43 protein-coding genes (1 of these 43 running past the window's edge) are annotated in these 45,216 nt (G+C 47.7%); 15 read left to right on the top strand and 28 right to left on the bottom strand.

Translation table 11 applies throughout. The features are described 5' to 3' along the window. The 9 genes from FC34_RS07370 to secA2 form a co-directional block, all read right to left on the bottom strand. Window positions 1-5,951, bottom strand: a 5,951-nt coding sequence (locus FC34_RS07370) for a KxYKxGKxW signal peptide domain-containing protein (RefSeq protein ID WP_057894774.1), incomplete at its 3' end; no start/stop codon positions are given. A gap of 464 nt (window positions 5,952-6,415) precedes the next feature. Further along, complete coding sequence (locus tag FC34_RS07365; RefSeq protein ID WP_057894773.1) at window positions 6,416-6,703, bottom strand: LPXTG cell wall anchor domain-containing protein; 288 nt, start codon at window positions 6,701-6,703, stop codon at window positions 6,416-6,418. Window positions 6,704-7,259: 556 nt separating this feature from the next. Next, window positions 7,260-8,114: a hypothetical protein gene (locus tag FC34_RS07360; RefSeq protein ID WP_057894772.1), complete on the bottom strand. Its 855-nt coding sequence runs from the start codon at window positions 8,112-8,114 to the stop codon at window positions 7,260-7,262. Continuing rightward, window positions 8,104-9,549, bottom strand: coding sequence for a glycosyltransferase (locus tag FC34_RS07355; protein ID WP_057894771.1), 1,446 nt, complete (start codon window positions 9,547-9,549; stop codon window positions 8,104-8,106). Before FC34_RS07355 ends, FC34_RS07360 begins: the two co-directional genes overlap by 11 nt. Window positions 9,550-9,601: 52 nt before the next feature. Further along, the gene (asp3, locus tag FC34_RS07350) at window positions 9,602-10,345 is read right to left on the bottom strand and encodes an accessory Sec system protein Asp3 (RefSeq protein ID WP_057894770.1); all 744 of its coding nucleotides are present in this window, start codon (window positions 10,343-10,345) and stop codon (window positions 9,602-9,604) included. Between the two features lies 1 nt (window position 10,346). After that, a complete protein-coding gene (gene asp2, locus FC34_RS07345) occupies window positions 10,347-11,909 on the bottom strand; it encodes an accessory Sec system protein Asp2 (RefSeq protein ID WP_057894769.1) in 1,563 nt (520 codons plus the stop codon). Then, window positions 11,909-13,462 (bottom strand): accessory Sec system protein Asp1, encoded by a 1,554-nt coding sequence (gene asp1, locus FC34_RS07340; RefSeq protein WP_057894768.1) that lies wholly within the window; start codon window positions 13,460-13,462, stop codon window positions 11,909-11,911. Before asp1 ends, asp2 begins: the two co-directional genes overlap by 1 nt. A 26-nt stretch (window positions 13,463-13,488) precedes the next feature. Further along, window positions 13,489-14,721, bottom strand: coding sequence for a preprotein translocase subunit SecY (locus FC34_RS07335; RefSeq protein ID WP_057894767.1), 1,233 nt, complete (start codon window positions 14,719-14,721; stop codon window positions 13,489-13,491). A gap of 9 nt (window positions 14,722-14,730) precedes the next feature. Then, a complete protein-coding gene (gene secA2 / locus FC34_RS07330) occupies window positions 14,731-17,112 on the bottom strand; it encodes an accessory Sec system translocase SecA2 (RefSeq protein ID WP_057894766.1) in 2,382 nt (793 codons plus the stop codon). Between the two features lie 98 nt (window positions 17,113-17,210). On the opposite strand from secA2, the gene FC34_RS07325 reads away from it, so the two are divergent. Then, window positions 17,211-17,399, top strand: a complete 189-nt coding sequence (locus tag FC34_RS07325) for a hypothetical protein (protein ID WP_057894765.1) — start codon at window positions 17,211-17,213, stop codon at window positions 17,397-17,399. A gap of 250 nt (window positions 17,400-17,649) precedes the next feature. Then, window positions 17,650-20,424: a cation-translocating P-type ATPase gene (locus FC34_RS07320; protein WP_057894764.1), complete on the top strand. Its 2,775-nt coding sequence runs from the start codon at window positions 17,650-17,652 to the stop codon at window positions 20,422-20,424. Window positions 20,425-20,477: 53 nt separating this feature from the next. On the opposite strand, the gene FC34_RS07315 is transcribed toward FC34_RS07320, so the two are convergent. The 3 genes from FC34_RS07315 to FC34_RS09730 all read right to left on the bottom strand — a co-directional run bounded on the left by FC34_RS07315 (window position 20,478) and on the right by FC34_RS09730 (window position 23,036). Next, window positions 20,478-21,758 carry a YhgE/Pip domain-containing protein gene (locus FC34_RS07315; RefSeq protein ID WP_057894763.1) on the bottom strand — a complete coding sequence of 427 codons (1,281 nt, stop codon included), beginning with the start codon at window positions 21,756-21,758 and terminating at the stop codon, window positions 20,478-20,480. A 140-nt stretch (window positions 21,759-21,898) separates the two neighbouring features. Continuing rightward, complete coding sequence (locus FC34_RS07310; protein WP_057894762.1) at window positions 21,899-22,471, bottom strand: TetR/AcrR family transcriptional regulator; 573 nt, start codon at window positions 22,469-22,471, stop codon at window positions 21,899-21,901. Then, window positions 22,452-23,036 carry a TetR/AcrR family transcriptional regulator gene (locus FC34_RS09730; protein WP_057894761.1) on the bottom strand — a complete coding sequence of 195 codons (585 nt, stop codon included), beginning with the start codon at window positions 23,034-23,036 and terminating at the stop codon, window positions 22,452-22,454. The genes FC34_RS07310 and FC34_RS09730 overlap by 20 nt, the downstream gene beginning before the upstream one ends. A gap of 101 nt (window positions 23,037-23,137) precedes the next feature. Here FC34_RS09730 and FC34_RS07300 point away from each other — a divergent pair, with 101 nt between their 5' ends. Continuing rightward, the gene (locus FC34_RS07300) at window positions 23,138-23,773 is read left to right on the top strand and encodes an NAD(P)-dependent oxidoreductase (RefSeq protein WP_057894760.1); all 636 of its coding nucleotides are present in this window, start codon (window positions 23,138-23,140) and stop codon (window positions 23,771-23,773) included. Between the two features lie 11 nt (window positions 23,774-23,784). Continuing rightward, window positions 23,785-24,531 carry an SDR family oxidoreductase gene (locus FC34_RS07295; RefSeq protein WP_235803410.1) on the top strand — a complete coding sequence of 249 codons (747 nt, stop codon included), beginning with the start codon at window positions 23,785-23,787 and terminating at the stop codon, window positions 24,529-24,531. Window positions 24,532-24,574: 43 nt separating this feature from the next. On the opposite strand, the gene FC34_RS07290 is transcribed toward FC34_RS07295, so the two are convergent. Beyond that, on the bottom strand, window positions 24,575-24,976 hold the full coding sequence (locus FC34_RS07290) for a GNAT family N-acetyltransferase (protein ID WP_057894759.1): 402 nt from the start codon (window positions 24,974-24,976) through the stop codon (window positions 24,575-24,577). A 134-nt stretch (window positions 24,977-25,110) separates the two neighbouring features. On the opposite strand from FC34_RS07290, the gene FC34_RS07285 reads away from it, so the two are divergent. Further along, the gene (locus tag FC34_RS07285; protein ID WP_057894758.1) at window positions 25,111-25,638 is read left to right on the top strand and encodes a MarR family winged helix-turn-helix transcriptional regulator; all 528 of its coding nucleotides are present in this window, start codon (window positions 25,111-25,113) and stop codon (window positions 25,636-25,638) included. Beyond that, window positions 25,638-26,006, top strand: coding sequence for a rhodanese-like domain-containing protein (locus FC34_RS07280; protein ID WP_057894757.1), 369 nt, complete (start codon window positions 25,638-25,640; stop codon window positions 26,004-26,006). The genes FC34_RS07285 and FC34_RS07280 overlap by 1 nt, the downstream gene beginning before the upstream one ends. A 119-nt stretch (window positions 26,007-26,125) precedes the next feature. Here FC34_RS07280 and FC34_RS07275 read toward each other — a convergent pair whose 3' ends face one another. From FC34_RS07275 to FC34_RS07260, 4 genes are all read right to left on the bottom strand, one after another. Next, window positions 26,126-27,070, bottom strand: coding sequence for an NADP-dependent oxidoreductase (locus tag FC34_RS07275; protein WP_057894756.1), 945 nt, complete (start codon window positions 27,068-27,070; stop codon window positions 26,126-26,128). A 17-nt stretch (window positions 27,071-27,087) separates the two neighbouring features. After that, window positions 27,088-27,495 (bottom strand): MerR family transcriptional regulator, encoded by a 408-nt coding sequence (locus FC34_RS07270; protein ID WP_057894755.1) that lies wholly within the window; start codon window positions 27,493-27,495, stop codon window positions 27,088-27,090. 9 nt (window positions 27,496-27,504) lie between these two features. After that, window positions 27,505-28,155, bottom strand: a complete 651-nt coding sequence (locus FC34_RS07265) for a nitroreductase (RefSeq protein ID WP_057894754.1) — start codon at window positions 28,153-28,155, stop codon at window positions 27,505-27,507. A 116-nt stretch (window positions 28,156-28,271) separates the two neighbouring features. Next, window positions 28,272-28,859, bottom strand: coding sequence for a TetR/AcrR family transcriptional regulator (locus tag FC34_RS07260; protein WP_057894753.1), 588 nt, complete (start codon window positions 28,857-28,859; stop codon window positions 28,272-28,274). Window positions 28,860-29,126: 267 nt separating this feature from the next. On the opposite strand from FC34_RS07260, the gene FC34_RS07255 reads away from it, so the two are divergent. Next, the gene (locus FC34_RS07255; RefSeq protein WP_057894752.1) at window positions 29,127-29,666 is read left to right on the top strand and encodes an LbetaH domain-containing protein; all 540 of its coding nucleotides are present in this window, start codon (window positions 29,127-29,129) and stop codon (window positions 29,664-29,666) included. Between the two features lie 193 nt (window positions 29,667-29,859). Here the strand turns inward: FC34_RS07255 and FC34_RS07250 are convergent, their stop codons facing one another. After that, window positions 29,860-30,306, bottom strand: coding sequence for a MerR family transcriptional regulator (locus FC34_RS07250; protein WP_157052271.1), 447 nt, complete (start codon window positions 30,304-30,306; stop codon window positions 29,860-29,862). A gap of 95 nt (window positions 30,307-30,401) precedes the next feature. On the opposite strand from FC34_RS07250, the gene FC34_RS07245 reads away from it, so the two are divergent. Then, the gene (locus tag FC34_RS07245; RefSeq protein WP_057894751.1) at window positions 30,402-31,427 is read left to right on the top strand and encodes an NAD-dependent epimerase/dehydratase family protein; all 1,026 of its coding nucleotides are present in this window, start codon (window positions 30,402-30,404) and stop codon (window positions 31,425-31,427) included. A 35-nt stretch (window positions 31,428-31,462) separates the two neighbouring features. Here the strand turns inward: FC34_RS07245 and FC34_RS07240 are convergent, their stop codons facing one another. Next, on the bottom strand, window positions 31,463-31,978 hold the full coding sequence (locus FC34_RS07240) for a GNAT family N-acetyltransferase (RefSeq protein ID WP_057894750.1): 516 nt from the start codon (window positions 31,976-31,978) through the stop codon (window positions 31,463-31,465). Between the two features lie 194 nt (window positions 31,979-32,172). On the opposite strand from FC34_RS07240, the gene FC34_RS07235 reads away from it, so the two are divergent. Further along, on the top strand, window positions 32,173-32,913 hold the full coding sequence (locus FC34_RS07235) for a hypothetical protein (protein ID WP_057894749.1): 741 nt from the start codon (window positions 32,173-32,175) through the stop codon (window positions 32,911-32,913). Next, entirely contained in the window at window positions 32,910-33,599 is a 690-nt protein-coding gene (locus tag FC34_RS07230) for an ATP-binding cassette domain-containing protein (RefSeq protein WP_057894748.1), read from the top strand. Before FC34_RS07235 ends, FC34_RS07230 begins: the two co-directional genes overlap by 4 nt. Before the next feature lie 51 nt (window positions 33,600-33,650). On the opposite strand, the gene rlmH is transcribed toward FC34_RS07230, so the two are convergent. Next, the gene (gene rlmH / locus FC34_RS07225; protein ID WP_057894747.1) at window positions 33,651-34,130 is read right to left on the bottom strand and encodes a 23S rRNA (pseudouridine(1915)-N(3))-methyltransferase RlmH; all 480 of its coding nucleotides are present in this window, start codon (window positions 34,128-34,130) and stop codon (window positions 33,651-33,653) included. An 80-nt stretch (window positions 34,131-34,210) separates the two neighbouring features. Here rlmH and FC34_RS09775 point away from each other — a divergent pair, with 80 nt between their 5' ends. Further along, entirely contained in the window at window positions 34,211-34,375 is a 165-nt protein-coding gene (locus tag FC34_RS09775) for a hypothetical protein (protein WP_169790026.1), read from the top strand. Between the two features lie 56 nt (window positions 34,376-34,431). Here FC34_RS09775 and pepI read toward each other — a convergent pair whose 3' ends face one another. The 3 genes from pepI to FC34_RS07210 form a co-directional block, all read right to left on the bottom strand. Then, window positions 34,432-35,310, bottom strand: coding sequence for a proline iminopeptidase (gene pepI / locus FC34_RS07220; protein ID WP_057894746.1), 879 nt, complete (start codon window positions 35,308-35,310; stop codon window positions 34,432-34,434). A 45-nt stretch (window positions 35,311-35,355) separates the two neighbouring features. Continuing rightward, the gene (locus FC34_RS07215; RefSeq protein WP_057894745.1) at window positions 35,356-37,284 is read right to left on the bottom strand and encodes a GTP-binding protein; all 1,929 of its coding nucleotides are present in this window, start codon (window positions 37,282-37,284) and stop codon (window positions 35,356-35,358) included. A 111-nt stretch (window positions 37,285-37,395) separates the two neighbouring features. Further along, window positions 37,396-38,475 carry an LCP family protein gene (locus FC34_RS07210; protein ID WP_057894744.1) on the bottom strand — a complete coding sequence of 360 codons (1,080 nt, stop codon included), beginning with the start codon at window positions 38,473-38,475 and terminating at the stop codon, window positions 37,396-37,398. Between the two features lie 137 nt (window positions 38,476-38,612). On the opposite strand from FC34_RS07210, the gene pepF reads away from it, so the two are divergent. Further along, window positions 38,613-40,415 (top strand): oligoendopeptidase F, encoded by a 1,803-nt coding sequence (gene pepF / locus FC34_RS07205; RefSeq protein WP_057894743.1) that lies wholly within the window; start codon window positions 38,613-38,615, stop codon window positions 40,413-40,415. Between the two features lie 48 nt (window positions 40,416-40,463). On the opposite strand, the gene FC34_RS07200 is transcribed toward pepF, so the two are convergent. The 3 genes from FC34_RS07200 to FC34_RS07190 form a co-directional block, all read right to left on the bottom strand. Next, entirely contained in the window at window positions 40,464-40,949 is a 486-nt protein-coding gene (locus tag FC34_RS07200; RefSeq protein ID WP_057894742.1) for a hypothetical protein, read from the bottom strand. Then, the gene (locus FC34_RS07195; protein ID WP_057894741.1) at window positions 40,949-41,317 is read right to left on the bottom strand and encodes a hypothetical protein; all 369 of its coding nucleotides are present in this window, start codon (window positions 41,315-41,317) and stop codon (window positions 40,949-40,951) included. The genes FC34_RS07200 and FC34_RS07195 overlap by 1 nt, the downstream gene beginning before the upstream one ends. A gap of 367 nt (window positions 41,318-41,684) precedes the next feature. Continuing rightward, window positions 41,685-42,158, bottom strand: a complete 474-nt coding sequence (locus FC34_RS07190; RefSeq protein ID WP_057894740.1) for a DUF1440 domain-containing protein — start codon at window positions 42,156-42,158, stop codon at window positions 41,685-41,687. A 144-nt stretch (window positions 42,159-42,302) separates the two neighbouring features. On the opposite strand from FC34_RS07190, the gene FC34_RS07185 reads away from it, so the two are divergent. From FC34_RS07185 to FC34_RS07180, 3 genes are all read left to right on the top strand, one after another. Next, entirely contained in the window at window positions 42,303-43,172 is an 870-nt protein-coding gene (locus FC34_RS07185) for an NAD(P)-dependent oxidoreductase (protein WP_057894739.1), read from the top strand. Window position 43,173: 1 nt separating this feature from the next. Then, entirely contained in the window at window positions 43,174-43,341 is a 168-nt protein-coding gene (locus FC34_RS09700) for a hypothetical protein (RefSeq protein ID WP_157052270.1), read from the top strand. 63 nt (window positions 43,342-43,404) lie between these two features. After that, the gene (locus FC34_RS07180) at window positions 43,405-43,893 is read left to right on the top strand and encodes a VanZ family protein (protein WP_057894738.1); all 489 of its coding nucleotides are present in this window, start codon (window positions 43,405-43,407) and stop codon (window positions 43,891-43,893) included. Here FC34_RS07180 and FC34_RS07175 read toward each other — a convergent pair. After that, window positions 43,890-44,687: a metal ABC transporter permease gene (locus FC34_RS07175; protein WP_057894737.1), complete on the bottom strand. Its 798-nt coding sequence runs from the start codon at window positions 44,685-44,687 to the stop codon at window positions 43,890-43,892. The genes FC34_RS07180 and FC34_RS07175 overlap by 4 nt on opposite strands. Further along, window positions 44,687-45,216: the 3' portion of a metal ABC transporter ATP-binding protein gene (locus FC34_RS07170; RefSeq protein ID WP_057894736.1), read on the bottom strand. It continues 184 nt past the right edge of the window; 530 of the gene's 714 nt are visible here — the last part of the coding sequence; its start codon lies off the right edge, out of view; the stop codon is at window positions 44,687-44,689. Before FC34_RS07170 ends, FC34_RS07175 begins: the two co-directional genes overlap by 1 nt.

The raw sequence follows: 45,216 nt of genomic DNA, 5'->3' as shown, positions 1-45,216 counted from the left end.
GATGCGATGCTTTGTGAGTTCTCACTTGCTGTTGATGCAAGGCTCTGCGAGTTCTCGCTTGTAATTGAATCGACAACACTTTGAACTGCAGATTGTGACGCACTAGCAACTGAGTTCAAACTTTCAACCGTTGACTGACTCTGGCTTTGAACAGCTGAGTTTTGACTTGCAGCTGATTGTACTTGGCTTGCGCCTGAGTTGATTTCACTAGCAGCTGATTGTGCCTCACTTGCAGCTGACGCTGCTGATTGTACTTCAGAAAGATCGGAAGCCTTCTGACTACCGGCGTCTGAATCGGCCTTCGATTGAGCTTGACTTTGCAGTTCGGAATATTGACTAGCAGTTGACAGTTGTTGACTAGCAGCACGGGAAGCATCGCTAATCGCTGAGTTCAATTCACTCTGTTTAACACTGTTGGCCTCTGATGCCGCACTCGCGATTGAGTTAACTTGGCTTTCAGCCGCACTTGCTCCCGCAGAATGTTGACTTGCTTCTGACAACGCTTGGCTGGCTGCAGAGTTTACTTCGGATGCTTGAGAAGCCGCTGAGTTACGGCTGTTTTCATCCACGTTGCTGTTACTTGCTTCTGAAATCAAATCACTGGCAGTTTCTGAATCTTCACTTGCAGTTGATTGTGCTTGGCTTGCCGCCGTTGAATCACTTGTCAGATTGGAATGAGCATTTGAATTTTCGCTAGCCCGTGAATTTGCTTCACTACTTACAACAGAATTCTCACTGGCGGTTGATTGTTCCAAACTATTCGCAATTGAGGTTGAAGTACTTTGGCTTCCAAGGTTACTCAACTGACTAATTGCGGCGCTGCCTTCAGAAGCTTGAGAATTTTGTAGGCTGACAATTTGACTGTTGCTCTGTGAAACAGAAGTTGCTACAGATTGCTTAGCCGAATTCGATTGCGAAATCGAAGCATATTGAGACTGGGCCATACTTACACCACTATTGTAAGCGGATTGAAGTGAACCTGGATCTGTAACACCTTCGGAAACCGCAGCGCTTTCAGCCTGACTACCTGCGTTTGACTCGCTTAATTGTTCAGTCAAAGAGTCAGCATAGCTTGTTACCCAACTAGCCCCTTCAGACCCCGCAATACTTGCGTTGATGGAGGTTTGAGTCGAGTCAAGTCCACTAGCAATCCCTTGGCTAACTGCGGTACTTGCAGTTGTAGACCCGTAATAGCTGATGAACTCTGAAATCTCTAATGAAGCGTCAATAGAGTTCTGAATGTTCTGAGAAAGAGCTTCAGAATCAGCAATCAGTTGTGATTGCTTTGCGCTATCAGCGGACGCAATCTCGGAAGCCGTCGAAAGTGCTTGAGAGGTCTGACTGTTGGCCACGCTATGTGCAGAGTTGGCAGCACTCGTCTCAGAATTGGCCACACTAGTAGTCGAATTTGCTTGTGATAATGCCACACTCAACGATGCCGCAGTGGAATCTGCCTGGCTTTGAATCATGGACTGCGTCGAGTTGGCCTCAGAGGTGGCCAGGGAGTTAACCAACGAGTCTTGACCATCAAGAACCGTGACAACTGCAATCTTGCGGACAACTTGACCACTATATGGGTCTGTGTAGACCATCGTCACTGGGTAAACGCCTGGCTTACTAGAGTCGATGGCAGAAAAATCAACGGAAGCATGCTGAAGATCGTTATTGACATCCACTGGTTCATTACGAGAATTGGTGACAGTAAAGAAATCTTTTTGAGAGTAAATGCTGGTCTCCGTACCAACAGCTATTGTCTTATTGATAGCGGTAACTGTCGGCAACCCAGCAACCGTTGGGTTAATTGTTAACGTCCCAGTCAAAGCAGTGCTATTTAGCGCCGTCAACAGGTTGGTTGTGGACATGTTCGCCACGTACTGAATGTAGTCATTTACATATTGCTTACCTGCATCTGTCAATGTAATCGAATAGGTACCAACCTTTTGATCGTCATTTGGCGTTTGCAAGTATCCACCAGGCACTGGGCCATTACCGTTATCAACAACTGTTAAGGTGCCATCAGGATTAACAGTGGTCTGGTACTTGGGAATGACGACATCTTTGTACATGTGGTTCCCATTCTGATCGACAAAATCCAAGTGGACTGTCACAGTCTGCGAATCGTCAGCGAGATGTTGTGTGGCACTCTCGCCATCCTTATAGTCAACAGTGCCGGAATCCACTTTCAGGGTACCTGGATTTGTCTGATTAATCTGTAAAGAGTCACTATAGCTGAACGTAATTGGTGTCATCGACGTTTCGACTTGTTCAGGCTGGACATCCCCGGCAACTAACCCATTAGTGGTCTCCACAGCCGTTTCAGAAAGAGTGGTCCCAATGGCGGAATAATAGATCTTCGTTAACTGGGTGACCGTTCCTGCTGTTGCATCGTACCCTGTGCCGTTCCAAACAATAGTTGAGCCATCTTTGTTCGTAATTGTCTTGGTGACGGTCTTATTAGTAGTGTCGGCTGTAACATCTGTCCCCATGAAGTCTGAAACCTTTAGCTTCTTGGTAGAACCACTGGCAATCTTGTAAGTCACAGTAACAGGGATTGTGTTGCTTGTATACCCATCTTTAAAGATGGTACCTGTTGAGAACGCAGTTGGATATTGCCCTTTTGTAGCACCGACCATCGATTGAATGTTCGCAGTAGTATCAGCTGATGTTGAGTACACAGGCGTGGTTGTGCTTGTCGCTGTTTTACCATCAGCACCTACTGACAACTTATTCAGATTCGTTGTATCACTTGGATTAATGGCAGCCCATTGATTCGTCGCAGCGAGCTGTGTAGAAGTGTTCTGACCAGCGGTATAGGCGTTAACAATCCGTTGCCCTTCAGCGTTATAAACATCAACGTATGCCTGACTTAACTGTTGAGCCATCCAATTCTGGGCTGCCAAAGCCGTTGCTTTATCAGCCGCAGAAATATTCGGATTAGTGGTGTCAACAACTATAGGCTTAAAGTCAGGCTGTGTGGCATCCAGCGCTTTACCGTCAGGCCCGGTGTAAGCACTGAATAAGTCTCCATAGTTTGCCAGAGCACTCGCACCCAAGTCTGTCGGTGCACCAACAGTTGTTACTGCCGTGGTATAGCTCGCGTGATTCTTAACAGCATCGTCCACACCTGTTTTGGCCGTGGTGTCTGCGTCAGATACGGCTCTGTAGGCAGCGTCAGAAGCTTGCAAGTATTTATAAACCTTGTTATAAGCCATAACCTGATACTGAATGTATTGCGCAGACGTCAGTTTGGTAATCAAATTGGACTTTTGGGCTGCAGTTAGCTGGGTATCAGCATTAACGACAGCCATTAAAGCATCTAATGAGAAACTGGTCGCGGGTGTTGCTAGCCCCGTTGTCGGATCTGGTTGCGAGGCTGTCATCCGGGCATCGGAAGGAATAGCCGTAAGAGCGAGCGCCTTTTCTGCGGCTGTTAAGTTGCCGTTAGCGTTAACGTCCTTCTGGAACTGGGCCCATGTATAGCCAACGGCGCTTGGATCACCAGGATTCCGGAAAATCGTGTTGTTCATTTCGGCATCGGTTGCATTTGGTGCTTTGATATAGTCCGCAGCCGCACTCTTATAGGCGTTCACAACACTATTATACAGAGAGAAGATGAAGTCTTGGGTGCCATCACCTGGTCGCTTATATGCAAGAGCAGTTGAGCTGGCGTTACCGCTTTGATCCAGCCCCTTCCAGGTTGTGGGATCTGAAAGTTTACTATTCAGGATTGCGTCTTCTTCAGATTGTTTTAAAACATTTTGTGAGACTAACGTATCAAGAACTTCTTTAGCCGTTGTCTTAACTGTATCTGATGCAGGAGTGGTCTGTGTCGGTGCCTTATAATTAACGACAGCATCTTGCATAGCCATAGTGATAATCGGCTTGGCAATCTTATTCATCCACGAGTAGCCACCGGCCTGCAGAAATTCAGACCAGTTGCCGCCAGGATTCCCCGATGCAAAGTTAAACTGATTTGATGTCAGACTGGTCGGATCTGTCGGATTGAACTTGCTGCCAAAGTCAGCCGTCATTTGAGCTTTCGTATAAATCGTGTCACCAGCAGCAGTCAACTTATTGGTTGGAATAATCTGCATTTCTTTCAGAGCTGTCTGAATCCCATAGTTGGCATTTCTCAGAACGGCTGAGGAAATCCCATCGGCTAATGCTTGATAAACGCTATTTGTATAAGGCGCGGCAACGGCATCACTGAAACCCAATCCTTGGTAGAGACCGCCAAGGCCACCATTAACGAGCAGCGACAGCGTACCATTTAACTGAATTGCATCCGCCAACGTGCTTGGCACATAGTTACTCAACCCATTTGTTAAATCAAATCCACCGTTCGCCAAGCCGAGTGAGCGGACATCGGATAGCGCCTTGTGAATGGCAGCATTCTGAATAATACCAATAACAAGGTTCAATAATTGGTTTAAGCTCTTGTACGTAGTATCAAAGCTCTTGAATGCAGGGTCTGTCGACTGTAAACTAGTAGGTTCACCAAAGACAGCCTTGAGATTAGGATTGTCGCCCAGTGGCGAATTAGAGAGGCTGCCAGCTAGCTGAAAGAGCGTTGTCATATCGGTGCCGGTAGGGTTCATATCACCATTACGATAATCACTCATGCTCAAAAGCGCATTTTGATTCTTGGCCGCATTCGGGTCGATGCTTGGATCAAGCGCATTCTTCATCTGATCACGATAATCAATCAGTGTTTGAAGATACGGCTTGAACAGTTGATCGGCAGCTGCTTGCCATAATTGTGTCACCATAGCGGATGTAACCGTAAGCCGACTGGGCGTACTGTTTGCATAGAAGTTAGCGTGATCGTCCAAATACAGAGTCTGTCCACCAAGTAGTGGGAAGTTGTAGTAGGTTCCGTTTGCGGTCCACGAGTTAGATTGCCAACCCCAACCGTTTCCCGTGATAAGCTGCATGAAAGTCTTATTGGTGCCATCACCCAACTTGTGACTACCGGTCAGATCAAATGTCTTAGTGTTTGAATCGTAAAACAAGAGTAAATTGGCAACCTTACCGAGATTAGAAGGCAAACCAAACGAGCCCGTACCAGAAGTTAGTGATTCTAGAAGTCCCTGTAATCGGGTAACAGTCGCGTTGACCCCGGCATCCCAAATGGCTTGCTGGGAAGTTGTCAACCCGGCTACAGGATAACTTGCAGCTGCCGCGGCAACCGCAGTGACCGCAGCCGCTGCAGTAATCTTAATCTGTGACCCTTGAACAGGGTTAGCTGCCAAGATGGCTTTCTTAATATTGTCCAGATCAGCCTGACTTAAGTCTGTTGGCAATGAGAATGTCGTCACACCGTTTTCATAAGAAACGGTTGTGCCCTTTGGCAGGCTTGCCATAAGGCTCTTAAGAGTGGCATCACTAAAAGCAGCAGGACTAGTCACTTGTGTCGTGCCGTCCGTTGCTGTGGTGGTTGTTACAGGTGTGCTTGTTGCCGCAACTGGCGTTGAGGTTGTCTGATTATCTACTGGTGCAGTTGTGGTGTCAGTCGCTGTGGTAGCTGTGTCATCATTGTTCTGTGTATTTGTATCAGCAGTAACATTTGAAGCAGTGGCAGTGGATGCATTGGCAACGCTAGTACTTTGACTAGCGCTCTCACTTTCACTCACGCTCTGTGACGTACTGGTACTTTCTGAAACACTCGTGCTCTCAGAAGCACTGTTTGTGGCAGTCGAATCGGCAGTAGAAGGAGCCGGAATTGTGACAGACTTCGCCGTAGCATTCGTTGTGGTTGTGGCATCCTTAGCGACACCGACCGTATTGGCGGCCTTTACCGTACTTGGTTGAGCGATGCTCGCACCAAATAAGCCGGCTAACGTTGCTGTACCAGCCACCAACCATTGTTTCCCCGCCTTATACATTCTGAACCGAGTTTTACTATTTGAATTGAAAATCTCGGACTTTTTCTCCGGATTCAAACGTCCCATCAATGTTACCTCCTCAAAAAAGTGACAATTTGCTGTTGTCAGTATATAACAAATGTAATATAAATAAATTTCACATTTTGTAAGAAACCTTTTCCGGATCTGCAATTTATTGACATCAATACAATTGTCAGCAAGTTGTCCTGTCGTCCAAGTACATTCTAAAACTTTTATATAAAAATGTTAATAGTTTGCCTTGGCAAAGGGCCTCACGCCAACCCGTTTGCCCATATTCAAGTTCGTCAAAGTTGTTATATATCAATGCTTGTCGCATTTTCATAATCAAAATACTATCTCAAAATTTTTAAGTTTGTTTATTAACGTTTACTCGCTTTTACAACATTTATCTTCAAATATTTACGGCATTATTTTACTGCAAACGAAAAACCCGAGCCGATATGAATTTGGTTCGGGTTTTTCGTTTGCTGACGTTATCTAAACGAGCTGGTATAAATCGTTAGATAAGGTTAGTCCTGACGCTCCTTACCCTTAAGTCCGACGTTGGAGCCAAGTCCCATCAAGCCTAAGAGAATCGTGCCCATGACTGACATGCCAGCCTGCTGTTCATCACCAGTTTCTGGTAATGCGCTGCTATCTTCGGCATTTACAGCAACGTTGGAACTTTTAGTAACAGGAGCGGATGTATTCGACGCCTGTACTGTAGATGCTGATGTGTTCGTGATGATCAACTTGCCACCATGTAATGTGACAGAGTGCGCGGCAATCCATTGGTTCCCACCAACGTTGTAGAACACACGACCATCGGCACTCGTTGACTAACCAAAGATCTTCCAAGCTGTGCCAGCTTCAAGGCGCTTGCCTGTGAAGTTAGTGCCATCAGGGTTACCCCAAACGGCAATCCCATGACCCTTTTCATAATTGATTACACCAACGCCGGTACCTGCTGGATATTACCAATAATAGTGTCGTTAGACTTAATCGAACGATATGTCCCAACACGATACCCAACTTGGCCATCGCTTGTTATGTCCTTACCAGAAATTCTCCATGCCGTACCTGGTGCGAGAACTTGGCAAGTTGCGACGCCTTCACGACTAGACAAGGTGTAAACTGAAATGCCATTGCCCTTTGTGACGGCTCCGGCTGTCCGGTTCTCACTGGAAGTCCATGGGATAGCATCTAAGATGGCACCGTCTGACTTGATTCATTGGTTGCCACCTAAGTTATACCAATCTTGACCATCGGCATCAGTTTACTTCTGGAACGCATTCCAAAGCGCATAAAAAAACAGACGGACCTTCAAATGTGAAAGTCTGTCTGTTTACTCATGTTTATCTTTAGTAAATTTAATTAATCATCAACGATTTTTGCTTTAGTGAGCGGAATGTTGCGCATAGCCAATTCGTTGTAATCGGCTGTTGGCATCTCAACCTCATGAATGTACTTGATTTCATTCTTAAGAATCATCAGCAGATTCCCGCGCACTGCGCCAGACTCGTCAACTGCAGGCTCGGACAAGCGTAGGATATTATGCGACTTGGTGTTCACCAATGCATTCAGCTCTGTGGCCATATAGCTAATTGTCACTGTGTCTTCCGGCTTCAGAATAGCCGCCAGTTCCGCGGCAGTGAAATCACCCAAAGTGTCGTAACGGCGCACAACTTCCTGCGTCTCTGGATCCTCAATCGTGATCAAATTAATGATTTTGTCGAAGAAAAAGTAACGAATAACGACTTGCCCATCTTCATTCAAGAATTGAATCTGTTGCAATTCATTATTGTAGTAAATGAGATTGCTAAACTGCGAGCCGTCATAAGTGTATTCTTCTAATGTATCGTTTGTCCCATCAGGATTAGTGTAATGAATTTCCCGAAGCGCCCGATGAGTGTTGGCAAAGAGCGTCATAAACCCGATGCTCTCGCCATCTCTGGCTAAATTAATATAGCCATCTTCTTGCATCTGAATAGCAGTGTCATCTGGCACAGGTGCGTGATCGAAGAAGACATAACGTCCAGGATGGTATGTTCGTTGCGTGATGTGATCCAGCAAGTTCATTGCTGGCAGTTGATTTTCTTTAACCGCACCGTAGAGAGCTGGCGAAGGTGCCAAGGTCATGATGGTCTCATGGCTTTTCTTAGCCCGCTTCTTAATGTTCTCCCATACAGGCGTGTTCTCTTGGATGGTATTCAACAACTCATAGCGCATGCAACATGTCCTCCCATTTCTTCGCAATCACATGATCTTGATAATTTTCGACCGTCTTTTGCGTATTCTTCTGCAATGTTGGGTAGTCAGATTCGAGCAACTTATTCAATGCAGCAACCAGTTGGCCGACATTAAAGTCAACATCGTCGCGCTTATAGTCAGTTAAGAACCCGTTGACACCATCATCAACCAAGTCCATTGCCCCAAAGCGTGCCTTATACGCAATAATTGGCAGAGCGGCATCGAGGGCTTCAATATAGGTCAACCCGAAACCTTCAGAATATGAAGCTGAAATGTAAGCATCGTACTTAGGATAGATTTCAGCTAGCTGATTCGAGTTACCCATCAATTTGATATAATCTTCGGCCTTACTATCCTTAATCAAGGTATCAAGCTTGTCATGTTCGCCACCCTGACCATAGATATCCAAGATGACCTCGTGACCGTCATTGTGGAATTGCGCAACCGCTTTAATCACTTCATCAACGTGTTTTTCAGGCGCAAGACGTTGAACAGAAATGAGCTTCAGTGGTGCTTCTAATTGGTGTGACTCAATCTTCTTTGGTGTGTCACTCACCCCGCCAACAGGAATCGTCAAAATTTTGGCTTGTTGATCAGGAAAGTCGACCAGGAAGTCATCCCGTTGGCCCTTTGTGGCCACGATGACGCGATCGAACTTATTCATGTGGGTCAACATATATTCATAATAGTTATTCCACAATGGATTCTTTGGATCATCCCGTTCGCCTAAATGATCAGCATGGACAATATCAATGAACTTCGCATGTGGCATTGGAACATCAACCAAGGCGTGTTCATTCTTTTCACCACGGTCGATGATGAAGACATTGTCTTCGTTGAACGCCTCATTAATTTTGTGGTAGAAGTAGCGTAACATCCTGACTTCATTCTCGAAGAAATAATGTTCATGGTCTGCTTGATGATAAATATGAATGTTTCGCATCATGAACTGCATGTGTTGGTCATCAACGGTTTCCCAGCTCATTTTCTTTAAGCCGGTATTCCGATCGAAAATCTCAGTGTGACCGGTGCTAACCAACAAGACCCCATCGTTCTTGTGTTTGTTCGGATATTTCACCAGCGATTCTACAATATGCAGGCCTCGGCGGGTGTAGTTGTGACGTAACCGATGAGTATTGGTACTGTCGATGATGGTCTCTTTCTTCGCTTCAAAAAGTTTTGGGGCACCCTTGGTGATGTAATCTCCACCAAGCGTGAAATACTCAAACACATTTAACACTTGATCATTGGTCAAGCCCCATGTGTCCATTGCCTCCTGCAGTTCAGGTGCATAGTCTGAAAAGACAAACCGGTATGGTAAATTCGCTTGTTCAAACCGCTTTGCGCGGAAAAACTGTGCATGTTCAACCCCGGAATTACCAATGCCAATCGCACCATTTACAAAAAAATTCATATCATCAAGTTGCAGACCCTAAGATCTGCTTCTCCTCCCTACTAGAATCTGACTATTCCTCGTTCTGGCTCAAAGTCTCGAGTAGTGCCCGCAACTCCGTTGTAGCTGCGCTCGAGGCTTGAATTTTCGCCACGGTTGGATATTTGGTCTGAATAATAGCTTGTTGCTGATGTTGCCAATCTGAATTGTGATATTCCTGTGTCGAGCCAAACACCCCGACAAATGGTCCCTCATCAGGAATTGAGAAGGAAAATGACCCGGCATTTCTAGCTGATAGCTGGAGCATCGGAGCCTGTTGCCGTTGATTAGCCGTGTCTGGATAGACGAAGATTTGTTGAGTAGGAATATCAATCTCCCAGTTATGATGGATCGCTGTTTCTGCTTCAGTGAGCACCCCATAATGAAAAGTAAATTGTTGATGGTGAATATTCACTAATACAATCGTATAACTTTGTGCGCCTTCTGGGTAGACAAAAGTTCCCTTGCCATCCTCAAGAATCACGCGATCCACTTCGGCATCATCCTCATCGTAAAAGAGGACTTGGGTTTGGATTTTACCTTTCAAATCGGAAATCGTACTTTCCCAGTAGTATTCAACGCCGTGCTGGAGCAAAGGCAGGCCAATATAGCCCTGGCCATTTTCATTGCCAGTTAGTGATTTCCACGTGTGCATTGGTTCACCAGGTGGCATTAACTGATTGCTGTATTGGACAGACTTATCAGCGGCAAAACTCATTGTTGTCCCATAGTTATACGTATCAGCTGTGGTGCGGGGCCAAAAAATTAGGTTTAGCATGCTATCCCTCCTCCGTCACGCGGCCAAAATCATGAGCATAAATCAACAGGATCTGACGCATGAACCAGTTGGTAATCCCTGGTGTATCGTCATTATGTCGGCCGACCAACCCTTTGTGCCAAATCCGAATGCCCTGGAAGGTGCTGGTCAGATACCGGAATAAATCAGGAAAGGCGGTGCCGTCATAATCGTCATCCAGCATATAAGCCAAGACGTAAAGTGTATCGCTCACATGCCCCGCCATAAAACGATCCCAGAAGCGTTTGTTCATGTCTTCAATACCAGTCTTCGACACACTCTCCTGGTTGTTCAGCATCAAATCAAAACTCGTCGGAAAGCCATGAGGCCGGTTAATCCGTTCATTGCCCGCAATATTGCCGAGATTAACCAGAGGTTTACCAACCACCACCGCGTGTGGCTGTAATCGAGCACTATAATACAAGGCTCCGGTGGTACCCATTGACAGCCCTGAAAGCACGAGCTGGTCGTGCGTAAAGCCCAAAGCGTCTAACTTCTCCTGAATGCTGTCGACAACCTGTTGTTCTAAGTTGTCGCTGCCAAGGTAGAAAGCCCCCCCTTCGAGCCGCGGATCACCAATAATCATGAAAGGACTCTTAAAGTATTGCATCAAGAAGTTCGCTTCAAACCCTTCAGCAGTACGGTACCCTGAGAAATACACCATCAAGGGCGGCTTCATATCACCAGCATCAAAGTATGACAGCAATTCCGAATTTCTGTCAGTCGTATCCACCAAGCGTTGCCCATTAGGGAACAATTCACCAAATCCATTTCTGGAAATGCGGACATGAATTTTGCCGACGGAAATCTTACCGGAACCTTGAGCAAATAAACGAACCTGCATAATCTGATCAGCGTTGTCCGTGTAAATTCGCAGACCATCGCGAAAATGTGCCGCGTCTAAAGTGAGCCGCTGCATATCGCCACGATTCTGACTGCTGATGAGAACGATTTCGAACCAAGGGGTGACATCCCCGCTGACTTCAATTTCAGGCAGCATATCAAAATACGTGTCATACAAATCCCAAGTTGATGTCCGCCAATTAAGGACAGGCACACGTTGATTATCAAACTGGCCCTCAACCGTAATGGTTTTGTGCCCATCCAACCGAACATCTCCGGTGAAACTTTGGCTCACACTCACATTGTCGGGGTTAAGTCCCGAACCTTGCTGTCCGTCGAAGCAATTGTGTTCAAGAATATCCTGTAAATATTCGGAATCATCAAAGTCAACGTGATGCACTTGTTTCAAGGCCAACATGTGCTCAGCCTCTTTGGGCACTATTGCACCTGTATCCAGTAAAATCAGATTGGCTGGTAAGGTGGCCAAACGGTCAAGGTCGTTCAAAATAGCAGCACCACGACTAATCAAGTACCAATTATTCCGATATGGCGTGTTCAACTTGCCATCTTTGAATAATGGGGTGTCTTCGTCGGGTTCATAGGTTAAATCATCCTCGACCCATTCGAATTGATAATTGTGAGCAAGCACGGGCGGCATATCCAGTGCCAGAGGCCCTAGTTGAAAGAAATGATGTTTTGCCACTATAATGCCTCCTCCCATTGAACTAATAATTGATTCTCCGCGTGTTGGTCAATTAAGCGCGTATTGACCACCAGTGACTGACTCCAACGGGGCAATTGATCAAGATAAGTGCGAACAGCCGTAACTGCTGCGGCGTCGCTCACAATCACGTCGCCATTCTTGCCTGATTGCACATAACCGGTATCGACCTCATTGACTTGCGGAATCCCAACCGAAATCGCCTGGATTTGCATGAACAAATTAGGCTGACTACCCAGGTCCATGAGCACCCGCGCATCGCTGAAATCACTGCGAATCTCTGAAAAATCACTGTGAACCCGAAATTTCAAACGCTCCATGAAGGCCTTAATAGCAGTGAAATTGTCTGCCTTTTCTGTATCACCAGTGTCGTTAAGAATACTTTCATCAATATTAGCCATGGATGTATCTGCTCTTTCATCAAACAACGCATGCTGAATCATGGCAAATTCTGGTGAATCACCACTAATTCCATAGTATTGGGTGATGCTGTACAAAGCAGTTTTGAGCATGGGAGGGACTTCTTCGTCGTTGTGGACGTTGATGGTTAACGCATAATCAATGTGCCGAGCCATCGCCGCAAGTAACTTCAGGTACACCGCTTCAGTGCGTTCTTTATTCAGATCATTCAGGTGCCAATAAACCGTTAAATAATCAGCTTCATTGGAGAAGCCGAGGGATAAGGTCGTCGCGTACGGCGCAATGACGTTCCAGTGCGTCGAATCTGATTCTGGCAACCTACGCTGTAAACGGCGCAGCATTTGGCCGGTCGGCAAAACAACTGCTCGGCTAGCCTCCACTAGGTCAGCATCACTAGCTGCAGGCAAATCGTTTTGCGTGGCAATTTGAAGCGTTGTGGTCCAGTTCTGGCTCACTAGTCGAGAGAGCTCATGATTATCTTCCACTAAACGGACAATGAAATGATCATCTGGCGCCACGATGGCGGTAATCACTTGCAGTTGTAATGCTTCTAGTGTGTCAAAGTCTTGATCAACCTCTGCTGGTGCGTTAAGCCAGTGGTATTGCGTCCCATCAAAAATGAGTGCCGTTTCACCGTCTTGTGTCCACCAGGTTTGTTTGGTGCGCTGATTATCATTGTTGAGTTCAATCGTTGAACTAAGAAATCCCCGATCATCATAGGTATCTACACGTTGACCGTCATCGCCACCCCAATGAATCGCCTTAACAAATCCAGGCTTGGCCATTTCAAAGGTGCCGACTAATTGTTCTTGGCGATATAGATAGGCGGTATCCGGACCATAGATCAGATCAACGCCGTCCGGAAGCTCAATATCCTCGACCGAAAGCGGGAGGCCGACCGCTTGATGTACCTGCTGCAGCTCATCAAATACGCTTACCCAGGGGGTTTCTAACAAATGATTGGCAGCTAAGAAGTACCGCAACATCGGTGTATAGTCTGTCACGACTAGGCGGGTCGGGTGACTGCTTTGACTGAGCAAACGGACCAAATTGACCGTGCCGTCTTCTTGCGTCCGCTCGGCCAATTGTGGCCAGGCAGGAATCATGTTAATCATCAGCGTCACCTCTTTCTTTGTGAATTTTATAAGATTGAATAGTGGTCCTTCGTCCGTAACGCGCGAACTTGTTGAATGATTGTGTCCATTAACGTAATCAAAATGAATAAGTTACTGAAGAGAACTGAGAAGTTCGCCGCACCGTCGACATATCGGCCAAGAATCAGTGGGCCCACCCCGATTAGCGCCAAAATCAAATTCCCAACAAATGACAGCCGGGCAAAATGGCCGGTCAAGAAACGTTCAGTATCATCGCCTGGCATCACATTCAAGAAGTAGTTGCCGCTTTCTTTCATTGATTTTGCGACATTGGCTGGCTGAATATTCAGGTAACCAAACGCAAAGCCCAGGAGAATAACCACAATCGCGTACATGATGATGCCTTGCCAACTCTGGAATGAAAACCATACTGACACCCAGCGTTGGAAAGCGTCAGTTGGGCCAACAGTTTGGTTTACGAGTAACCGCGGTAACATGAATAGTGAACTAGAGAACATAAATGGCATTGCGCCGGCGGTTAATAGCCGCATTGGCAGATAAGAAGTCGAGTACGCGCTTGGAATCAAGGGGCGCTCGACTGGCAATCGCATTTCTGCTTGGTAGAGATAATAGATGACCGCAATGAAAATCAAAGCGACCAAAAGGGCAATCACAATGTGGTCAGGTGTTAATTCATAGCGGGTTGTGATAGCCGTTCCAATTCCTGTTCTAAGGGCATTGGGAATCCCAGCAATAATACTAGGCATAATCAAGGCAATCGCACTCCCAATCCCATGCATTCCATTAAAATCACCTAACCAGGTCATGAACATAGAGCCCGCTACCAAAACGAGCCACGCGATAATAACATTTAAGTTAATTCCAAGATGCCATGGATCGTTCGGTAAGAAGGCATTGCGAATAAAGTACACCATTTCAAAGCCTTGGAGCATCGCGAAAAATAGCGTAACAAATCGTTGGATAACCCCTGTCTTCTTTTGCGACCACTGCTTGACGACATCAAGATCCAAAGCAGTCACAACTTGCCAAATAATCATTTGCGTCATAAACGGCCGCATCCCTAAGGTGAGGATTGCAGGAATAGCCGTCTGGCCCCCAGTTGTCATACTGACAAACTGAATGAAATCAACCTTACTCAATTGTTCTGAAGCAACGGTGGGGTCAATCCCAGGAATAGTAATATCCTGCCCAATCAGGACAATAAGTAACAGGAAGAAAGTCCAGATAAACCGGTTACGTAAGTCATGTTTTTTATTCATAAGCGTCCCCTATGGGTATGTCACCTCAACCGTTCCGTCTGGATTTGTCACCATCTGCGACATCAGTAAGTTACGCACAGCTTTATCGGCGACATCATCGCGCATCACCGCGTATGAGCGTTGGGCCTCTTTCTGATATTCAAAGATCGGATCACGTTGAGCCCGAGAACGATCTGAGGTAATGTTTTTCAGTTCTTGTAAATTGTCAACTTGTTCAATCCAAGCCACGTCAATCGCCTTAAGGATGACTAGTTTCTGGAAATAAAGAAACTGGCCTTCATCTGGAAGTTGTTCGTGCTGCTTGGTGAGCTTATCCTCCATCAGTTGCCGCAAGATAGCTCGAGTTTGCTTAAGGCTTGATCCACGTTTAATCAATTCGGACAATTGACCAACTGTGTATTGATAGTCAATGTTATTGACAACGTAGTCAATCAACTCAGGCATGCACTCAATTGCATTCTTTGGCGCATGTGCTTCAGAGACACGTTGAAACAGGTTATTAATGACCCTAGACAAATCATCGGCTGCCATGACTTCATCACGTGTGCGATAAATCGAATCCCGTTGCAACCGGAAAACCTCGTCAAACTGCAGCGTTTGGAAACGGTTCGACCGATCTCCTTTTTCAGAGCTCGCCTGAGCCCGCTGAATCACCCGCCGATAGCGGCGTTTCTGCAAGGGCTCTGCCTCTGGGCTCATCTCATGGGTAGCTTCATATTTCTCACGGAATTTCCCAATCTTCTTGGGTGCATTCTGCAAAACCACTTGGTCTTCCAGTGAGACGAAGAATTTCGTTTCACCTGGCTGACCTTGTCGACCGGCCCGACCACGCAATTGGTTATCAACCCGGGCGCTGCCCATACGTTCGGTTCCAATGACCAATAGTCCGCCGAGTTCTTCGACACCTTTACCTAAACTAATATCGGTCCCACGACCTGCCATAGAGGTGGCGACCGTCACAGCTCCAAGCTGACCTGCTTCCCTAACAATCCAAGCTTCTTTGACTGCTGATCGGGCATTTAACAGATTATGGACAATTCCACGTTCAAGTAAGACCCGCGAGTACAAATTGGACATAGAAACAGATCCAGTTTCAATCAAAACTGGACGGCCAACTTTATGCGCTTCTTCAACTGCGTCTACTGAGGCATAAATCTTCTGTTCATTTGTAATATAGAGTTTGTCAGGCTGGTCGATCCGGATTGATGGCTTATTGGTCGGAATTTCCACGACATTCAAGTTATAGGTATCACGTAATTCTTCACGATCCGTCATTGCCGTCCCTGTCATTCCGGCTAATTTGTCAAACATCCGGAACAGGTTCTGATAAGTCACTGAAGCCATGGCTCGAGTCTGATCAGACAATTTGACGCCTTCTTTGGCCTCAATGGCCTGATGCAAGCCAGCTTCTAGTTTCATGCCTTCAAGAGCACGCCCATTGGAGACATCCAATAACATGACTTCATCATCTTGAACCACGTAATCACGATTTCTGTGGTTCAAGTAGTGGGCTTTTAAAGCCAAGACTAAGTGGCGATACAACTCACGATTATCTTCTTTGAGCAAATCACCCACATCAAAGAAATCTTCCATCTTGGCCATCCCTTCAGGGGTAAACCAGGCATTCTTTGTATCATCGGAAACTTTGATATCAGTGCCCTTCTCAAGCAAGGTAATCATGTGATCGGCTGATTCAAACAGATTAGACTGCACCCGGGGCGCTCCAGAGATAATCAGGGGTGTTTGGGCCATATCGAGGAGCACAGCATCAATTTCATCAATCAAGGCAAACCGAAAGCCCTGCATGTGCTGCTCTTCCTTAGTTGCCGCTAAATTATCAATTAAATAGTCAAAACCAAGTGTACTATTGGTAATATAAACAATATCACTGCCATAAATGGCATCTTTATCTAAGTCTTTATCATCTTCGCCAGCGTCAGCTGAACCCGCCATAATGGTCAGGCCTAAGAACCGGTAGACACGGCCAAGATTCTTGGCATCACGAGTCGCCAAATAGCTGTTGGCGGTGACCAAAAAATTCCCTGATCCAGCCAAGCCGTTCAGGTACATCGGCATTGTGGCGGTCAGGGTTTTCCCTTCACCAGTCTTCATTTCAGCAACATTACCAAACTCCATGGCCACTGCCCCAAGAATCTGGACAGGAAACGGCGTCATCCCTAAAAGGCGGCGATCGGCCTCAATGACCGTCGCGTAAGCTGGCACAATAAGCTGTTCAAGAGTCTGACCCTCCGCCAAAGCTTGACGAAATTCGATGGTTTTATGTTGGAGTTGCTTGTCGCTCAAATCTTGATAAGATTTTGCAGTTTCCATAATTCGGTCTGCAATCCGCTGATACTGTCTCAAAACACCAGCGTTGCGATGTATATGCATAATCAGGCTCACCTTCAATCACTTTTGTTCTGTTATTTCAGTCATAATTAGAGAATATTTCTAGAAAAATGCTAATAAAATCATGTTATAATTATAGCATGAATAAAGGGAAATCAAAGTCAACATCACTGCTAAAAGCTGATATTGATGAACGCTTTGCAGAAGAGAAGAAATTAGTCACCAAAGTTAGCAACGAAAAACAAGATGGCAAAGCAACCATGTTAATCATTTCGATTGTGCTTGCTGTCGTCGTTTTGGCAGGCATCGTCTTGCCTCTTTTTCAATAATAACGAGAGGGGTGGCAACACAAAAGGCGCAACGGCAGCATTTCTGCCGTCGCTCCTTTTTTTGGGCACATAATTATGTTTTGATGCCAGTAACCGGTGAGTGAGTCTCCCAAAGTTGACGTCCTATAATTTTTTCTGTATGCTTTTAATAACAAATGCTATCAATTGAGCGACACTTCCCCCACGCTTCCCCCATCGGAAACGCTCTCGAAGCGGTCGCTTTTTTTGTCCAAAACAAAGGAGGTCTTTGATGACAACACCATACCGCACCCCCAAAAAAGTCGTCCTGTCTGAGTTGCAGACCAATCGCCAGACAGGGCTTTCAGCCAATGAGGCGGCGAGTCGCTTAGAACAACACGGGCCAAACCAGCTGCACCGCACAGAACAAACACCGGCCTGGAAGACCCTACTCAAAACGTTTACGGAACCCTTAGTAATTATTCTGTTTATTGCTGCTGGACTGGCACTGCTGAATGCCGGCTATGACTTCTTCAGCACTGGTAATGCCGAGCACGGCCGCGCTGCCATCTATGAGGCCGTTGCGATCTTGGTCCTGATTTTCCTGAATGCTGGGATTGCCTTCTTCCAAGCGCGCAGCACGCAAAAGTCGCTCGCGGCCCTGGAAAATATGACTGAGCGCACCGCCAATGTCATGCGCGACGGCGATTGGGAAGAAATCGCAGCCGCAGACCTAGTACCTGGTGACATTATTTGCGTCAATACGGGAGACTTCATTGAAGCAGATGTTCGCTTCTTGAGCGTCTCAGAACTGCAAGTCAATGAAGCCCATCTGACGGGTGAAGCTGAACCGATTGACAAACAAACCCACGCGCTGGATGAGGATCTGCCAATTGGGGATCGCACCAACATGGGCTTCTCTGGCTCGATGGTCACCCACGGGAACGCGATTGCAGTGGTAACAGGCACGGGGATGGACACGGAGCTCGGTCACATCGCCACGCTCCTCGACAATGTGGACGACCAACGCACACCAATTGAGCGCGCAGTGGCCAAGCTAACCAAGGTGCTGATGCGGATTGCGATCGGCCTAGTCTTCTTCACTCTGGCCGTCGAACTCATTAAGACTTACGTTGAAAACGGTGGCGTTAGCTTTGATGCCTTCATCAACTCCCTATCGCCATCGATTGCCATTGCGGTCGCGGCGATTCCCGACGCGTTGCCAGTCGTGCTCTCAATTGTCTTAACCATTGGGGCTGCCACCCTCGCCAAAAACCGCGGCCTCGTCAAGTCACTGAATAGTGTGGAAACACTGGGTGCAACCAACTTTATTGCTTCCGATAAAACCGGGACCCTAACGAAAAACGAAATGACCGTCACGCGCTTTTACGCAAACGGCGCCACGTTCACCGTCGAAGGCAGTGGCTATGCGCCAGCTGGCGATATTTCCCCGGTTGATGAAACAGACGCGCCTGATTTTGATCAGTTCATCCAGGCAGCGATTCTTAATAATGAAGCGAGCGTCCACCAAGACGAACAAGGTCATTACGTCCCTTATGGGAACCCAACTGATGTTGCTTTGACGGTTCTAGGCCACAAAGCCGGCCGTAACCGTGATTCAATGCTCAATGGCGAGTTGGAAATCGTCCGGGTACTGCCGTTTGATAGTACGCGTAAGCTGATGTCTGTCGTGATCTACGATGGTCACGAATACCAGGTACTGACGAAGGGCGCGCCTGACGTCGTGCTCACGCGCACCGATACTGTCCGTGACCATGATGAGGTCTTGCCAATCGCGGACAAAGAAGCCGAAATTGAAGCCAAAATCCTCGAGTTCGCTGAACAAGCCTTGCGGACCTTAGCTGTCACTCACCGTAAAATTGATGAAGATTTAGCCTTGCATGGGGACGTCGCTGAGTTGGAGCAACATCTTAATCTGCTTGGAATTGCCGGCATCATTGACCCACCGCGTCCAGAAGTGAAGCAAAGCGTGGCAACCCTTCGACATGCGGGGATTGCGACCATCATGATTACCGGGGACCATGCCGCCACAGCCAAAGCAATTGCGTTGCGGCTTGGGATTATCCAAGATAGTGACGCTGAAGTCATCGACGGGCCAACGCTGGATCAAATGAGTGACAAGGAACTCCGTGACCACGTGCTGACCACGCGGGTCTATGCCCGGGTATCACCAGAGCACAAGCAGCGAATCGTCCAAGCCCTGCAGTCTCACAAAGCTGTCGTCGCTATGACTGGGGATGGGATTAATGATGCCCCAGCACTGCGCGCGGCTGACATCGGGATTGCCATGGGGATTAACGGGACGGCCGTGACCAAAGACGCCGCTGACTTAATTCTTTTAGATGATAAATTCACCACCATCACCAGTTCGGTTGAAGCGGGCCGGACGATTTTTGGCAACATCCGCAACTTCATGCGTCAAGAACTGATTACCAATGTGGCGGAAGTGCTGACGCTGTTGTTCGGGGCTGTCTTCTTACTCCAAGATATCGGCAACATCCCGTCCACTGCGCCAATTCTGAGCGCGTTGATGGTCTTGTGGGTCAACATGATCTCCGACTCGATTCCGAGTTTTGCCTTGGGGTATGACAAGCCAGAAGCTGACCTCATGCAACAGCCACCGCGTGACGTCCATCAAAGTATTCTTAAAGGAATGGTTGGCCGGATTGCCTTTCGGGGCACGGTCATGGCCGCGGTCGTGTTTGCCGCCTTTGTTTGGGCCGCCAATAGTGGCTACTCCTTAGCGATGGCCCAGACTGTTGCCTTCTTGACCTTAGTATTTGGTCAACTCTGGCACGCGTTTGACGCCCGGAGCAACAAGACCATTTTCCACCGGAATCCATTCGACAACGGCCGCTTGCTCTTAGCGGTTGGTTTTGCCGCCACCAGTTCGATTCTGGTAACATTGATTCCATTCTTCAATACTGTGATGGGTACTGCACCATTGCCAATGATGATGTATCTGGCGGTGATCTTCATTCCTGCCATCCCAACTTTCCTCATTTCTGGGATCAAAGCATTGTGGTTGAAATCTAAAGGTGAATAATGAAAAAAAGCAGTCTAGGTGTTAGCCTAGGCTGCTTTTTCTCGTTAAAAATTTTAACCAATGACACCAACTTGTAAGACATTGGCAAAGCCCTTACGTTCTTTACCTCGGTAACCGATCCAAGCAATCACCGCAGATACGATGAGGCCGATCACAATCTGCCAAAGCATGGTTTGGAAATAGGGACTTGAGGCCCCACCGAACAGCGCGTTCAGGCTAGTGGTAACACCTTGATACATTGGGGTGACCTTGCTGACCCATTGGTAGAAGCCATTCAAGACAACCAGCGGCAAAATGCCGCCACCAGAAACCACCTGCATCGCCATCAATGGCAGCAATACAGCCATCGCTGGTAAGCTTGCGCAAAGGAACGTGAACATCGCGCAGAATTCAAATACCGCAATACAGAACAGCATTTCGGACCCAACGAGCGTCCAGAAAGTGCCAGCGGAGAAATTAATCAACAGCCGTAATAAACCAACTGTGAAGAAAGGTTGGATAATCGCAGCCAAAACGCCAGTCATTTGGAAGGACAAGAAGGCCTTCACTTTACCCATGGAGAAGCGCGCACTCATGAACATCATTGTCAAAATAATGGTCATGATCATGATGCCTAAGTATGTCCCCAGATTTAAGAACATTGGTGCCATTTGTGATTGATAGTTATTGGCCATCTTGTTCAAGTGGACCGTTGAAGTCTTGAGGCCGCCGCTAAGTTTTTGTGCCATTGCGGTCGCTTGTTTTTGCACTTGGGCTTGTGTTTGTTTCTGAACTTGTGCCCTCATTGCCGCCGCTTGTTGAGCGTTGCGAATTTGACCAGCTTGCGCTTGGGCCTTTGCCTGAGCTTCTTTAGCAACATTAGGACCAATCAAACTGGCAATCAGTCCGATAGTCTTTTGCGAAGTGAGGTTGCTTTGGATACTTTGGGTCATCGAGGTCACAATGTTGTTCCCCATCGAATTTTGAAGCATCCCGTTTGAATCGTTCTTGTAAAAAGTAATCTGTGGGGTCTTTTGATTGCGAACGTCAGCAATGAAGTTCTTGGGAATTGTCAAAGCTAACGCGATATCCCGATTTTCAAGCCGATCTTTGACCGAACTCAGGCTTTTAGTCGTACTCGAAACCTTGAAAGGCATGTTATCTTCCATGCCTTTGACCATCGCCTTGCTGCCGGTTGATTGGTCTTGATCGACAATAACGATTTTCATGGATTCAGTGCCCTTTGGCATATTGCCGAATCCGGGCAGCCCAGCGCCGACGAATGCTAAGCCACAAATAATTGATACCGCAATCGCCACGTAGGCAATTGGGTGTGTAAACCAGTGTTTGAACATGTTTAATACCCTCTTTATTTAAGTTTGCTTAAAGCAACTTCACAAGGTTAAAAGAAAGGCCGCATTCAAACAACTAGCAATGCAACAAAAAATGTCGGTTATCCAACACTTTTGTGTGCAAGTGTTGGATAACCGACATTCTAGTTCACAATGAGTTGGTCAAAAATCAAGCTCAGGAGCTTTTGTAACTGGTCGATGGTCGCGGCATTTTTGCCATGGGCCAATGTCCATTGGGCAAAGTTAATCAACAAGTCCGTTGACACATCAGAAATATAGCTCGACGGTGTCGGCGGATTAACCGTCAGCCCCTTGGATTCAACCACCTCATGCCAATGAGCCTGCAGGCGCTGCTTCCAACGGTCGCGCAAATCATAACCCGGAAGATCTAGTGCAAACAGGACACTTAGCGTTTGCCGGCGGGCTAACAAATGGTCCGCAATGTCAGCAATTGAAGCCTCAAAGGCTACGCGGTCTCGGGCGAGTAACGCGTCAATGCGTTGCTCCGTGAGCGTCAGCAAATAGTCGGTATAGTAATTCATCACTGCATCCAAGAGTGCATATTTGTCTGGATAGTGATCATAGAAAGTCGACCGGCTGATTTGCGCTGTCTTGGCAATATCGGCAATCGTGATTTTCTCAAAGTCTTGCTCACTCAGTAGCTGAACCAGCGCCTGCTGGATGTTGCGTTCTGTTTTAATCTGTCGTAAGTCCATTTGGTACCTCCGCTGTAAGTAAATCAATGAGCGCGGCCACATTCCGACGATAGTCATCGCGTCGAACTTCGTCGGGAGCCTGATTGTTATTTCGATAAGCGACCGACTCACCCAAGCTGTAGTCTGCCAGCAACTGATTAGCCCGACGTCTGACAGCCTCATCTGGAAGCCAGGTCTCTAATAATGTGGGCAAAATCCCATACAGCCTCTGATATTGTTTTGCCACTTCAGGATCTGTCATGTACTGGGCAACACTGCCGTAGTCGTGGGGCGCTATCAGTGTATAGTCGCCAAACGCCAACATCTCCATGTACCGTTGCACCGCAGCAGGCCCCGTCAATCCAATCAGTTGCTCATAGACCTGGTCAACCATTGTCTTAAGGTTTTGGGCCAACACTTTACCCTGCAAGTCTTGCGTATTTTTTACGTAACGATATAACGATTGGGGCTGCACCGCTAATTGTTTGGCGGTCTTGGTCAGCGTAATCCCGTCAAAACCATCTCGGTCTGCAACTGCAAACGCGGCGGCAATTACCTTGTCTAATGTTAAAGTTCGTGGTGTCATTTCAAATTCCTCCAAAAAGGCTTGATAAACTTAGTTGCTAAGTTTATAGTTACTTCGCGTAACCAATATACCATGAATCAACTCAGAGGAGACTAATAAATATGAAAATTGCAATCATTGGTGCTACTGGCCATGCGGGACAAGCCGCTGCCAAAGCTGCTCAAGCTCACAAGATGGATGTCACGGCGATTGTTCGCCACGCTGATAAAGCGCGCAAACTATTTGGCGCAGGCCTACCGATTCTCGAGAAAGATTTGATGGCGTTAACCCAAGCCGATTTATCTGGCTTTGATGCCATTATCGACTTTAGTGCGCCGCATCCCGCTTATCTCCATCTTGATGGCGCTGCTAAGCTCATTGCCATGTTCCGCGAACAGCAGGACACGCGGCTGTTTTTCATCGTTGGTTCCAGCTCTCTAGTGGATGCTGAGGGCCAGATGCAGCTCACCAAGACGCTGGAAAAATATGCTGATCAGCCTTGGGTTGGCGATTTGACCGAATCAGTCCACAAGCTCGAATTTTTGAAAATGGTCGATAATGTGGCCTGGACGGTCATGACGCCACAAGATAACTTTACAGACGGTCCGCAAACGCAGTACCGTTTGGGTAGTAATGAAGTGTTGCACGATAAGAATGGCCAACCTGAGGTTTCAACTGGTAATTTTGCAGCCGCCCTGGTGGACGAACTCTTGTCACCCAAACACATTCGTCAACAATTCACAGTCGTTAACGACTAGGGGGAATCGTCTTGCAAACATTAACCTTAATTACCGGTGCCAATCGTGGCATGGGATTTGAAATAGCCAAGGCTTTGGGGGCACATGGCCAGCACATTTTGCTGGGTGCTCGAAATTTGGACAAGGGCGAAGCGGCCGCGGCCCAATTGCGCGCGACCGGTGCCACCGTTGACGCCATCCAATTAGACGTCACTGATCCAGAATCTGTCGAAGCTGTTACGACCAAGTTAACCGCTGACTATGGCCAGCTCGATATCTTAATCAATAACGCTGGCGCGACGCATGACGCCCATCGCGCACCATCGATTCTGCCACTTAATGTCATTCGCGACGACTTCGAACTCAACTATTTCGGGGTCGTCAATCTGACCCAACATTTGATTCCATTATTGAAGCAAGCCCCCCATGCTAAAATCATCAATGTCACCAGCATGATGGGTTCCTTATCCCAATCACTTAATCCCGAGGCCGAAACTTTCCGGGCTAGCGCTTTGGGGTATCAATCTTCCAAGGCGGCAACCAACATGTTCACCATTCAATTGGCCAAGGAATTCAAAAACAATGCCATTCCTATCACTGTTAATTCTGTCGACCCTGGCGTTGTTGCGACCGGTTTTGGTGGCGGGGATCCAGAAGCTGCAAAAGCTCGGGGCGCCAAGACACCTGAGATGGGCGCTTCACGGACCATTGAACTCGCATTAAGCGATGATGATGTCACCGCGACCTTTAGTAATGATCACGGCCCCGTTGGCTGGTAACAAAGAAGCAACTCACTACTGACACGTGGGTTGCTTTTTTGTTTCATCGTGTATCTTTGAAAAACGCCCGCAAGCCATGCTGATCGACCGCTTGCATGCCCACGGCCGTGTAAAATTTCGTCATTATGTCGGTATCATCAGTTAGGAGCACCACCTGCCCTGTGCTATATTCAACTGTCAACTGCTGTAACAGCTTGGTTGCGATTCCTTGATGCTGATAGTTTGGCAACACCAGTAAGTCTTGAATATAGAGAATCGTCCGCCGGTCCGTCACCCCGCGAATGACACCGACGAGTTCCGTACCCGAGCTTGCTGTGATAAAGACAGAATGCTCGAACGCCTGCCTAAGCCCGGTGATATTTTGCGTGTAAGCCGTCCAACCAACACCCGCATATAAGGTTTCCAGCTGATTTGCACTGGGAATGGTTTTTGTGTAAGTAATCATCCCTGACCTCCTCCAGAATTTGTCTAAGCATACCCACTAAAATCGTAGCAGCCAAAATTTACAGTAGACTTTTTTTCGCAGTGGTGGTATTTTTAATTAGCCGGCTAACTATTTTTGATAAAGAGGTGAACTTTTTGGACAATATCACGTTTAATGACCGCCCGGATGTGAATCGGATTGCTGAGACTGCGGCCGCAGCCGCCAATGTGGACCCGGCAACGGCCGCATTATACATTGATCTGCAATGGACCTACTTGGAGATGCAAAAGCAATACGAAGCCGTCCTGGCCGATTATGATCTGTCTGAGTCCCGTTTCCTGATTATGATGTTTCTCACCCACGCTACCGATTGGTCGCTGACCCCGTCAGACATTGCCGATAAACTGGGGTCTACCCGCGCCACGGCCAGCAAACTCATCAAGGCCTTGGAACAAAAAGCCTGGGTGCGCAAACTCACTTCGCCGACAGACAAACGGTCCAGCCAGATTCAGCTGACAGAAGAGGGCAATGCGGCCCTTGAACGCTTTTTACCGCATAATTTCGAGGTCATTAAACGGATGATGCGGCATCTAACAGCAGATGACTTCAAGACGTTCACCGCTTTACTCAATAAACTCAAACTTGGCACCCAACAAACAATTAATGAAATGGAGCATAACTAATGGAAACCGAAAAAATCAATTTTCTTAAAACCTATCTCAGCCTCTACATCGATCACAATACTGTCTTAAAGGAACTGGAAAATCCCAACAGTGATTATGTGGTCTTAGACGTACGCAACGCCCCGGCACAAATCAAAGGCGACCAAATTAAGGGCGCTCGCGCCTTGGCAGCGAAGGATCTCGCCCAGAATCTCGATAGTCTCGACCAATCAAAGACCTATGTGGTTTACGATTGGACTGCCGGCACGACATTAGGCAAAATGGCCTTGATGATTCTCTTGTCGAACGGCTTCAAAGCCTTCGAATTGTCTAGTGCCCTTGAAGGCTGGAAAGGCATGCACCTCCCAACCGAACCTGTTCCTGCCTAATTCACAGTCAAACAAAAAAGGTTGCGCCAAAACGATGTTTTGGCACAACCTTTTTTCGAATAATACAGCTTTATCATGTGCCAAAAGCCAGAGGATTTTGGCACTCTTTCTCTTTTTGGCTAATCTTTGACGTGAATCACAATTTTACCGGTCACATGACGGCCTTGAATTTCTTCATGCGCCTGAATGACATCCGCGGCGGTAAACGCCATCGTCTTCATGGATAACTTGATTTGACCATTGAGAACATAGTTTGCCAATGTCGTTAAATCGGCCGGCGTCCCATTAGTGAACTGGAACATCACGTCTTGTTGGAGATGGTGTTGCTGTTCAGGTGTTGGTTGGGCCGCGACAGTGACTAACTTGCCATCGGCCTTTAATACTTTCAGGCCAGTATCAATATCGCCTACTGTATCAAAAACTGCATCATAATCGTGTAAGACATCAGCCGGTGAGACTTTGTGGTAGTCAATCACCTCATCAATATTGAGTGACTTCAACAGTTCGTGGTGACTTGGGCTTGCAGTCGTGGCCACATATGCCCCCAAGGCTTTCGCAATCTGAACAGCGAACAGCCCGACACCACCAGAGCCACCTTGAATTAAGACTTTTTCACCAGGTTGCACATTTAAGTTCTTCGCAATCGCACAATATGCGGTCAACCCAGCAATCGGTAACGCCGCCGCTTGATCAAATGTGAGACCTGCGGGCATTGGGGCAATCAAATCGGCAGTCACAACCACTGCTTCACTATAAGCACCATTATTGCCAGGCCGCGTCGTTGGCGCCTGACCGAATACACGGTCGCCAACTTGATATTGGGTCACGTTGGCACCGACAGCTTGAACCACCCCGGCAAAGTCATAACCCAAGACAATAGGAAAAGTCCATTCATCAGTAAACGGAGAACCTAATTGTCCCATTCGGCCAGCAATATCCATTGGATTGATACTAAAAGCATGCACGCCAACGAGAATCTCATTATCGTTGGTCGTCATCTCTGGCAGGGGCATTTCTGTTAGCACGTTGGCCGCGCCGAATTCTTTAATCGCGATTGTTTTCATGAGTTTACCTTCTTCTTTTAGAGTGAATATTTTTCCCAGAGTTTCTCGACATTTAAATCTTGTTTGTTGCGGTTGGCCGCGCGTTCATCAAAGGTTTCAACCTTGTATTGCATGAGATCACGGGTACGCTCAATTTCTTTAAGTTTCTGGTTGAGTTTGTCCAACTGGTCTTGTAATAGTTCTTTCTGCGCGGCGTGAACCTCACCTGGGGTCTGCTCAAGATCCGCAAACTCCACCATGGATTCAATCGACAGCCCCGCATTGCGCAAAGCCTTGGCGATGAATAATTGATTGATATCGCCAATTTGATAATCACGATAACCATTTTTATCGCGTGGCACCGGTGGCACCACGCCAATCCGTTCATAGTAGCGAATGGTATCAATCGTCATGTCCAAGGTTTCTGCCACTGTTTTAATGTTCATCGTGTCCTCCTAATCGACAATCCGTAAAATTTGGTCCACCGGCACCCGATCGCTGCGATACTGGTTCAATTTCTTGTCAGGCTGCTCATACCCTAAGGCGACACCCATTGCGACGACCTGATGAGACCGCAGACCGAGTTCTTCGCGGACGATATCAGGATACTTAACCAGTTCATATGACACTAACGATTGCACGCCTCGCCCAGCAGCTGCTAGCATCAGAGTTTCAGAGAAAGCCCCTAAATCGTAAATGGACCAACTATTAGGATCATGGTCCAACAGTAAGTACGCGATTGCCGGGGCACGGTACAAATGCGCCCGGCTATCCCAGTAAGTGGTACTGTCACTTTCAATCACTGGGCGAAACGTGCCGACCCAGTGCCCCATATTTTGGCTGGCGAACGTGGAGAAATCACCGCGGTGCACCTTTTCCAAGTCAGCATTTTCTGCTTGGCCCGCATCACTGGCATCCGCAAACCGTTGTTTAATGTTGGCTAAGCTGTTCCCCGTCGCAATGGCCACTTGCCAAGACTGGGAGTTCCCCCAAGATGGCGTGTGTTGCGCATCACTGACAATCGCGGTCAACGTTTCAATGGGCACAGGGGTATCTTGGAAGGCCCGAGTGGCATGCCGCGTGTGAATCGCATCAATAATTTCCATTTGTTTTGCTCCTTATTCGCTTTTGATTATTAAGAGCATATACCCTTGAGTCCACTCCAGAGCAAGCTTTTTATTAAAAAAGCCGCAACATACTGTCGCAGCGGGATTTGGTTAAATTATTGTTGCGCCATGATGGCAGGCAAGACAACTGTGTCGACGAGGTTCTCGATAAACGTTTGAGTGACAGGTTGTTGATCAACCATCGCTTGATACAGCAGCAAATCAAATGGCAACTGTTTAATATTATCCGTCACCGTATGCCGAATTTCGCCTGCTAACTGTGCCGCGCTGAGCATCCGCTCCATGATGAACAATTGCTGTTGATGTAATTGATTAAAGTATTGGTGCACTATCGGGTTATTCTGGCCAAGCTCAATCAGCAGCGCTCGTAAAAACGGCTGGGAACCATCAAAATGTTTCAGACTGTTGATAAGATTTGCGCGCAGATTCCGACTAGAGAAGTCAATATTGGCAAAAGTTTCCGGCTTTCCCTCATCAAAATGAGCTTGTGCAGCCAACAGCAATTCAAAGACAGAGTCCCAGTGCCGATACAGCACTGCACGACTGGTACCGGCTCGCTGTGCCACGTTGTTAAAAGTCACTCGCTCATAACCTTCTTCGTTAAGAATCATCATCGCAGCGGAAAATATACTAGTATTCAGTTCTTCATTGGTCTTTCGCGGTGCTCGTTCCTGCGCAGTCATTGACTCATCCCCTGATTAATTAGTTAGAGCCAGTTTACCATAATCAAACAGGTTTAACTTATATAGATACAATTTGTATATAAAATCAGGTCAGAGTGTTGACATTCTTTTAAATCAGCGTATAGTCACTTTTGAAATGAGTGTCCACCCATAATGACTAATTAACCGTTTTGTCCTATCACTCAAGCCAAGGTCGCCCAATACGATGTCTTCGAACACTGCAGTCGCGATTAAGGCTTACTCAGTTTTAATTCTGGAGGTCTTTATATGGCTGACTTTAACAGTTTGCTCGAAATCAATGCTTTCTCGTCTGATCCTGAAGCCCGGCGCTTAGCAGCAGAGGCGCTGCAACGTAACTTCAACTTTGAACTCACCTGTCTACATCTTGATCCCAGTGTGCAGTTTGCACATAACGGCAAGGGTTGTACCATTGCTGCATCTAAAATTAGCGCTGGTGCAGTAATTTTTCAGAATGTCACAATTGGTGCTAACCAAACCTATAACCATGCGACCGCCCAATGGGAGAACCTCGGTAATCCAGTCATCGGTAAAAACGTCATCATTGCTGATGGCGCTAAAATAGTCGGTCCTATTATTATTGGCGACAACAGTGTCATTGGAACTGGTGCAATTATCACTAAAGATGTTCCAGCCAACAGTATTGCTTATGGCGTTAATCGCTTCAAACCTCGTGACCCTAACTATTCGCCTGTCTTCTATAAAGACATGCCGCACGCCCCTGAAATTGTTGCTGCCTGCGAGGACGTCGTCAGCCGTTATGCCAAACTTACTGACTCAACCCACTAGAAACTCTTTATCTAAAGGCGCCAACTATTAGTCCCCGCAATTTTGTGGGGACTTTTTTTATTCTAAATTCTTTTGACACCTTATTGTTACTCGCTTATTCTATCGTTTTTGGCACCTATCGTTTAATTCACCGGCGCCGGCGCCTCCATTAAAAAACCAGCCATCAAATGATGGCTGGTTTTTTAATTATCACTTATTGCGTCACAAACGGATTGGCCAAATGATGTGCGGACTTCTCAGCGGTCACAAACTCAATCTCGCTTTCAATCAAGCCTCGTGCTGCAGGATCTGTGTAGCGATTCAGCTTTTCATCAATTTCCTGCAAGCTTTCTTCGAGTCGCGCCTGCTTGGCCACGACGGCATCCCGATGGGCATTAAGTAACGCCCGGCGTTCTGGAATTGTGTCAGCACCTTGCATGCACAGACTGATGTAGGTTTTAATGGTTTTAATCGGCATGCCTGTATCCTTCAGGCAACAAATCGTATGAATAAAATTCAAATCAGACGGTGTAAACGTGCGATAGCCGACATCATTTTTGTCAACAAAGGGCAGCAAACCCTGCTTGTCGTAGTAATGTAAGGTCGAAACACTGAGGTCAAACATCTCGGCCACTTCTTTGATGGTGTAAGTTGTTTTCAAAATGAAACTCCTTTTTCGCTTGCTATAAACCAAGGTTCAGGGTTTATGCTTCACTATAGCCATTTAAATCAGATAACGCAACTGGAGGAATTAATATGTCTCAAAAAGTACTCGTCACCGGCGGTAGCGGTTTTGTCGCCATGCACCTCATCTTACAATTACTTGACCAAGGCTTTGATGTGAAAGCGACCTTGCGCAGCCTCGATAAGCAACAAACTGTCATCAATACCCTGAAAGCTAATGGTGCCCACCACTTGGACCAATTATCGTTTGCCGAAGCAGATCTCTCTAGCGATACCAACTGGCAAGCTGTCATGGCTGATCGTGACGATGTCTTCAGTGTTGCTTCACCCGTCTTTTTTGACCAACCCAAGAACGAGGACGACACGATTAAACCGGCTTTAGAAGGGGTCCAACGGATTCTCACCGCAGCCCAAGCAGCGGGGGTGAAACGGGTCGTCATGACATCAAACTTTGGCGCCGTCGGGTTCAGTCAGAAGCCAGGTCAGCCCACAACTGAACGGGATTGGACCAACCCTGATGAACCAGGGCTATCGCTCTATGAAAAATCTAAGCTGTTAGCAGAACAAGCGGCGTGGGCCTTCATCAATCGTCCTGAGACCACGCTTGAATTTGCCACCGTGAATCCCGTGGCGATCTTTGGCCCCGCACTCAGTAATCACGTGTCAGGTAGTTTTGACCTATTACTGAACTTGCTGAGCGGCAAAATGCAACGCATCCCACACCTGCCACTCAATGTAGTTGATGTCCGCGATGTCGCGGCCTTGCATATTTTAGCCATGACCACACCGGCCGCCAATGGTCAGCGCTTCATTGCCAGTGCCCCAGGCCAAATCTCGATGCGTCAAATCGCCGCCCTCATCAAAGCTAAGCGGCCGGCATTGGCTGAAAAAGTCTCCACCAAGGCACTGCCTGATTGGCTGGTCAATCTTGCCGCCCCCTTCAACGCTGAAGCCAAAGGCGCCAAACTCATGCGCGGTATGAACCGCGACGTCAGCACGGCCCAGGCCGAAAATCTCCTCGGCTGGCATTCTCAATATGACAATGAGCAGATCATTCTTAATTCCGTTGATAGTTTAGCTGAACACCACATCATCTAAAAAAGCGTTCATCGAAAAATTCGATGAACGCTTTTTTATAGTGCTTTGCGCATCAATAAATCGCGTTGCGGGTCATTCCCAACTGGGAAAACATGTTCACTGAATTGGCTAAAGCCTAGCTTAGCGTAGAATTTCTGGGCCGGAAGATTGTGTTCCCACACCCCCAGCCAAATCGCCTGCTTGCCAGCAGCTTTGGCCTGTTGCACCGCGAACTCAAACAAGCTTTTACCGAGTCCTTGGCGTTTAAACTCCGGCAAAATATAGATGCGTTCAATCTCTAACGTGTCGTCCCCCATTGGCTCTGATTGGGCCGCCCCAACATTTAACTTCAGATAACCAGCTAGCTTCCGATCCTGATAAATAAAATAGAAAGACGAGCCTGCAGTATGGAGTTCTTGAGTCAGTTGTTCTTGGCTATAGGCTTCATCCAGAAACTTGGCTAAATCCGCAGCTGGCGTCCCCGCGCCGAACGCTTCACTAAAGGTCTGGCGACTGATTGTCTGTAGTCTAGGTACATCTTGGTCTGTTAATGGTTTAATTTCTGTGGTCATCTGATTGTCCCTTCCAATCCGCTTTTGCTAGCGAGTCATTTGAGTTTGATGCTTCATTACTAATTGTATAAAGGTGCTGGGCATCGATGCAACATGCAAATCTATCTCTTGACATCTCGTCTACCATGATTGAGAATTAGTTAAAATTGAATGAGTAATTTCTCATTAAGAGCTTTTGGATGGAGGTTTTGGGTATGTTTCTCAAGAAAGTCAGCTCGTTCACCAAGTTCTACATACGCCAGGCAATGGCGAATCGCATTACACTCGTCTTCACCCTCTTGTTTCCCGTTCTTTGGACATTGTATCAAGGATTATCCGCGCATCGAGCCACTCAAATGAGTGCCACGCATTTGATTACAGCAACTATCCCTTTTACCGCATACATCATTGTTTCTACTGCCTTGGAAGGCGTTGCCCTAGCCACAATGGCCACACGTGATAGTGGGTTTCTCAAGTCGTTTTATTTCGTCAGTGGCAGCCGCTGGCCGATGCTCTATGCCAATATGCTTGTCCAAACTGGTTTAGTGGTGCTGGAAAATCTGGTGTATTCAGCGTTTTCTATGTTTCTCTACCATGCCTTTTCGTTGCAGCTATTGTTGCTAGTGGTCTTATTAACTATCGTGACTTTCCCACTCGTTTCTCTTTTTCTCACCTGTATCCTGCTACTGCCGGTCCGGGCCAACAGTCTTAGCGCCTTAGGGACATCACTGCTCATCATCTTGCTCATGCTGTTCGATGTCCGCACATCTAACGCTTTACTCACTGGGCTAGCTCAACTCAGCCCTTATCAATTCATCGCTAACACCTTACGGCTATTTCTCGGCGATCTCACACTTGGGACCCTCGGCGTTGAAGCCGTGGTGATTGCGATTTATTGTGTTGTTGGCTTCATCAGTTATCAACAGCTTAATCTGCAGAATCGAGGCCGCGCATGAGCCAATTGACAATTGAACATCTCAACTTTAGTCATCCGAAGCACCCGGTTTTCGATGATGTCAGCATCAGCTTTGAGAATCCCGGACTCAGCGTCATCCTCGGGAAAAATGGGATTGGTAAGTCCACCTTGTTAGACCTCATCAGCCACTTGGAAAAACCAACCAGTGGCGATTTCGCTGGCTTTCCACCAGCCAAGGATATGATGTATGTTTTCCAGTCAATCGCCTACAGTCCTGACACAACTGGTGCCCAGTTAATGGCTATGTATCAACAAATGAATCATCCAAATCCTGACTTCACCACAGATGATGACTTCTACAAGACAGTGATTACGCCTTTATTAGACCGCCAGCTTGATGTACTCTCAGGTGGTGAATTGACGGTTATGTTTGTTTACGCCTCGGCTGCTATCGACAAGGCACTGTATCTTTTTGATGAGCCACTGTCAGGCGTGGATCCCCAGAATCAAACCCACATCGTCAGCATTCTCGATCGGCTCGGCCAGCACAAGCCTGTCATCGTCACCTCGCACATCGTTGTGCCATTTCAAGAGACATCTGCTAATTTTAAGTTCCTAACACCAGCAGGCCCAGCAGTATCTCACACCTATGCGGAATTGACGCATGGTGGCGATACTGCCACTGACTTGGATATTTTTCTTGGCTTAAGTGAAGAGCAAGCCTAAATAATGCCAAAAAAAGCGTCATCCACTATGGATGACGCTTTTTCGATGGGGCTATTTATGGTACGGACTACCGGCATTAATCATGAATGCGCGATAAATCTGTTCAATTAGAACCAGACGCATCAATTGGTGCGGCAAGGTCAACTTGCCAAAACTCAGCGTGTTATTGGCGCGCTGCATCACTTCTGGGCTGAGCCCGAGCGAGCCACCGATCACAAAGGTGATATCCGAATGGCCATAGGTCGCTAGGTCCGCAATTTCTTTAGCGAACGCTTCTGAACTGCGCTGTTTGCCTTCAATCGCTAAGGCAATCACCCATTCTTTGTCTTTGATTTTGCCTAAAATGCGCTCGCCTTCTGCTTGTTTCACTTGGATCATTTCAGCTTCAGACAAGGATTCTGGTGCCTTTTCATCGGGCACTTCAACAATTGAGATATTGGCAAACTTGCCGAGGCGCTTCTTATATTCTGCGATGCCAGCGGTAAAGTATTTCTCCTTCAACTTGCCGACACCAATAATTTTGATATTCATGGTCAACCCTCCAAATCAATTATATCATTTACATTTGTCCACCCCCGGCTGCCGCGTATGCTTGAAATGGAGGCGATAGCATGATGGTGAACAATAAGTGGTTGGCTTGGGGCATGTTGGTCTTGAATCTTATCTTAATTTGGTTCGTGGCCACGATGCAAAACATGATTGCCATGTGGCTGATGGCAGCCATTATGACCCTCGATGCGGTCATGAATCTCTTCGCGCTTTACAAGCACCAATAAAAATAGTCGACCAAATCTTGAAAGCAGCTGTTTTCAAAATTCGGTCGACTATTTTTTTAATCGTTGGCTGGTAGCCATTGATTCAGAAGCTCGATGAATTCATCATGTTGGTCGAGTAACGCTAAGTGGCGACTGTTGGCAAACAAGTGCCACTGCGCACCAGGAATATGATCAACCACAGACTTGGCCACCACAGGGGTCGCTAAGTCGTCGGAGCCACTGGTCACCATGACCGGCACGTGAATCTTGTGCAGCTGGTTGGTGACATCGAAGTCACCCAGCGTGCCATTTTCCGTGAATTCATTCGGGCCTTCAGCAATCAGGCTGGCGCGCTGGCCGTTGGTTGGCCGGCGCATCGGTTCTGGCAAATCTTCTGGTAACGTTGACCAAGCATAGCGAGTCATATAGCGTTCATTGGCGGCTAAGTATTGGGCACCACTAAAATCATTCAAGCGTTCTGCTCGCGCAATTGCGGCTTGGTCTTCAGGGCTGAGATACGACAACAAGCGCCGTTGCTCTTGAATCCACAACTTAATGGACGCCGGTGAGCTATTAATCATCGCGCTCTTAACACCTTGCGGATCAAACTCAGTCAGATAATACATCAGCAACATCCCGCCCCATGATTGGCCAGACAGGTGGACTTGATCCAAGTGGAGATATTCGCGCAACGCAATCAGTTCCGCGACCCAATTTTCTTTGACGTACCATGATTCTTCTTCCGGCAGGGAGGATTTCCCACAACCAATCTGATCATACATAATCAGCTGGCGCCCAGTCTCAGCATAATCATCAAGCAATTCGAAATAATTGTGCGAGGAACCTGGGCCGCCATGAATCAATAGTAATGGCGCTTTGTCGGGATTGGGTTCGCCGACGATTCGATAATAGGTCTGGTAACCCCGAAATGGCATGTAACCTTCAACAGTTTTCACGTGAAACATTCCTCCTTAAGTCAATCACCGCAAGGGATTGCGGCATTAAGCATTCTGATATGGCACATGGGCAGCGTCAGGCACTTCACCCCAAGCCACGGGATAACCGGCCCCATGCGCACAAAAAACTGAGTCGGGCGTATTGGCGACATCGCCCACAGGATTGTACGCCACCTTGGCAATTACAGTCTCCGCATCATGGGCGGGCCGATAACCGGCCACCACGGTCTCTAATGACCCCTGTCCGTGGGTATAGGCTTGGACTTCGCGGACATACGTTTGCATTTCACTGATGGGCGCAAACCCATTCAGTTGGACCTGGTCACCGTGGCGTTCTGGACTATCGAATGTCCCACTCATCCGCTGAATATCCGTCATGGCGCGGCCAATCTGGTCTTCATTGACCACCAGCGTAAACTGATACCACGGTTCTAGCAATTGGGCGGTGCCCTTGAGTTTGGCCATCATCAAGCCTTGGCGCAAGGCACGCCAGGTGGCTTCCCGAAAATCGCCACCCACCGAATGAACGTTGCTGGCACGGCCATTGATCAGGGTCACCCGCATGTCTGTCAGTGGTGCGCCGACCAGCACACCCCGTTGCGTTTTCGCGCCTAAAGCGGTCAAAACTTGATGTTGCCAATTTTTGCCAAGGGTATCGATATCAAGGTCACTGTCAAACGTGAGGCCAGTGCCAGGCGCCGTTGGGGTCAGCAGCAGATGCACTTCAGCGTAATGTCGCAACGGTTCAAAATGGCCCACGCCTTCCACTGGCGCGGTGATCGTCTCCTGATACAGGATACTGCCGGCGTCAAAATCAAGTGCCAGATTAAATCGGTCCTGCAAAATTTGGCGAAGCACTTCTAATTGAATCTCACCCATCACTTGCAACCGCAGTTCTTGCAGTGGCTCTGACCAAGACACATGCAACTGCGGATCTTCATCCTCCAGTTCCCGCAAAGCGGCCAAGGCCACATGGACATCCTGATGCGTTAAGTCGACCGCGTAATTCAAAACGGGTCGCAACATTGGTGGCTGTTCATCAGCCAAGGTACCCAGGCCTTGGCCAGGATACGTCCCGGTGAGCCCTGGAACGACCACGACGGTGCCCGAGCCGACTTGTGGCACTGTTTGATATTTCAAGCCATTATATTGACGCAGTTGGTTGGCTTTTTGGTCCGGCAGCAATTGGTCTTTGTTCGCCAATTGACCACCTGTCAATCGCAACCAAGTCAGCCGCTCACCCTTGTCATGCGAGATTTTAAACACCCGCGCGCCAAAATCTGATTGAGCTGTCTGTTCGAGCGTCCAGCGGTCTAAGCCCGCCAGTAAGTCATCAATGCTTTCCAGTTTGAGGCCTGAGCCAAAATACACTGGGAATACTTTGCGGGCTCGGATTAATTGTTGAATCGTCAGCTCGGACAAGTCACCATCTGCTAAGTAAGCATCCAAAACGTCCTCGTCTTGTAAGGCGATTGCTTCAGCGGTGGCGGCTGGCAAATCATCCAGCCAATCAAAGGCGATAGTCCCACTGGTTAGGGTTGCCAGTTGCTCCAAAACTTGATTGCGGTCAGCGCCCATGGCATCCATTTTATTGACGAAGATAAACGTGGGGACATGATAATTCTCAAGTAAGCGCCACAAGGTTTGGGTGTAACCCTGCACGCCATCTGCCGCCGACACAACCAAAATCGCGTAATCCAGCACACTGAGAATTTGTTCCGTTTGCGCTGCAAAATCGACGTGCCCCGGCGTATCCAATAAAGTCAGTTGCAGATCTTGATACGTGAGATTGGCTTGATGGGAAAAGATTGTAATCCCGCGCGCTTTCTCTAAGGCGTCGGTATCCAAAAACGCATCCCCATTATCGACACGTCCCAACCTCTTGACTGCGCCGCTTTCATAGAGCAACGCTTCTGACAATGTGGTTTTGCCGGCGTCTACATGAGCAACAATACCTGTCACAATCTGCTTCATCCTTGCGCCCCTTTCGTCAATATTCTGTTGCTAACTTACCACAAACGCAGATGACACGCGAACGCCACAAAAAAGCCCCTGAGCAATCATCGTTGCTCAGGGGCTTCGTCATTAGTTCATAATGCTACCGTCTTCGTTATACAAGGTATAACTCGGATTGTTGCCAGCCTTCCAGTCAAAATTAACATTTAACTTATTCTGGCGGGTATTTTCGTTGCTCAAGGTTTCTGCTGGCAGATCCAATTGCTTGCGAATCTTGTTAGAAATGCGCTGCAATTCAGAAGTGGAAGGAATTTCGTAAGCCCCGTCACCAATATAAGCACCGACGCCCTTTAACTGGTCATGAGTGATGTTGCTGGCAGCCTTACGATAATGCTGGGCAATCGCGACTAAGTCATCAAAAGTCAGATTCATCCGTAAGCTACTACTCATTGAGTCTAGAACCTTCTCGTAATTAGCTAGAGAATCAACATCGAGTGCGGACTTAACAATAGAAGCAATCACTTCTTGTTGCCGTTTCTGGCGGCCATAATCACCTTCTGGATCTTCATAACGCATTCGGGCGTAAGCCAGGGCCCGTTGGCCATTCAAATGAGCTGGGCCTTTCTTGAAGGTTTGGTTGCCCGTGTTCGCGTCAGTCCAAGAAAATGGCACATTCACATCAACGCCACCAACGGCGTCAACAATCTTGGCTAAGCCGGCCATGTTGATAGTCACATAATATTGAATTGGAATGTTCAACAACTTCTCAACGGTCTTTACTGCAGCAGTGGAATCGCCGAGGTTATAAGCCGCGTTAATCTTTTGGATGTCATCTGATTCTTTCGTGCCCTGAATCTGGGTCATCGTGTCCCGAGGAATACTGGTCATCGTCGTTTTATTGGTCTTTGGATTGATGGTCACGACAATCATCGTATCGGAATTACCCTTCTCCGTGCGGCCGAACTCACCGGTATCTGTCCCCAGGAGCAAAATACTCAATGGTTTGTCGCCGGTGATGGCTGAATTGACACTTTGGTTATCAATTTTTTGATAAGTCTTATCTACGGCATTCCTGACCGAGGTGTAGACTTTAACGCCATAAGCGCCAGCCACGAAGACAACAGCTAGCAGTGTCAAAAGGATAATTTTAACGATTAAATGCGGTTTCTTTTTCGGTGTTGAACGCGGTCTCAATAGTGATGGATCCATATATTTCCCTTCAATCCATTTTCTAATTTTCTGTTCAGTTATACAACATAGTTTACCAGATAACTCTGTCTTAAATGTCTAAAAAAATCGTAATTTCTGTGAATTGTGATAACATGAAAGAATAATGAGAAGTGGAGATGATGACTGTGGCACAACCAACTCGTGCAGATGTACCAACAGATTTGACCTGGGATTTAACCACCATTTATTCCGATGATGCCGCCTGGCAAAATGCCTTCGACGCCGTCAACGATAAGCTCAAGACCGTGGCCGCCCTCAAAGGCACTTTGGGCACCAGTGCTCAAGACCTGGCCAGTGGGATTACTACCATTCTGGCCACCTACCGTGACTTGGAAAAAGTCTACGTGTACGCGAGCTTGAAGAGTGACCAAGACACTGGGAACGACTTATACCAAGGCTTCAGCGCCAAAGTCACCAGTCTGGCCGCCTCCGTCAGTGCTGCGGCCGCCTTTATGGAACCTGAAATCCTCGCCATCCCGGAAGCAACCCTCAACGACTGGGTGCAATCTAATGACGAACTCAAAGGCTATGCCCACTTCATTGCCTCCATGACCGAAAATCGCGCCCACATCTTGTCAGCTGACGAGGAAGCCCTTTTATCTGCTGCTGAAGATGCCCTCGGTGCTAGCCGGGCCACATTCAACGTCCTCAATAACTCCGATATGGAGTTTGGCTTCGTTGAAACCGAAGATGGCGAAGCGCAACAGCTCACCAACGGGTTATATGGCCAGTTGATTCGCTCAACCGACCGCAGCAAGCGCCAACAAGCTTTTGAAGTCTTGTATGCCGCTTATGGTCAATTGAAGAACACATTTGCGACCACGTTAGCGGGGGAAATTAAGAGCCATAACTTCAATGCGCAAGCCCACAAATATCCTTCTGCGCGTGCTGCCGCCGTCAGCCGTAATCACATCCCAGAAAACGTTTATGACACCTTAGTGGATCAAGTGAACGCCCATTTGCCATTGCTGCATCGCTATGTGGCACTGCGCAAGCGCGTGTTGGGCCTTGATGACTTGCACATGTATGATCTCTACACCCCACTGACCGGTGAACCACCATTGCACTACACCTATCATGAAGCTCAAGCCGAGGCCAAAAAAGCCCTGAGTATTCTTGGCGACGACTACTTGAGTCATGTCAGTGACATTTTCGATAACCGCAACATCGACGTGGTTGAAAACAAAGGCAAGCGTTCTGGTGCCTATTCTGGCGGCTCTTACGACACCAACCCCTTCATCTTGTTGAACTGGCAAGATGCTGTGGATGAACTCTACACCCTGGTGCACGAAACCGGCCACAGTGTTCACAGCTGGTATACCCGCCACAATCAACCGTATGTGTACGGCGATTATCCCATCTTCGTTGCTGAAATCGCGTCAACCACCAACGAAAATCTGTTGACGGACTACTTCTTGAAGACCCAAACCGATCCCAAAGTGCGAGCTTATATCCTGAACTACTACTTGGATGGCTTCAAGGGCACCGTCTTCCGTCAAACCCAGTTTGCCGAGTTCGAACACTGGTTGCATCAACAAGATCAGCATCAACAACCACTGACTGCCCAAGGTATTTCAGATTTCTACGCTGATTTGAACGCGCGGTACTACGGCCCAGATGTGGCCCGTGATCCTGAAATTGCCCTTGAATGGACCCGAATTCCGCATTTCTACATGAACTACTACGTTTATCAATATGCGACCGGGTTCGCCGCGGCGTCAACCTTAGCCGATGGCATTATCAAAGGCACTGATGGCGCTCGCGATCGGTATATCAACTACTTGAAGTCTGGTAGCTCGCAATATGCGATTGATACCATGAAAACTGCCGGCGTTGATATGACCAAGCCTGATTACCTCGAAGCGGCCTTCAAGGTGTTTGAAGAACGCTTGAACGAATTAGAAGACTTATTGAAATAAACATGGAAAACGCCCGTGAACAACTTGTTCACGGGCGTTTTTGCGTTGCTAGAATGAACGCCAACGCGCCTTGATTCGCATGTCGCGCTTGACTGTCTCGCCGGGTTGCACTTCAAATCGTTCAAAAGTGGCTGAACCAGTCATACTGGCATCAAACATTTGGATATAAACGTGTTTAGTGCGCAATTCGATTTGAATCTCCTCACCGTTTGCGATTGAGTCGGATATGACTCCATTGACAAGAATATAGTTAGGCACAACTATTCCGGTTATGCGAGATACTCGGTGAGCTACTAACGTCGCCGGCTGACTCAAAACTTCAGATTCATCAGCTTCAACCGGGACAACTTTGAACGCGCGATGACAAGCACGACATCTTGCTTTTAGAGGTGTAATCATATATTCATCAACGGTGTTTAACGCTGCCGCCTCCAGACTCCCCTTCGTTCGGACAACTCGCCAGTCGTCTGACCCACATTTCGGGCATACAATCCCAAAATAAGTTGGGTTCTTAATCATTACTTCATCTGCCATTATTTGTTCTCCTCTGTCTGTTTGGTTGATTCTTGTTGCTTAGCGAGCTGAATCTTTTGGCGGGCTTGCTTCAAGTCATACGCCTTCTTGTTGTGGTTATAGATGACATACAAGAAGCCTCCCCAGATAACTGATCCAAACAAGCTTCCCAAGAAATACGTCGCACTAGAGCTCACTCCGCCCACATTCGAAATGAGCCGCAAGAAACCATAAATCACCGGGCCAACCAAACCGGCCGTGCGTGACTTACCATTTTTGCCCAAATAATACTGAAGAATAATTAAGCCAATAAAAACGCCTAAAAACACTAATCGTAAAATGCTAGCCTGTGTCTCCAATTGGCTCTGTGTTAAATCACTACTCGTCATAATTACCCACTCCTACTTAGTCATTGAGAATTTAATGTTTCCTTTGAATCTTACATGCCACGTACTAAGCCTTGGTCTAGAAATACGCTGATGTTCAAATTGAGGGTGATAAATGATAGGACCCGCCCTCACTAAAAACAAAACCGGGCCTTTCTTATTAATTTGGGACGATAAATAACTTTATTAATGATTTCGTCACATATTTATAGCACAGCACGACAAAACTGATACTGAATGTGCAAAGATACATATCCAAAACAATTATAAATGACTGTTGATACCTACCACGATTAGGATTGTCATTCACCATTAAAAAGGCCCGTCATCCAACTTGATAGATGACGGGCAAGTGATTCTTTTTTGAAGATTATTTTTTCATCGCAACTTCTACACGATCGACGCTCCACATCCAAACCATGTGACCCAAAATCTCCGACACATGTTCCTCGATTGGTTGGTCTTTTACTGACGGTATCGTGCCCATCATCGGCATCAAGACGGCATGATAGGCGCCCCAGACCCCCAGGCCAAACAAGGTGCCCTGGCCCACTTTCAAAATTGGCATGCGGCGACCCAACACCTGATAAGCTAGGGCAAAAGTAATCGAGAATCCGAAGTGCATCAGTAGACTCACGTATGGGATTTGTTGCTCGGAATAGGTATAGGTGGCATGTGTCACGCTAGCAGGTACTCCGAGTTGTTCCAGTAAGCGTTGTGGTGGATTCGTTGCATTCCGCGCTGGCGTGCGCGGCGGCAGTAGATTCTCCCAGCCTAATTTGACTAGGCCGCCGACAATTCCTGCCGCAACCCCAGCTACAAGCACATGTTTAACTTTTGGCATTAGTCATCCCTCCATTTTTAATAGCTTTAATAAGCATACTTCACACTGGAGCGATTTGTAATCAAAGCGAATCGGCATATCCGTTGTATTTTGTTCAGCAGTCAACTACGCTTGAGAAAGAATAATCAAAAGGGGGAATTGTCGATGCAACTAGGATTTATTGGCACGGGTGTCATGGGGACAGCGATTGTCCTGAACTTATTGAAAGCTGGGCATCAGGTGACGGTTTTCAATCGCACCAAGGCCCATGCGCAAAAGACGATCGACGCCGGTGCGGTATGGGCAAACTCGCCTGAAGCCGTGGCTGCCGTCAGCGAGGTCACCTTCTCCATGGTAGGATTCCCGCAAGATGTTGAAGAGACATACCTTGGCGACCACGGGATTTTTAAAGGTGCAGCGGCTGGCAGTACTGTCGTGGACATGACCACAAGCACACCAACCTTGGCCGAACGCCTCGCCCACATTGGTGACGAACACGAAATTCATGTGCTGGACGCCCCGGTATCAGGTGGCGATATCGGCGCCCGGGATGCCACATTGACCGTTATGGTTGGCGGCGACCGCGCAACATTTGAGGCCATCAAGCCCATTTTTGCCGTGATTGGCAAAACCATCAACTACTTCGGTACCGCTGGCATGGGCCAACACGCCAAAATGGCCAACCAGATTATGATTGCCGGCACCATGACGGGACTCACCGAAATGCTACTGTATGCCAAAAAGGCCGGGCTCGATATGGATCAAACCCTGGCGACTCTTGCCGGTGGGGGCGCCAACAACTGGAGCATGAACGCCTATGGCCCCCGCATTTTGGCTGGCGATTATACGCCAGGCTTCTTTGCCAAGCACTTCCTGAAGGACTTACGGATTGCCCTTGATGAAGCCGACAAAATGCACCTCAATTTACCAGCCACTCGTTTGGCGGCAGACTTATATGCGGCCATGGTAGCCGCAGGCAAAGGCGATATGGGTACGCAAGGTCTGATTACAACGTATAACGGCTGGGAAGACTAGCATGTCAGACCAACTCAAACAACATCCGTTTGAATCCCTGCTGGCAGTGATTGGCGGTGGGCTCTGGGTTTGGCTTATCATCCACCATCCCTTTATTGGCCTCATTGTGGTCGTCCTCGCTATTGCTGTGGGCGTCGGGCTATTCAAACACCAGCAAAAGAACCAGTAAGCGCTCTGCTTACTGGTTCTTTTTTTGCGTAATCTTCTGTAACGACTATGGGAGATGACGTTAATGCTTAAATCTGAAATCCTACTACTACTGGTTGTGCCCGTCTTCATTGGTTGGGTCTGTTGGCGCCGGCCGCATTGGCGCGCATTGACGCTCGCAATTTTGTGGCTTGGCTATAGCTACGCCCTGATTGCCGTGACGCTTTTCCCGATGAATTGGCCGCTAGCGCCAACACAGGCATTCGTCCAACTCGCATTGACAGACGTGTTCTCATGGTCAGCGTTCCAAATTATGGGTAACCTCGCCCTCTTGATACCGTTAGCCTGGCTCCTTGCGCTGAGTCAGCGCCGTTTCCGCGCCTTAGGTCAGAATGTCAGGTGTTGCCTGCTAGTCAGTCTGAGCATTGAAACGCTTCAGCTCGTGTTCACGTGGCTAGGTCTTCTCAATCGCTCGTTTGACGTTGTTGATGTGGCACTCAATGGCCTCGGCGCCCTGATCAGTTTTATCGCATACAAAAACACGTCCCGCTGGCTGGCGAGACGTGCTGATTAATTGTGCAAATTATGATAGCCGAGGGCTAAGAAGTAGAAAATGAATTCAATCGTAGCAATGAAGAAGGTGACTGGCCAGTTGGTCAGATACCCGAGAATCAAGCCCACCCACACGCCAATTAAGGCGGCGGCCACGGAGATTAACATCATTTGCGGCAAGGTGCGCCCAAGGTATTTGGCCACGGATGGTGGCAGCGTCAACAAGATGAAAACCAGCAAACTGCCGACAATTTGGGCGCCAATAGACACTGACACAGCCAAAATAATCAGGAAATACACCGAGACGAGCCGGGTATTGAGACCCTGCGCTTTGGCCCCGATAGAATCAAATGAATCAAAGGCCAACCAGCGATAACCAATCACGACTGTGACAAGCACAAAGATTGCTAAGCCAATCAACTGGACGACATCCTGACTCGAGATGCCAATAATACTCCCAAACAGAATCGTCGTGGCGTAACTTGAGCTTTGATTACTCAGTGATAAGAACAAAATCCCCAGCCCAATAAACAAACTCGATACCGCGCTGATGGATTCCTCCCGCCGAGAAGCCCGGGCAGACAAACGCCCCACCGCCACTGAACTCACCGCGGTAAACGCGAGCATGCCATCAAGCGGAGGGATGCCTAAGAACACGCCAAAAGCCGCGCCGGCAAAGCCAATTTCAGATAAGGTGTGCGCTAAGAAGGACATCCCCCGCGCACTGACGAAGACCCCGACTACCCCAGTCGTAAGGGCAATGAAGGTGCTGGCAATGAACGCATTACGCATAAAGTCATAACTAAAAATCCCCATTAGTCCTCCTCCTGAAACTCAACCACTGGCTGTAACTCTTCTGGCATCGTGGTGACGTCCATTTCAGAGACAGGCTTCATCTCAGAACCATCTTTTGTCAGCAGCAAGTATTGGTCTGTGTATTGCTTGGCCAAGTTCAAATCGTGGGTGACAAACAGGACAGTCAGCCCATTGTTTTGGTTCAATTCTTTCACCAAATCCATGAGTTCAATCTTGGTATTCACGTCTAAGCTGGCAGTTGATTCATCTAGAATCAAGAAGTTAGGCCGATCGAGTAAAGCTTGCGCCAGATAGGCCTTTTGCTTCTCACCCCCACTAGCTGCGCCTAGGCGTTGATGCTGGCGATCTAGCAAATGCGTTTCGTCTAACACTCGATTGAGTGCCTGCTTATCCGACGCCGTCAGCCACGGAAAATGCCGTGGGTGATTGAGCGCCACAAAACTACGAATGGACAGTGGATATTCATCTTCTAAATTACGAAATTGCGGAACGTAGCCAATAGACACGGCTGGGTCCTGGCGGTATGTAA

Origin of the sequence: Lacticaseibacillus brantae DSM 23927 (assembly GCF_001436115.1) — a bacterium.
Lineage (GTDB): Bacteria > Bacillota > Bacilli > Lactobacillales > Lactobacillaceae > Lacticaseibacillus > Lacticaseibacillus brantae.
The sequence above is the reverse complement of the archived record's forward strand: the minus strand, read 5'-3'. Positions and strand labels throughout refer to the sequence as shown.

Coding starts and splice junctions, on each gene's coding strand:
- asp1 (WP_057894768.1), bottom strand. CDS start 13,462: ATGATTAACATGATTCCTGCCTGGCCACAATTGGCCGAGCGGACGCAA.
- FC34_RS09775 (WP_169790026.1), top strand. CDS start 34,211: ATGATGGTGAACAATAAGTGGTTGGCTTGGGGCATGTTGGTCTTGAAT.
- FC34_RS07210 (WP_057894744.1), bottom strand. CDS start 38,475: ATGGATCCATCACTATTGAGACCGCGTTCAACACCGAAAAAGAAACCG.
- FC34_RS07180 (WP_057894738.1), top strand. CDS start 43,405: ATGCTTAAATCTGAAATCCTACTACTACTGGTTGTGCCCGTCTTCATT.
- FC34_RS07335 (WP_057894767.1), bottom strand. CDS start 14,721: ATGAATAAAAAACATGACTTACGTAACCGGTTTATCTGGACTTTCTTC.
- FC34_RS07215 (WP_057894745.1), bottom strand. CDS start 37,284: ATGAAGCAGATTGTGACAGGTATTGTTGCTCATGTAGACGCCGGCAAA.
- FC34_RS07230 (WP_057894748.1), top strand. CDS start 32,910: ATGAGCCAATTGACAATTGAACATCTCAACTTTAGTCATCCGAAGCAC.
- FC34_RS07185 (WP_057894739.1), top strand. CDS start 42,303: ATGCAACTAGGATTTATTGGCACGGGTGTCATGGGGACAGCGATTGTC.
- FC34_RS07190 (WP_057894740.1), bottom strand. CDS start 42,158: ATGCCAAAAGTTAAACATGTGCTTGTAGCTGGGGTTGCGGCAGGAATT.
- FC34_RS07280 (WP_057894757.1), top strand. CDS start 25,638: ATGGAAACCGAAAAAATCAATTTTCTTAAAACCTATCTCAGCCTCTAC.
- FC34_RS07260 (WP_057894753.1), bottom strand. CDS start 28,859: ATGACTGCGCAGGAACGAGCACCGCGAAAGACCAATGAAGAACTGAAT.
- asp3 (WP_057894770.1), bottom strand. CDS start 10,345: ATGCTAAACCTAATTTTTTGGCCCCGCACCACAGCTGATACGTATAAC.
- FC34_RS07275 (WP_057894756.1), bottom strand. CDS start 27,070: ATGAAAACAATCGCGATTAAAGAATTCGGCGCGGCCAACGTGCTAACA.
- FC34_RS07355 (WP_057894771.1), bottom strand. CDS start 9,549: ATGAATTTTTTTGTAAATGGTGCGATTGGCATTGGTAATTCCGGGGTT.
- FC34_RS07255 (WP_057894752.1), top strand. CDS start 29,127: ATGGCTGACTTTAACAGTTTGCTCGAAATCAATGCTTTCTCGTCTGAT.
- FC34_RS07360 (WP_057894772.1), bottom strand. CDS start 8,114: ATGCGCTATGAGTTGTTGAATACCATCCAAGAGAACACGCCTGTATGG.
- FC34_RS07200 (WP_057894742.1), bottom strand. CDS start 40,949: ATGGCAGATGAAGTAATGATTAAGAACCCAACTTATTTTGGGATTGTA.
- FC34_RS07300 (WP_057894760.1), top strand. CDS start 23,138: ATGAAAATTGCAATCATTGGTGCTACTGGCCATGCGGGACAAGCCGCT.
- FC34_RS07315 (WP_057894763.1), bottom strand. CDS start 21,758: ATGTTCAAACACTGGTTTACACACCCAATTGCCTACGTGGCGATTGCG.
- secA2 (WP_057894766.1), bottom strand. CDS start 17,112: ATGCATATACATCGCAACGCTGGTGTTTTGAGACAGTATCAGCGGATT.
- FC34_RS07265 (WP_057894754.1), bottom strand. CDS start 28,155: ATGGAAATTATTGATGCGATTCACACGCGGCATGCCACTCGGGCCTTC.
- FC34_RS07240 (WP_057894750.1), bottom strand. CDS start 31,978: ATGACCACAGAAATTAAACCATTAACAGACCAAGATGTACCTAGACTA.
- FC34_RS07325 (WP_057894765.1), top strand. CDS start 17,211: ATGAATAAAGGGAAATCAAAGTCAACATCACTGCTAAAAGCTGATATT.
- FC34_RS07175 (WP_057894737.1), bottom strand. CDS start 44,687: ATGGGGATTTTTAGTTATGACTTTATGCGTAATGCGTTCATTGCCAGC.
- FC34_RS07290 (WP_057894759.1), bottom strand. CDS start 24,976: ATGATTACTTACACAAAAACCATTCCCAGTGCAAATCAGCTGGAAACC.
- FC34_RS07195 (WP_057894741.1), bottom strand. CDS start 41,317: ATGACGAGTAGTGATTTAACACAGAGCCAATTGGAGACACAGGCTAGC.
- FC34_RS07235 (WP_057894749.1), top strand. CDS start 32,173: ATGTTTCTCAAGAAAGTCAGCTCGTTCACCAAGTTCTACATACGCCAG.
- pepF (WP_057894743.1), top strand. CDS start 38,613: ATGATGACTGTGGCACAACCAACTCGTGCAGATGTACCAACAGATTTG.
- FC34_RS07310 (WP_057894762.1), bottom strand. CDS start 22,471: ATGGACTTACGACAGATTAAAACAGAACGCAACATCCAGCAGGCGCTG.
- FC34_RS07245 (WP_057894751.1), top strand. CDS start 30,402: ATGTCTCAAAAAGTACTCGTCACCGGCGGTAGCGGTTTTGTCGCCATG.
- FC34_RS09700 (WP_157052270.1), top strand. CDS start 43,174: ATGTCAGACCAACTCAAACAACATCCGTTTGAATCCCTGCTGGCAGTG.
- rlmH (WP_057894747.1), bottom strand. CDS start 34,130: ATGAATATCAAAATTATTGGTGTCGGCAAGTTGAAGGAGAAATACTTT.
- FC34_RS07320 (WP_057894764.1), top strand. CDS start 17,650: ATGACAACACCATACCGCACCCCCAAAAAAGTCGTCCTGTCTGAGTTG.
- FC34_RS07270 (WP_057894755.1), bottom strand. CDS start 27,495: ATGAACATTAAAACAGTGGCAGAAACCTTGGACATGACGATTGATACC.
- FC34_RS09730 (WP_057894761.1), bottom strand. CDS start 23,036: ATGACACCACGAACTTTAACATTAGACAAGGTAATTGCCGCCGCGTTT.